The organism is Novosphingobium sp. DS6-6, from assembly GCF_057784975.1.
Map to the genome: position 1 here is coordinate 1 of NZ_JBYNTS010000005.1, position 56,365 is coordinate 56,365.

The following is a 56,365-nucleotide window of genomic DNA, read 5'->3' on the forward strand; positions in this document are numbered from 1 at the left end:
GGACTGTCCCCGAACTCTGGGATGCCATTCGCGATGCGCTGCCACGCTTCACACCCCACGAATGCACAAATTACTTTATCGCAGCAGGTTATGAGCCAGAGTGATCGGAATCTGCTCTAGTAGGCCCGGGCTCCAATAGAGCTGATCAATCGTATCCCAGTATTTCAAATGCCAAGACAAGGCTGGCTTCCTCGATCTTTCAGAACAGTATTAACTGTGCTCGTCATATGGGTCTCCAGACCAATCTCATTCATCGACAGCCAGAGTCAGTTTTTTGCGCCGCGTCGCCTTTGGCGCGAGAAGCTGTCAGTCCGGATTGGCCTGCGTTGCTCGCTTCAGGCTCTAAGGTTGCTGTAGACGTACACGCGAATGTCCGATCTTATAAGAAGCTGACAATTAAGGAGTTGTACAGGCATGAAAGCTTTGTCCCAAGCCTTGTCATTCCAGCTTTCGCCGTTGAAGATGAATCAATGGCAGGTGTAGGGTTCCACGAATGGGACGTTGAACGACAGGGATTGGTCCAAGCCGTGTAATAACGGATTCTTAGACGAACGGCGCTGATTTCGGATTGGCGCGGAACATCGCCGGGCGCTCTAGCGGAACCTTTCCAGCAGCAGATACCAGTGCATGCCCAGCGTCAGCAGCGGGTTGCCCAGCCTGTCGCCCAACGGAAGGCGCACGGGCTTGAGCGCGGCGAACACGTCGAAGCGCTCCATCGTGCCGGCAATCGCTTCGGCCATCACTGCGGCCACGACGTGGCTGGTGGCGACACCATGGCCGGAATAGCCCTGCGCATACCACACGTTGCCGGCCAGCTTGCCCAGCTGCGGGGCGCGGTTGATCACGATGCCCATGGCGCAGGACCAGGCGTGCTCGATCTTCACGCCCTTGAGGCGCGGAATGGTGGCTTCGATCGCCGGGCGCAATTCGTCGGCAAAGGAGCGCGACTCGCGGCCCGAGTAGTTGGCGCCGCCCCCAAAGAGCAGGCGGCCATCGGCGGTGAGCCGGTAGTAATCGAGCACGAAACGGCAATCGTAGACCGCCAGATCGTGCGGATTGATCGCCCGTGCCGCCTCGCCCAGCGGCGCGGTGGCAACGATACCGCCCATCGCGGGAAAGATCATGCCGCCCAGCCGCTTGCGCTCCAGCTTGTGATAGACGTCGCCGGCGATCATCACTTGGGCCGCGCTGATCGTGCCCTGGGGCGTCACCACCCGGGGCCGCGGGCCATGGACGATGTCCACCACCGGCGATCCTTCGAAAATGCGTATGCCCAGCCGCGCCGCGGCCTTGGCCTCGCCCAGGCAGAGCTTGAGCGGGTGCAGGTGCATGTTGCGGTTATTGAGCAGCCCGCCGCAATAGAGCGGGCTTTCCAGATGGTCGCGCATGCCGGCCTTGTCGAGCAGCACGACATCGTCGGCCATGCCGCGGGCGCCGGCTTGCGCAAACATGCGCTCCAGCTCGGCCATGTGCGACGGTTTCATCGCGGCATGGATGTGGCCCTGCTTCAGATCGCAGGCAATGCCGTGGCGGGCGGTGCGCGCACCAATGATGTCGTGCCCATGCCAGCGCAGCCACCAGATGAAATCGTCGCACTCCGCGCCCAGGCGGCGGCGCCATTGCCGGCGCAATTCACCCTCGCCAGAAAGGCTGCCGGTCACCTGCCCGCCGTTGCGGCCGCTCTGTCCCCAGCCCACGCGGTTCGCTTCCACCAGCGCAACGGAAAAGCCGCGCTCGGCCAATTCCAGCGCGGTGTTGACGCCGGTAAAGCCGCCGCCGATGACGGCCACATCGGCACTGTGATCGCCCTCCAACGCTGGCCATGCGGCCTCGTCCGCCAGGCTCGCTGAATAATAAGTGGCGGGGCGGTCAAGCGACGGGTTGATGGCCATGGCCGATCTTTGCAAAGATCGATCACAGATCAAGCAAAACCGTTTGCGTTCGCCATCCGGGCATTGACCGCGCGCCGTGCCGCTGCCATCGGCTGCGCCCCATGACGGCATACAAATCGGGCGATCCGACCACGCTGAACCGGCTCTATGGCCGCGCCAAGGGCAAGCCCCTTCGCCAGGGCCAGCAAGCCCTTGTCGATACGCTGCTGCCGCGGATCGCCGTGCCCGCCCAGGGGCTGGTGACCGCGCGGGCACTGTTCGGGCACGATTGCCCGCTGCATTTCGAAATCGGTTTCGGCGGCGGCGAACATATGGCCTATCGCGCCGACCTGCTGCCCGATCATGGCTTTATCGGGGCGGAACCCTTCCTCAACGGCGTCGCCCAGGCCCTGATGCACGTGGACGGCGACAACGGCGCCCGTCCGCCGCTCGGCAACGTGCGCATCCATCATGGCGATGCGCTCGACGTGCTCGAACGCGTGCCCGATGGCACGCTTTCGTTTCTCTATCTGCTCCATCCCGATCCCTGGCCCAAGGCCCGCCACGCCAAGCGCCGGATGATGAACGACGGGCCGGTCGACCTGTTTGCGCGCAAGCTGAAGCCGGGCGGCGAATTCCGTTTCGGCACCGATCACCCGGTCTATCTGCGCCATGCGCTGATGGTCATGCGCCGCCACACCGACCAGTTCCGCTGGCTGGCACGCGCGCCTCAGGATTTCCAGCAACGCCCCGGTGGCTGGCCCGAAACCCGCTATGCCGCCAAGGCCCGCGCCCAGGGGCATGAAGTCTGGTACTTCCGATACCGGCGGACGTAGCGGGCGCGCGCCTGGTCAGAACGTGGCGGCCTTGACCACGAAGCGGACGGAGCGCCCGGGCATGGCGACCAGATCCTTGTTGAGCGCGGTGGCCATGCGCTGCACGTCGTCGGTCAGGTTCTGGCCGATGATAGCGAACTCGATGCCGGGGTGGCTCTGGAACGGACGCCAGGCGAGGTTCACGTTAAGGGCGTTGTAGCCGGGCGTCGGCGTATCGAACACCCCGAACTTGTCCTGCCGGCCATAGTGCGTGAACGTAATCCCGGCATCGAGCGTGCGGCCCTGCCAATCGAACCCGCCACCCACGCGATAGGGCGGGATGCGCGGCACGTTGTTGCCGCTGTCCAGCGTGGCGCGGGTGTAATCCGCCAGCACCTTGGCCGTGAACGTGCCTGTTTCGGTCTTGACCAGATCCTGACTCATTTCCGCTTCCAGGCCGCGGAAATGCGCGCCTTGCTGGCGATAGAACAACTCGCGCAGCTCGCCGTCGGGCGCCGTGGTGCAGACCCCGTCGTCCTCGCAAGTGCGCCCGGTAAGATCGCCGTAGATATAGTTCCTGAACCACGTGGCATAGGCAGAGCCGGTGAAGCGGAAACCGCCCCGGCGCACGCGCAGGCTGGCTTCCAGCGAGTTGGCGCGTTCGATTTTCAGATCGGGATCGCCGGTTTCGAACGTCTGCGGGCCGTGGTGGGCGCCGCGTGAGAACAGCTCGGTCATCGCCGGTGCGCGGCCGGTGCTGGAGAAGCTGAGCCCCAGCTTGAAACCGTCGACCGGTTCGTAAAGCGCGCCGATCGAGCCGCTGACGGGCGTGAAATCGCGCACCGTGAACAGATCGCTGGCGGGCGTGCCGGTGGTCCGGACATGTTCCACACGGCCGCTCGCTTCGACATGGAGGCGGTTGGCAAGGCCGATTTCGCTGAACAGATAGCCGGCGACCGATTCGACCGTGGCCGGGAACAGGTAGGAACTGTCTTCGCCCAGCGCCTGGAACTTGCGGTTGATGTATTCCACGCCCAGCGCGGTGTTGCGTACCGGGCCCAGCGCGTTGAGCAGCAGTTCGCCGCGCCCATTCCATTCCCGGTTCTTGAATGTCGATTCGATCGAACCGTCGGGGTTCTTTTCCGAATGCTGGTAATCGCCATAGCTGCCATCGAAAGTCAGCGTCTTGAGCAGGCCGGAATCGAGCGCGAAGCTGTTGCGCGTCATCACTTTGGTCTGGCGCATGTCGATATAGGTGCTGTCGCTCGGGACCCCGTAACGCGCATCATAGTGCGTAACGGCGAGGCCCATCCGGCTTTTGTCGCCCGGCAGGAAATAGGACCCGCCGACCGACCCGCCCCATCCGTTGAACCACGAATTCTGCTGCTTGCCCAACGGGGTGTCGTAATCGTCGGTGGTCCGCCAGAAGCCATCGGCATGGAGCGCGAGTTGCCCCGCCCGGCCATCGAGCAGGGCGGCGCCTTCGACGCCCTTGTTCACGGTGGTATAGCTGCCGCTGGCCTGGGCCGCGATGGACCGCTCCGGCAGGGCGGTGGGCACGCGATTATTGATGGTGTTGACCACGCCGCCGATGGCCTGGCTGCCATAGCGCAGCGTGGCGGCGCCGCGCACCACTTCGATCGCCCGCGCAGAAAGCGGATCGATGGGAATGCCATGGTCAGGGCCGATATCCGAGACGTCGGAACTGGAGGTGCCGTCTTCCAGCAGGCGCACGCGGGTGGCGTCCATGCCGCGGATAATCGGGCGGCTGGCCCCCGCGGCAAAGCCGCTGGCGGAAATGCCCGGGGTGTCGCGCAGCGCATCGGCGATGCTGGCCCCGCCGGCGCGGGCGATCTGCCCGGCATCGATGCGGGTGGAAATCGTCGGCGTTTCATCGGCGGTGTGGCCGAACGGCGTTGCCGTGACCACGATCGGGGCAGCAGTACCGGCCGCTTTGCCCGGTCCCGTGTTGCCCATTCCCGTGTTGCCGGCGCCCGTGCTGCCGGCGTCGTCACCCGCCGCTTCGACAGGGGGCAAGGCATCGACGGGCGTGACGGCCGCCGCAAAGGCCGTGGCAGGTGCCAGGGCCACAAGGGCCGATCCGAGCAGCAGGGTTGAACGCATGCAATTTTCCTCCAGAATCCGATACGTGCCGTGCAAAAGGCAGGCCATGGCGTGTTGATTCGGCCTCTCCGCAATACTGCGTCCCGCCTGAATTGGGAACGATATAACATTTCATCAACAGAACCCGGTGATGCTGTCGATCTGCGCCGGCTCTGGCCATGATCCACCTGAACGCAGGATGAAGCAGGCCTGATTCGTGAAGCCCGGCACGGTTTGTCGCGCGCAGGGCGGCCGATCAGGCCAGCGCGGCTTTGAGATCGTCCACCAGGTCGGTGCGTTCCCAGGGAAAGAAATCGCCATCGGGCGTGCGGCCGAAATGGCCATAGGCGGCCGTGATGCCATAAATCGGCTTGTTCAGCGAAAGCCCGATACGGATGCCCCGGGGGGTAAGGCCACCCAGCCGTTGCTTGGCGACCAGTTCCACTGCGCGCTCCAGCACGGCATCGTCGACAATGCCGGTGCCGTGGGTGTCGACATAGAGCGAAAGCGGCTGCGAGACGCCGATCGCATAGGCGACCTGAATGGTGCAGCGCTTGGCAAGGCCGGCCGCGACGATGTTCTTGGCCAGATAGCGGGTGACATAGGCAGCCGAGCGATCGACCTTGGTAGGGTCCTTGCCGGAAAAGGCGCCGCCGCCGTGGGGCGAGGCGCCACCATAGGTATCGACGATGATCTTGCGGCCGGTGAGCCCGGCGTCACCATCCGGGCCGCCGATTTCGAAGCTCCCGGTGGGGTTGATGTGATAGACCGTCCGATCAGACAGGAGTTCGGCCGGGATGACGGCGGCGACGGCCTGCTTGACCCAGGCTTTCAGTTCGGCATCCCTGGCGCCTTCGTCGTAGCCGGGCTTGTGCTGGGTGGAAACGACGATGGCCGTGGCGGCCACCGGGCGGCCGCCGGCAAAGCGCAGGGTCACCTGGCTCTTGGCGTCAGGCTCCAGAAACGGGGCCGCGCCGGAATGGCGATCGGCGGCCAGCCGTTGCAGGATCTTGTGGCTGTAATCGAGCGTGGCGGGCATCAGATCGGGCGTTTCGTCGCAGGCGAAGCCGAACATGATGCCCTGGTCGCCCGCGCCTTCGTCCTTGTTTGCGCTGGCATCGACGCCCTGAGCAATATGGGCGGACTGCGCATGCAGGTTGTTTTCAAAGCGGAAGTGCTGCCAGTGGAAGCCGTCCTGCTCGTAACCGATGCGCTTCACCGTGGCGCGCACCACGGCTTCCACTTCCTCGCGCACGCCAGGTGCCCATTGCCCGTCGGCATCCATGATGCCCTTGCCGCGGATTTCGCCGGCCAGCACGACAAGATTGGTGGTCGTCAGCGTTTCACAGGCGATGCGCGCCTCGGGATCCTTGCTCAGGAACAGATCGACGATCGCGTCGCTGATCTGGTCCGCCACTTTGTCGGGATGGCCTTCGGAAACGCTTTCGGAAGTGAACAGGTAATCGCTGCGCATGACGGAAGTCCGATATAAAGCAATCTTTATGTGCTGCCTCTAGCGCGCGCGCCGGCGCGACGCAACCAGGGCCATCAAAAGAAGCACTGCGGCCCACGAAAGCGGCAGTATATTGCCCAGCCGCGCAAAAAGCGTGGGCTGCAGGGCCGGCGGCACAAAGCCGTCCATGCGCGCGGCCACATAGCGAGGGGCAAAGGCGCGCACCCCGCCTTGGGCATCGATCACCGCCGAAATGCCGTTGGTGGTGGAACGTAGCACGGGCAGACCTTCCTCGATCGCGCGCAGCCGCGCCTGGGCCAGGTGCTGGGGCGGGCCCCAGGCGCCGAACCACCCGTCGTTCGTGGGGTTGAACAGCATGTCGGGCCGATGGGCGCGATCGGTGACGCCGCCGGAAAAGACGATCTCGTAACAGATCTGCACGCCCACGCGTGGCAGGCCCAGCGCGGTGAAATCCAGCGTCCGTGGCCCCGGGCCGGCGTTGTAATCGATGTTGCCCGCCACCAGGCGCGACAGGCCCAGGGGCGTCAGGATATCGCGCATCGGCAGATATTCGCCATAAGGCACGAGATGCGCCTTGGCATAATCGCCATGCAGCCTGCCCGCGCCGTCAAGCGCAGTGACCACGTTCCACAGGCCCGTCGGCGCTGCATCCGGGCCGGCATCGCGGGCAAACTGCAGATCGATCGTGCCGGTAAGCAACAACGCGCCCGGCCCGATCATGCGGCCCAGGCGCTCCCGCGCCAAAGCGGGATCGCCGCCATAAGTGGTGCCGGCGTACCAGGCACGGGGATAGCCTTCCTTGAGGTAATCGGGCACGCCGCTTTCCGGCCACAGCACCAGGCGTTTCTGGCCAGGCTGACGCGGCAGTGAAAGCGTGGCGATCCGCTGAAACTGTGCTTCGTAGAGTGCGGCATCGTTGAGCTCGTCCTGGGCGATATCGGGCTGGACCAGCGTGAAGGGCACAGTGCCGGTGGCCCGCTGTCCGCCCAGCGGCAGCAGGAACAACACGATCGGCAGGGCGAAATGCGCCGCCGCCGGCCCCCAGCGCCGCCCCACCACGGCCCGCAAGGCAAAGAGCCACTGGCCGGCCAGCAGTACGACGAGCCCCGAAAGGGCATAAGTGCCGAGCCAGGGCAGGGCGCGTGCCAGCCCGGGACGATCGAAACCGCCAAGCGCCGTGGCGGCCAGCGGGTTCCACGGAAACCCGGTGCAGACCCAGCCACGCGCCCATTCGGTGACGATCCACAAGGCCGCGAGCGTCGGCACCGGCGCCAGGCGCCAGCGCCGGCCCAGCCACCAGGCCATCAGGGTGGCGACGGCCGGAAACAGTGCCAGATAAAACGCCAGCAGCAGCACGGCGACCCAGCCCAGCCAGGCCGGCATCTGCGCCTGATAGGTGAAAGCCGTGGCGATCCAGCCATTGCCCACGGAAAAATGGCCCCAGCCCCATAGCCAGCCTATGCGCAGCGCGTGCCATGGACCGCGTGCGCGCTGCGTGCGGGCCGCCAGCAGGGCGAGCGCCAGCAGCGTGCAGGGCCACCAGCCCAGTGGCGCAAAGCCAAGCGCGCCCAGCCCGCCGGCCAGCACCAACGCAAAGGCTTCGCCGCGCCCGGAAAGCGCCGCGTCCCCCAGCGCGAGCAGCGCCGCCAGACGGGCGCGAAGCCAGACGTTCATCGTGTCGCTTCCATGCGCCCGGGCCGGGCGAAAATCAGCCTTCGGCGTTCTCGGGCAGCGGGTTCTTGCGCGGGCGGCCACGCCGCTTCGGCGCGGGGGCTGCTTCGCTCACCGGTTCGGCGGCCGGATCGGGCGTTTCGACAACAGGCGCCGGTTCGCTGCGTATGCCGATGGCCGGCGGCAGGCTGGCCGGATCGAGGCCTTCTGCCGGCGGCGCAGTGCGGCGCGGGCGGCGCTCGGTACGCTGGCGGGTTCCACGCAGACCGCGGCTTTCACGCAGGAACGGATTGCCGGCGGCATCGCCTGCCGCGTCGATCGCCGCATCGTCCTCGTCGGCGCGCACGCCTTCGATCGGCAATGGGCCTTCGGCGGCAGCATCGGCCGAAGCGACCGGTTGGGCCGGTGCGCGACGGTCTTCGAAACGGCGGCGGCCGTTGCCCTGATCGCCATTGCGATCGTTGCCGCGTTCGGGGCGTTCTTGCCGCTCCTGTCGCTCCGGGCGATCCTGCCGCTCGGTCCGATCGTTGCGCTCCGCATCACGCGCTTCGCGTTCTTCGCGGCGGACGTAGGGCCGGTCGAAAGCGGGAAAATCGCCTTCGATCGAGAAGTCCATGCCGTCGTCCTCGCTCTCGCCCTCGGTCCAGCGTTCGCCGTTGTGACGCTGGCGCGCCTCTTCCTGGCGCAGGCGCGTATCGGCGATCACGCGGAAATAGTGATCGGCAAACTGCAGATAGTATTCGGCCTGGACGCGATCGCCGTTGAGATGGGCATCCTGCGCCATCTTGCGATACTTTTCGAGCAGTTGCGGCGCGTTGCCCCGGGCGCGACTATCGATACGGTTAAGCTGCTGGCCGCCACCTTGCGGACGGTTGTTCCCGCGGCCGCGCCGGCGGTTGTTTCCACGATTATTGTTCAACTCAGGCACGTCCTTGTCTGGGACGGCTTTCGGTATCGTGTCCCGATCCTGCCGCCGCGCAACCCTCCGCCACGCGCCCGCCACGCGCGGGTGCGCAGATCCCCAGCATCTGCCAGCCGGAAGTCCCTGAAACAGGGCCGATGCGGGCGCAAATGGTGGAACTGGCCGGGACGGGAAGCCTTCATCCGTCGCCCTGCCTGCCTCTACAATTAGTGATCGCCACCGGCCTTGCCAAGTGAAATATTGTGGCAAAACGTCATTTCCACCGCCCTGTCGCGCCCGGCAAGGTCACGATGCAGCGTGGCGTCGAACCCGTGGGCATGGGCAAGCGCCAGCACAGCGGCGCCCTGCTGCCAGCCGATCTCCACCACCGCAACACCCCCGGGACAAAGCAGATCAGGTAGTTGCGGCACGAGCACGGTATAATCGGCCATGCCGTCGGCCCCGGCAAAAAGCGCCTCGGCCGGCTCGAAATCGCGCACGCCCGGATCGAGCGCGGCTCCCTGTTCCACATAGGGCGGATTGGCCAGAACCAGATCGAAACGCCCGAGCGTGGCGGCCCAGCCCGGGCTGGTCCAGTCCCCGGCGCGCACCGACGCGCGTTGTTCCATGCCCAGGCGCAGGGCATTGGCCACCGCCACCGCGCGCGCTCCTTCCGACCGTTCGACCCCCACGCCCTGCGCCCGTGGCCAGACAGACAGCGCTGCCAGCAAGAGCGCGCCCGATCCGGTGCCCAGATCGAGAACGCGGGCGGGCGGGCGGCGGTCCAGCGCCTTGCGCGCCACGTCGATCAGCGTTTCAGTGTCAGCCCGCGGGATCAGCACCGCGGGGCTCACGGCCAGTTCCAGGCCATAGAACTCCTGGGTGCCGACGATATAGGCCACCGGTTCGCCCCGCTGCCGCCGCGCCACCAGCGCGGCAAAGCCGGGCGGCACGGGCAGATCGATATGGCGCAGCAGAACGTCCGCGCGCGTGCAGCCCAGGGCGCTGGCCATCAGCACTTCGGCATCGAGCCGCGCCGTGTCGCTGGCGTCGGCCAGCGTGTGCGCGGCATGGACGAGAGCCTCGCGGATACGGGCGTTCCGGCCCCCGCCACCCCCAAGCCCCTCCTCTTCAGAGCGGCGGGGCGGGGGGGTATGCGGCCCCGCGCGTGGCGGCCGGTCAGGCATCCATCGCGGCGAGGCGCTTGGCCTGGTCCTCGGCGGTCAGGGCGTCGATCAGTTCGCCAAGGCCGGTGCCGGCCAGCACTTCGGGCAGGCGGTGCAGCGTCAGATTGATGCGGTGATCGGTGACGCGGCCCTGGGGGAAATTGTACGTGCGGATGCGTTCCGAGCGGTCGCCCGAGCCGACCAGCGCGCGGCGAGCCTCGGCCTCGGCACCCTGGGCCTGTTCGCGACGCAGATCGTAAAGTCGGGTGCGCAGGACCTGCATGGCCTTGGCGCGGTTCTTGTGCTGGCTGCGCTCGTCCTGCTGGGTCACCACCAGCCCGGTGGGCAGGTGGGTGATGCGCACGGCCGAATCGGTGGTGTTGACGTGTTGGCCGCCCGCCCCGCTGGCGCGGTAGATGTCGATCTTGAGGTCCTTGTCCTCGATCGCCACGTCGACTTCGTCAGCCTCGGGCAGCACGGCCACCGTCGCGGCGCTGGTATGGATGCGCCCGCCGCTTTCGGTGACCGGCACGCGCTGCACGCGGTGCACGCCGCTTTCGAACTTCAGCCGGGCGAACACGCCCTGGCCCGCGACATGGGCGATCACTTCCTTGAAGCCGCCCAGTTCGCTGGCATTGGCGCTGATCACCTCCACTTTCCAGCCTTGCTCGGCGGCAAAGCGTTCGTACATGCGGAAAAGGTCGGCAGCGAACAGCCCGGCCTCGTCTCCGCCCGTGCCGGCGCGGATTTCCAGCATGGCCGGGCGCACGTCGGCCGCGTCGCGCGGCAGCATCGCAATGGCCAGTGCGCGCTCGGCCCCGGGCAGCGCCCCGCGCAGCGCCAGCATTTCCTCGTCGGCCAGGGCGCGCATCTCCACGTCCGGCTCGTCCAGGGCGGCAAGGCTGGCCAGTTCGGCGCGCATCGTCTGCACCGCGCGGGCCGCGCGCGCCACGGGTTCCAGCTCGGCATAGTCGCGGCTGGCGGCAACGAACGCCTCGCTTTCCAGCGTGCCGGAGGCAAGCCGCGCCTCAAGCTCGGCAAAACGCGCCGCGATCTGCGCCAGGCGTGCGTCGGAAACGGCCATCAGGCGGCAATATGCGCCGGAATGGCATGAAGCGCGAGGCGTTCCTGCGTTCCGGTGACCAGGTTCTTGACCATGGCTTCGCCAGCCGCCAGCTCTGCATCGCCGACGATCAGGGCGAAACGCGCGCCGCTTTCGTTGGCGCGGCTCATCCGCTTCTTCATGTTGCCGCGATAGCCCATGTCGACGGTCAGCCCGCCACGGCGCAGGCTGGCAGCAAGACCGATGCACGCCGCTTCCGCGGCCGCGCCCAGCGGCACGATCGCCACGTCGGCGGCCGGTTCGGCAATGGTGCGCGCATCGGCCACCAGCATCGCCAGCCGTTCGACGCCCGCGGCCCAGCCCACCGCCGGGGTGGCGGGGCCGCCCAGCGCTTCCAGCAATCCGTCATAGCGCCCGCCGCCCAGCACTGTGCCCTGCGCGCCGAGCCGGTCGGTAATGAACTCGAACGCGGTGTGGCGATAATAGTCGAGCCCGCGCACCAGTGCCGGCGCCCGCACCCAGGCGACGCCCGCGGCATCGAGCCCGGCCGTCACTTTGCCGAAAAAATCCTCCGCTTCGGCCGACAGGAACTGATCGATCTTCGGTGCCTGTGCCGTGAAGGGCTTGTCGCGCGGGTCCTTGGAATCGAGAATGCGTAGCGGGTTGCGTTCCAGCCGATCCTGCGATTCTTCGGAAAGCTGCGCCTTGTGCGCGCCGAAAAAGGCGATCAGCGCGGCGCGCCAGGCGTCGCGGCTGGCTGCATCGCCCAGCGTGTTGAGATGGAGCGTGACGCCATCGGCAATGCCCAGCTCGCGCAAGAGCTGGTCGGCCATGACCAGCAGTTCCACATCGGCCTGCGGCTCGGCCGCGCCGATCACTTCGGCATCGATCTGGTGGAACTGGCGATAGCGGCCTTTCTGCGGGCGCTCGTAACGGAACAGCGGGCCGTGCGTGGCGATCCTGAGCGGGGCATGCTGCTGCCAGCCGTTGGTAAGATAGGCCCTGGCCAGGCCCGCCGTGAATTCGGGGCGCAAGGTCAGCGATTCGCCGCCGCGATCCTCGAACGAATACATTTCCTTGGACACGACGTCGGTGGTTTCGCCGAGCGAGCGCGAAAACACCGTGGTTTTTTCGAACACCGGCATTTCCACCCGGCGGAAGCGGTAGAGCTTGCGCACGCGCTCGAACGTTTCCACCACGTGGCCGAACGCTTCGGCGTCCGGCCCGAAGATGTCCTGGGTGCCACGGATGGCTTGCGGGGTGGGTGTTGCTTGCGTGCTCATGGCGCGCGCGGATAGCGGCTTTCTGCCACGCGGGAAAGCTTCTGTGACCAACGGCAGCGTCCCCGCTTCGATCTGCCTGTTGCACGCGGCATCGCATCCCGGCATGAAAGCCGCATGCACAAGACACAATCAAGCATCGGCCTTGTTTCAGCCGTTTCCCTTTTCGCCCTGATTTTTGCCCCTGCGGCGCTTGCCCAGGTTCAGCCGGCCGGCAACAGCCGCCCGATGGCCGTGGCAGTCAAGCCGGGCGTTCCCGATCCGCAGGACTTGCCTTATCCCGGTACGATCGGCTTGCAGATCGATGCCACCGATCTTGCCAGGGGCGTTTTCCGCGTGGTGGAAACCGTGCCCGTGGCGGCCGGCACGCGCGCGCTGATCCTGCAATTGCCGCGCTGGCTGCCGGGCGAGCATGCGCCGCGCGGACCCGTGGCGGAACTGGCCGGAATCACGTTCGAAGCCCGGGGCCAGAACCCCGCCCGGACGCTGGAATGGACGCGCGATCCTGTCGAGGTCAACGCTTTCCACATCACGCTGCCGGCCGGCACCAGCGAAGTGGTGGCGCGCTTTGTCCATACCTCGCCGTTGCGCGGCAGCGAAGGACGCGTGACCGTCACGCGCGAGATGCTGAACCTGCAATGGGAGAAGATGAGCCTTTATCCCGCCGGGCACTATGTGCGGCAGATCAAGGTCCACCCCACGGTCACGTTCCCGCAAGGGTGGACGGTGTTCACCGCGCTTGACGGCAAGACCCGGGGCGGAGACCCGGCCGGCAATACGCTTGTGTGGAACGAGACCGATTACGAAACGCTGGTCGATTCGCCGATCTTTGCCGGGCTCCATGCCGCGCGGCACGATCTGGGGCAGAACGTCTTCCTCGATCTGGTGGCCGACAAGCCGGAGTACCTGGCGATAAAGCCAGAAAACCTTGTCAGCTATCGCAACCTCGTCAGCGAGTCGCTGGCCACTTTCGGCGCGCGCCATTTCGATCACTATGACTTCCTGCTGGCCCTGACCGATCGCATGGGCGGCATCGGCCTCGAGCATCACCGCTCCAGCGAAAACCAGCAGGAACCCAAAAGCCTGACGGATTGGGCCGGCTTCGACTGGGACCGCAACGTGATCGCGCACGAATTCGTGCATAGCTGGGACGGCAAGTACCGTCGCCCCGCCAGGCTGTGGACGCCCGATTACCGCCAGCCGATGCAGGATGATCTGTTGTGGGTCTATGAAGGGCAGACGCAGTTCTGGGGCCTCGTGCTCGCGGCGCGGTCGGGCATACAGAGCAAGGACGCCATTCTGGGCGCCCTGGCCGGATACGCCGGCAGTTTCAGCCTGCAGGCCGGGCGCGAATGGCGCTCGGTCGAAGATACGACCACGGATCCGATCTTTGCCGCCCGCAAGCCCAAGCCCTTTGCCTCGTTGGCCCGCAGCGAGGACTATTATACCGAAGGTGCGCTGGTCTGGCTGGAAGCCGATCAGATCATTCGCGAAGGGACCGGCGGCAGGAAAGGCCTCGACGATTTCGCCAAGGCCTTCTTCGGCATGCGCGACGGCGACTGGGGCGCGCTGACTTACGAGTTCGATGATGTGGTCAAGACACTTGAAAGTGTCTATCCGTATGATTGGGCAGGCTTCCTGAGAACCCGCATCCAAAAGCCCGGCCAACCCGTGCCGCTGGGCGGCATCACCCGGGGCGGGTACAAGCTGGAATTCAGGGAAGAACCCAACCCCTATGAAAAGGGGCGCATGGCCGATGCCAAGTTGCTGAACCTGTCCTATTCGCTGGGCGTGACGCTGGAGAACGACGGCAAAGTTGCATCTTCCCGCTGGGACAGCCCCGCGTTCAAGGCCGGGCTGGTCACCGGCATGCAGATTCTGGCGGTGAATGGCCAGGCCTATGATCCGGAAACGATCAAAGCCGCGATCACCAATGCCAAGGCGGGCAATTCCGGTGCCGGCCGGCCGATCGAGCTGCTGGTCAAGCGCGACGACCGATATGTCACGCTGCCGATCGCCTATGCCGAAGGTCTGCGCTGGCCCTGGCTGGTGCGCGCCGCACCCGGCGCCGCGCCTGTGGGGCTGGACAGGCTGCTGAGCCCGCGGACGACGAAGGCGACACCCTGATGGCACCGGCGGGGCTGCATCCGGGACGCCTGGCGCCGCCCCGCTTCCTGCTGTTCCTTGCGCTGTTCGCAGGTGGTACGGGCGGCTGGTGGCTTTGGCATCCGCTGAGCCGCTCGGGCGTACAACTGGCGGATTCGCTGGTGATCGGCTTCGATTTTGCCGCGCTGGCCTTTCTGGTTTCGCTCGTCCCGCTGCTCCGCCATGCCGATGCCGATGCCATGCGGCGAAGCTCGGTGGACAATGACGCCAACCGGGTGCTGGTGCTGTGCATCACCACGGTTCTGACAGTCGTGATCATGGCCGCGATCGCCGGGGAACTGCCCCGCGCCGCCCAGGGCGATTCGCTTGCCAAGCTGCGGCTGATCGGCACGCTGCTGTTGACCTGGCTTTTCGCCAACGTCGTCTATGGCCTGCATTATGCCCATCTTTACTATACGCGCGACGTGGCCAGCGGCAGCGACCAGGGGGGGCTGGACTTTCCCGGTACGGATACCCCGGACTATTTCGATTTCGCCTATTTCGCTTTCACGCTGGGAATGACGTTCCAAACGTCGGACACCGGCGTCACCAGTCCGCGCATCCGCCGCATCGCCACCCTGCATTCCTTTGCCGCGTTTGTTTTCAACATCGGCGTTATCGCGTTCACGATCAACGCGCTCGGTGGCGGTTAACCAAGGATCGGCGAATTGCTTACAAGGGTTGTTGCAGCGCAAAAGGGTCGGCGCTAGAGCCAGTGCCACTGCGAACAACAACCGGCCCCCGGGCCCCGAACCGAGGCAAGACAGAACCGATGCGCATCGATCTTATTCCCACCGGAGACAATCCGCCCGAAAGCCTCAACGTGGTTATCGAGGTGCCGGTCGGCGGCGAGCCGGTGAAGTATGAATTCGACAAGGCATCGGGTGCACTGTTCGTCGATCGCATCCTGCATACGCCGATGCGTTATCCGGCCAACTACGGCTTCGTGCCGCACACTCTGTCGCCCGATGGCGATCCGCTGGATGCACTGGTCATTGCCCGTTCGCCGTTCATTCCCGGTTGTGTGGTGCGTGCCCGGCCGATTGCCGTGCTGAATCTGGAAGACGAACAGGGCGGCGATGAAAAGCTGGTCTGCGTGCCAGTCGATTCCACGTTCCCGTATTACACCGAAGTGCTGGAAAAGGATCACCTGCCCGAGATCGTGCTCAAGCAGATTGAGCATTTCTTTACCCACTACAAGGACCTGGAAAAGGAAAAGTGGGTGCGCGTGGGCACCTGGGGCGGCGCCGACGATGCCCGCCGCATCACCGTGGAAGCGATCGAACGATACAAGGAAGCCAAGGCGGCCAAGGAACCGGCAGAGTAACCGCTCGCTCGCTCGACGTCGGGGCTCTGCCCTTCTGCCGCTCAGCCTCGCAGGTCGGGCGCCAGGGCGTCCTGCTTGATCAGCGTGATCGCTTCGGCGAGGGGCAGCACCGTCTGCGCCTGTTCGCCCAGACGGCGGATCGCCACAGTGCCTTCCTCGGCCTCGCGCTTGCCCACGACCAGAAGGTAGGGCACTTTCTGCAGCGAGTGTTCGCGCACCTTGTAGTTGATCTTTTCGTTGCGGCAGTCGCTTTCCACGCGAATGCCCGCCGCGCGCAGCGCTTCGCTCGCCTGCAGGGCATAGCCATCGGCGTCCGAAACGATCGTGGCCACCACGGCCTGGGTCGGCGCCAGCCAGGTGGGCAGCTTGCCGGCGAAATGTTCGATCAGAATGCCGATGAACCGTTCATAGGAACCGAAGATCGCGCGATGCAGCATGACCGGGCGATGGCGCTCCCCATCCTCGGCGATATAGCCGGCATCGAGCCGTTCGGGCAGCACGCGGTCCGACTGGATCGTTCCCACCTGCCAGGTGCGGCCGATCGCATCGGTGAGGTGCCATTCCAGCTTGGGCGCATAGAACGCGCCTTCGCCCGGCAGTTCCTCCCAGCCGTATTCGGGGGTGGCCAGGCCCGCCGATGCCACCGCATCGCGCAATTCCGCTTCGGCCTGGTCCCACATCGCCTCGCTGCCGAAGCGCTTTTCGGGGCGCAGCGCCAGCTTGATCGAATAGGTGAAGCCGAAGTCCTTGTAGATGCGGTCGGCGAGTTCACAGAACGCGCGCACTTCGTCCACGATCTGGTCTTCGCGGCAGAAGATATGCGCATCGTCCTGGGTGAACTGGCGCACGCGCATCAGCCCGTGCAGCGCGCCGTGCGGCTCGTTGCGATGGCAGCAGCCGTTTTCGTAAAGACGCAGCGGCAATTCGCGGTAGGATTTGAGGCCCTGGCGAAAGATCAGCACGTGGGCCGGGCAGTTCATCGGCTTCAGCGCCATCCAGTCGGCCTCGCCACTGATCACGGGGCCGTCGTCGTCGGTATTGGGCACTTCGTCGGGAATCACGAACATGTTTTCGCGATACTTGCCCCAGTGGCCCGATTGCTCCCACTGGCGCGCGTCCATCACCTGCGGGGTCTTGACCTCGCGATAGCCGGCGGCGTCGATCGCGCGGCGCATATAGGCTTCCAGCTCGCGCCAGATGCGATAGCCCTTGGGGTGCCAGAATACCGAGCCGTGCGCTTCCTGCTGCAGGTGGAACAGGTCCATCTCGGCGCCCAGCTTGCGATGATCGCGCCGGGCGGCTTCCTCCAGCCGGTGAAGGTGTGCGTCGAGCTGCTTCTTGCTGAGCCAGCCGGTGCCGTAGATGCGGCTCAGCATCGCGTTTTTCTGGTCGCCGCGCCAATAGGCACCCGAAACCCGCGTAAGCTTGAACGCCTGGGGATCGAGCTTGCCGGTAGAGGCCAGATGCGGCCCCCGGCACATGTCGAACCAGTCGCTGCCCGACCAGTAGACCGTCAGTTCCTCCCCCTCGGGCAGTTCCGCGGCCCATTGCGCCTTGAACGCCTCCCCCTGTTCGCGCCAGCGGGCGATCAGGTCCTCGCGCCGCCAGACCTCGCGCCGCAACGGCTTGTCGGCGGCGATGATCCGGCGCATTTCCGCCTCGATCGCGGGCAGGTCCTCTTCGGTGAACGGGCGCTGCGCCGGCGCGAAATCGTAATAGAACCCGTCGTCTGTGGCCGGGCCGAACGTGATCTGCGTGCCGGGAAACAGCGCCTGCACCGCTTCGGCCAGCACATGGGCAAAATCGTGGCGCACCAGTTCCAGCGCATCGGCTTCGTCCCGCGCGGTGACGAGGGCAAGCTGGGCATCGTTTTCGAACGGGCGGGTGATGTCGAACAGTTCGCCGTCGACGCGGGCACCGATGGCGGCCTTGGCCAGGCCCGGCCCGATCGCGGCGGCAATGTCGGCCGGCGTGGTGCCGCGCGCCACTTCGCGCTGCGAGCCATCGGGCAGGGTGATCTTGAGCAGGTCTGACATCCGTGTCTCTCTTGCGGCTTTCGGGCGCCTTGGCACAAGTGCCGCAGCGGGAAAAGGGGCGGCATCGCGGGGTGGAAGCGAATTCGGGAGGACGATGCCGTTCCGCCCGAACCCGGGCGGCAGCCTCGCCGGCGCGTCAGCCGCGCAGGCGTTGCCACCCCCGGCAAGCCGGGGTGATGGTCGTGACCGTGCAAGGGCAAAGGGCCGGGCGCATGGCCAGGGGGCTTAGCGTATCGTGGCGATACTGTCACGCGTCAGCAGGATGTGCGCGATCACCCAGCCTGCCGCCATGCACACGAACGGCATTACCGGATAGTGAAAGCGCGACTGGCCGGAAAAGACCACGGCGATGGCGCTGGGATAGGCGGCAATGCCATAGGGCAGCAGCCACCAGTCGATCAGGCGCAGTCCGGCGCGGCGCCGCGAGCGCACTGTCATCGGCAAAGCCGCGGCAAACAGCGCCAGCAGCCCCCAGTACCAGAGCTGGTTGGCCGTGCGCAGGGCGGCAAAGGTCCGGGGACTGGCGGCATAGGCCCATGACCCCGTTTCATAAGCCCACTGCCCTTCGCCGTCCGGGCCCCACAGGCGCAGGAACTTCAGCGGCATCAGCCGGGCAAAAGCGGCTGGATGCGCGGCGATCCACGCGCTTCCCAGCCGGCGGGCTTCCCTGTCGTACGCCACTTCCGACAGGTCGCGCCGCGCGTCGAGCGCTTTGACTGCCGCATCATCCGGGGTATAGGCGCCCCGCGCGCTATCGTTGTTGCCGGTCAACAGCGTGATGCCGCCGTTGGTCGAGACGAAGACCCAGGCGCCCAGCGCGTGATGGTTGCGCACCGTCCAGGGCGCGATCACCATGAGCGCCGCGGCGCCCATCAGCACCCCCTGGCCCGCCACTTTGGGCAGACGCGGCCAGAGTGGCGGGGCGCGCAGCCAGGCGATCGCCAGCAGCAGCGGCGCCAGGACAAGGCTTTGCGCCTTGACCAGGGTTGCCAGCCCCAGCACGAGGCCGGCAAGCAAGGTCCAGGCCCAGCCGCGCCAGGTCCAATCCTGGCGCGCGACCACGATCCAGCACAACGCCAGCAGCAGGGTGGTGTAGAAAACCTCGGTCAGGGCCAGCGGCACATAGAGCACGGCATTGGGATAGACAGCCCATAACAGCAGGGCGATGCGCCCGGCCGCTTCGCGGCCCATCAAGCGGCGCCCCAGATCGAGCGTCAGCCAGCCTGCCAGCCCCGCCAGCACGAGATTGAATGCGCCCACGGCCCAGATCGACGGGCCAGCAAGGCGAAAGACCAGGGAAAGCGCCAGAGGCCAGCCCGGCGGCCAGAAAGCCGTGGGCGCGCCATGATCGCCAAGATAGCCCCGGCCATCGGCCAGCATCGCCGCGCGCGAAAAATACCAGGCGGCATCGGAGCTTGGCTCCACCGCCGCGACAAGCGCCAGTGCGCGCAGCGCGAGGGCCAGCGCCAGCAACGCGCCAACCGTGCTGCGGCCCGCAATCAGCCATCCCCATGTCTTCAGCAACGCCTGTCGCATGAGCCAGGCCGTAGCCGCAGTTGTTAAAGAAAGCCCTTCCGGCCGGCGAAAAGGCCCTCGGGCGCTCAACCTTTACCCAGCCCGCCAGCGGGCAAAAGGTCGGCCGCGCCAAGAGGGCTTTCGTTGACGAGCCCTTCCGGATCGGGATGGATCAGCACTTCCACGCCGGGAAATTCGGCCATCAGCTTTTCCTCGATCTCGTCCATCACGCGGTGGGCCTGGGCCACGCTCATCGCGCCGTCCACCCAGACGTGGAACTGCACGAAATCGCGATTGCCGCTGGTGCGCGTGCGCAAGTCGTGCAAGCCTTTGAGCTCCGGATGCTGGGCTACGACAGCAAGGAAGCGGTCGCGCTTTTCGGCCGGCCATTCGTGATCCATCAGCTGGTGGACCGCCTGCTGGGAAGCGCCCCAGGCGCCCCAGGCCAGCCACAGGGCGATGCCCAGGGCAAAGACCGCGTCGGCGCCGGCAAGATGCAGCGTGTGCTCGATGGTCAGAGCCGCGATCACGGCCAGATTGAGCAGCAGATCGGACTTGTAGTGCACGTTGTCGGCGCTGATCGCGAGACTGCCGGTGCGGGCGATGACCCGGCGCTGATAGGCCAGCAGCGCGAGCGTGGCAGCCATGGCAACCACCGAAACGGCAATGCCCGACCCGGCCTCGATCGCCGAGGCGCCTGACAGCAACTGCGCCACCGCGCGCCAGGCCAGGCCAAGCGCGGAAAACGAAATGAGCACCACCTGGAACAGGGCCGCAAGCGCCTCTGCCTTGCCATGGCCGAAGCGGTGGTTGTGATCGTCGGGGATAGCCGCGATCCACACCCCCGCAAGCGTTGCCAGGCTGGCAACGAGATCGAGCGCGGTATCGGCCAGGCTGCCCAGCATCGACAGCGAGCCGGACTGGACCACCGCCCAGCCTTTCAGCGCCAGCAGCAGCAAAGCGACCGCGCTGCTCGCCAGGGCGGCACGGCGGTTGAGATCGGCATGGGCGGTCTGCGTCATGCCCGCTGCTTTAGGGATAAAGCAGGGTGCTGGTCCACCCGCCTGTGCTATCAGCCAGGAAACGGCGGCGTTCGTGCAGCCGGTAGTCGCGGTCCTGCCAGAATTCGATGGCGCGGGGCACCACGCGATAGCCCGACCAGTGCGCCGGGCGCGGCACTTCGCCATCGGGATGGCGGGCGCGCAGGGCGGCCACGCGATCGAGATAGACCTGCCGCGAGGGCAAAGGGCGCGATTGGTCCGATGCAGCCGAACCCAGGCGCGATTCGGGATGCCGGCTGGCGAAATAGGCATCGGCCTGCGCGGCGCTGACCGGAATCACGGGGCCTTCGATCCGTACCTGGCGGCGCAGGCTCTTCCAGTGGAACAGCAGCGCCACTTCCCGGTTCGCGGCCAGTTCCCCGCCCTTGCGGCTTTCGAGGTTGGTGTAGAATATGAAACCGCCCCCCGGCCCCAGATCGGCCCCGTGCCCCTTGAGCAGCACCATCCGCACCGAGGGCGCCCCGGCGGGCGTGGCCGTTGCCAGGGCCATGGCATTGGGATCGTTCGGCTCCGCCTGTTGCGCGGCAGCGAACCAGGCTTCGAAAATGGCAAAAGGGTCGCCGTGGGGGATGGCGTCGGCGTCTTGGTCGGTCACGTCAATCGTCCTGTCAGGCGGTGCTGCGGCAGCGTCATCGAACGCTTGCCTCCATTCCCGCGATAATAACGGTAAGGCTGCTGTAGCCGGCGTGGCATGATCGTGAAAGCGAGCCTTGCGGGCACGCGCCCCTATCCCTAGCTAGGGCGGCATGGCAGCAGATCCCTACTCCATTCTCGGCGTGGCGCGCAGCGCAGGCGAAAAGGACGTGAAAGCGGCCTATCGCAAACTCGCCAAGGAGCTGCATCCCGATCACAACCAGAACAATCCCAACGCGGCCGAACGCTTTGCCGAAGTGACCCGCGCCTATGATCTGCTGTCGGATAAGGACAAGCGCGCCAAGTTCGATCGCGGCGAGATCGACGCCGATGGCAATCCGACGATGCCGTTCGGCGCCGGGGGGTTCGGCGGCGGGTTTCGCGGCGGGCAGGGCGGTTTCCGTCATGATGGCGGTTTCGAGAGCGGCGCCGGCCCCGATCTTTCCGACCTGTTTGAAGGCCTGTTCGGCGGGCGCGGCGGCATGGGCGCTGGAATGGGTGGCGGAACAGGCGGCGGTTTCGGCGGCTTTGGCGGCGCGCGGCGCGCGGCCCCGCCCAAGGGTGCCAATGTCAGCTATCGCCTGCAGGTACCGTTTGTGGAAGCGGCCACGCGCGCGGCGCAACGCGTCACGCTGGCCTCGGGCGGGACGATCGAACTGAAACTGCCGGCCGGCGTCGAATCCGGCCAGCAGGTGCGCCTGGCCGGCAAAGGCGAACCCGGGCCGGGCGGGCCGGGCGATGCCCTGGTGACGATCGAGATCGCCCCCCACCCGTTCTTCGTTCGCGACGGCGACAACATCCGGCTCGATCTGCCGATCACGCTGGAAGAGGCGGTAAACGGCGCCAAGGTGAAAGTGCCCACGGCCGATGGCGCAGTGATGCTCACGGTGGCGCCGGGCAGCAGCAGCGGGCGCACGCTGCGCCTCAAGGGCCGCGGCTTTTCCCGCAAGGACGGCGAGCGGGGCGATCAGCTGGTGACTTTGCAGATCGACATTGCCGATGACGATACCGAGCTCAAGGCACGGCTTGCCGGCTGGCACGACAGCCGCAACCCCCGCGCGCGGCTGGGCGTCTGACGCCTTGGCGTCTGACACCATGCATCCCGCACCCATACCCGAAAATGCGGGAGCCAGGTGGCCGCCCCCGCATTGCCTGTGGTGATGGACAACGAAACCGATCCCGATCGCACCGATCCCTTGCCTGGCGCGCCGCAGGACGCCAGGCAGCTTGCGCCCGATCTCTCGCCCGAGGCGCGCCGCCGCGCCGCGCTGCATCACCGCTTGCGCGCCGAACTGAAAGGTGCGCGCCAGGAATTACGCCCGGGCGCGCGCGGCTTCGAACTGCTCAGGCGGGTGTGGACCGGCGTCATCAACGATGGCTTCATCCATGCCGGCAATTTCGCCTACATGGTGCTGATCGCGCTCTTTCCCTTTTTCATTACGGGCGCGGCGCTGTTTTCCCTGATCGGGGAAACCGGCCAGCGCACCGCAGCGATCAATACCGTGCTCATGGCCCTGCCGCCGGTGGTTGCCGGTACGATCGAGCCCGTCGCCCGCGCCGCCGTGCAGGCGCGTACCGGGCATCTTCTGTGGATCGGCGGGCTGGTGGGCCTGTGGACGGTAAGCAGCCTGGTCGAAACCATCCGCGACATCCTGCGCCGCGCTTATGGCACCGTCTGGGAACACGCGTTCTGGCGCTATCGGCTGATGTCCACCGGCCTGATCATCGCCTCGGTCGTGCTGATCCTGGTGTCGATCCTGGCCCAGGTGGCGATCGGTGCTGCGCAGGAAGTGATCGTGACATGGCTCCCGCAGTTCGGCGCGTGGGCCGATGGGCTGGCCGCCGGGCGTTTCGTGCCCGCGCTGGTGCTGTTCGGGGCGCTGTGGCTTCTGTTTCTGTCGCTCACGCCCAGTGCCTATCGCGCGAATCGTTATCCCAAGTGGCCCGGCGCGCTGTTCGTCTGCCTGTGGTGGCTGGGCGTATCGATCCTGTTGCCCAAACTCCTCGCTTCGGTTTTCTCGTACAATCTGACCTACGGCAGCCTGGCCGGGGTGATGATCGCCCTTTTCTTTTTCTGGCTCGTCGGCATAGGGATGGTAATAGGTGCCGAACTCAATGCCGCGCTCGCCGAAACCCCGGAAGAGCACGACATGCTGGGCCAGGCAGATGATCGCGCGCGGGCCATTCGCCAGGCCGGCGCGCCCAGACCAGAATAGATGGCCGGCTGGCCTGCTCCCTTTCAGGGGCTCCCCTTGCGGGAACGGCCAACCGGGGCAGGAGCGTACGAGGGCGCATGACCGGATTGATGAACGGAAAGCGGGGCCTGATCATGGGCCTTGCCAATGACAAGTCGCTGGCCTGGGGCATCGCCCGCCAGTTGCACGAACAGGGAGCGGAACTGGCCTTTTCCTATCAGGGCGAGGCGCTGGCCAAGCGTGTCCGGCCGCTGGCAGCGAGCCTGGGCAGCGATTTCCTGATCGATTGCGACGTGTCCGAGATGGCCTCGCTCGATGCCGCGTTCGACGCGCTCAGGGCGCGTTGGGAAACGATCGATTTTCTTGTCCATGCCATCGGGTATTCCGACAAGAGCCAGTTGCGCGGCCGGTTCTATGACACCACGCTCGACAATTTCCTGATGACCATGAACATCTCGGCCTACAGCCTGGTCGCGGTGACCAGGCGCGCCATGCCGATGATGCCCAACGGCGGGTCGATTCTCACGCTCACGTACTACGGCGCGGAAAAGGTCGTGCCGCATTACAACGTGATGGGCGTGGCCAAGGCCGCGCTGGAAGCGAGCGTACGCTATCTGGCCAACGACTGCGGCCCGCAAGGGGTGCGGGTGAATGCCATTTCGGCCGGCCCGATCAAGACCCTGGCGGCCAGCGGGATCGGCGATTTCCGCTATATCCTGAAATGGAACGAGCTCAATTCGCCGCTGCGCCGCAATTCCACGATCGAAGACGTGGGCGGCGCGGGCCTTTACATGCTCTCGGATCTATCCGCCGGCGTCACCGGCGAAGTGCACCACGTCGATGCCGGCTATCACCTTGTCGGCATGAAACAGGAAGACGCACCCGATATCGCGCTGAGCTGAGCGTACCCGCCTCTTCCGGCAAGAGGCCGGTGAGGCGGCGCACATGTCAGTTCTGCGCCGGTGCCGTTGCACTGGGAGCCGGCGTTTCCGGCGCAGGCTGGCTTTCGCCGCTGTCGCGCTCACGGGCGAGGCGGGCCTGGTATTCCTTTTCCAGCTGTTCCACACGGCCCTGTTCGGCGGCCGCGTCCCTGTCGATCGTCTGCATGCGGCGCTGGCGCTCTTCCTCGATCAGCTTGCCGAACTGCACGTCGCCGCTCTGCTTCTTTTCGGCATAGGCATCCTGGATCAGGCGGGTCATGCAGCCCGTGCCCCCGCCCGAGCCGACCGGGGAGCACGAATTGATCCCGAACGCCCCGGCGGTTTCATACGCTTTCACTTTGTCCGTCCAGCTCTGGTTGGCCGGATTGTTGGGATTGTCGCGCAGGGGGGTGGGAATGCGAAAACGCTCCGCCTCGTCCTTGCGGGCGCAGACGGTGATTTCTTCGGCGGTGGAAACCGGACAGGGATCATTGCCATAGACGATCAGCTGGTTGACCCGCTCGTCACCCTGCGTCGGGCCAAGCTCGGCTGGCTGGGCTTCGGGCACCGGCGTGCGGGCCGGGGCTGCCGCGGCCGGCGTTGCGCCCAGAAACGCCGCCGGAACGAGCAGCAGGGCTGAGGCCAGCGGACGCATGAAAGTGGCAGCAAAGCGCATTTTCGGTTCTTCTCCAGCGCGGAAGGCGATCGTGGCCCCCGGGTTACCCCATCATAAGCTGGCGGGGCGGTGAATGATAGATGAAGCACCAACGCGCGCCTATCGGGAAAAGCTCCGCCAACCGGCGCGGGAAAGCCCCGAGGCGCGGGATATCCAGAGGTTGCCGTGCATCGTTCCCGTCAGATTCGTTCCGAGAGCTTGATCGCCGCGCGGCAGCCAAGGCGGATGGCGTTGAACAGCAGCGGGTAGGCCGGGGCCTGTTCCGCCCCGGCGGCCAGGGCCGCGCTATGGTGCGCGCGCTCGTCATCGCGGAACTCGCGGATCGTTTCGGCCAGCTCCGGGTCGCTGTCGCCCAGTTGCGCAAGCTGCTGGGTATAATGGTGATCGATCTCGGTTTCGATCGCCGCGGTGCAGGCCATGGCGGCCCTGGGGCCAAGCAGTGCGGTGGCAGCGCCCAGGGCAAAGCCGGCGGCGGACCATACCGGCTGCAACGCGGTAGGACGTACCCCGCGCTTTGTCAGCAGGGCATCGAAACGGGCGCAATGGCCCTGTTCCTGGCGGGCCATTTCCACGATCTCGGCCGAATCCGGGCCGCGATCGCCCATCACCGCCAGTTGCCCGGCATAGATGCGGGTGGCGCCGAATTCGCCGGCCTGGTCCACGCGGATCATCCGGGCGGTATCTGGGCGGGTCATAAGGTCAGGCTCCCTTGGGGCGGCTCTTGGCCAGCAATCCCAGGATCGCCAGCGCGGCCGGTGTCGAAAACAGGAAATTGAAACCCGCCATGCTCACTCCCAGCAGTGTCCAGGCCGGGGTGTCGCAACGCACCAGCGGCGCGCCCATGATCGCGGCCAAAGGATCGCCCTCGATGCGGGTCGAAGAGCAGGTGGTAAGGCCCTGCCACCAGTGATATTCCACCCCGGCGTGAAACGCGCCGATCAGCCCGGTGGCAAGGATGGCCAGCGCCGCCAGGGCGAGCAACGGCCGAGCGCCGGGCCGGCCGCGGCGCATTATGGCGACGGCCCCCAGGCCGATCGCGACCATATGGCCATAGCGCTGCCACCAGCACATTTCGCATGGCGGCAGGCCGAAGCCGTATTGCGCCACATAGGCGCTGCCCATTGCCACGAGCGGCACGCCCAGCGCCAGCGAAAGGGCAAGGGACAGGCGGGCATCCCGAGGCTCGATCGTGGTCATCACCGGCAACCCATGGCCTCGATCAGCGCTTGCGCAATGCCGCGAGCGCGCCAGGCGCCGTGCGCTTGAGCGTCTGCACCGCATAATGAAGCTGGAAATCGTCGATACCCTTGGCTTTCAGTTCTTCGGGCGTCATCTTGAAGCGCGGATCGTCGGCCTTGTCCTTCTCCAGATCCTTGTCTTCCTTGATTTCGTTGATCAGGTGGCGGCGCAGGTCGCTCTCGCGATAGGAACGCAGCGCCCGCTTGCGCAGATCGGGATCGGAAATCTGCGGCACGGCGATATCGGGCTCGATCCCGCCTTCCTGCACGGAACGGCCCGAGGGCGTGTAATAGCGCGCGGTGGTCAGCTTGAGCGCGGCATCCTTGCTGATCTGGATCAGCGTCTGCACGCTGCCCTTGCCGAAGCTGCGCTGGCCCATGATCAGCGCGCGGTGCTGATCCTGAAGCGCGCCGGCAACGATTTCCGAAGCAGAGGCAGAGCCTTCGTCGATCAGCACGATCATCGGCAGGCCGCGCGCAAGGTCGCCGGGGTGCGCCGAATAGATATCGTTGTCCCGCGGATCGCGGCCGCGCTGCGAAACGATCGTGCCCCTGTCGAGAAAATCGTCGGATAGGGCTACGGCCTCGTTCAGCAGGCCGCCCGGGTTGCCCCGCAGATCGAGGACGATGCCGGCCAGATTGCCGCCCAGCTGCGCGCGAATCGCCTGGACGGCCTGCGCCACTTCGCTGCCCACGTTCTCGCTGAAGCTCGACACCGAAACGACGCCGATATTGTCCTTCACTTTCCATTCCACCGGACGCAGCTTGATCACCTGGCGGGTCAGCGTGAAGTCCAGCGGCTCGTCGCGGCCGGGGCGATAGATCGTCAGCTTGATCTTGGTGCCCGGCACGCCGCGCATCTGGTCAACCGCTTCGTCAAGCGAGCCGCCATAGATCAGCTTGCCGTCGAGATGGGTGATGTAATCGCCCGCCTTCACGCCGCCCAGATCGCCCGGCGTGCCTTTTATCGGGGCGATCACTTTCACGGCGCCATCATCCAGCGTGACGGAAAGGCCAAGCCCGCCATAGGCGCCTTCGGTCTGGGTACGCAGGTTCTCGAAATCGCGCGCTTCGAGATAGGCGCTGTGCGGATCGAGCGTTGCCAGCATCCCGTCGATCGCGCCTTTGAGCAGGGTATCGTCGTTCACCGGCTCGACGTAGTTGTCCTTGATCTTGTCGTAGACCAGCGCAAGCTTTTCGAACTGCGGCCCGGTACGGGCGTCCACGGCGGCAAGGCCAGCCGTCGCCACGGGCAGAACCGCCACGGCCGTCACCAGCGCCGCGGCGCGCAGCATGGAAGCAAGCGGTTGTGCCATATTCGTGATCGAACCTTCGCTAAGAGGCGGCGCAGGCGCGCGCGATGCGCCAACCAGCGTGCTTGTATAGCCGTGCAACCCTTAATGCCAGATGGAGCGGCAGCTATTCCCCATTGGTCACTGCCCTGCCGCCCGCTGCCCCCTGTCGCGAAGCCCGACCATCAGTTGCGCAAGGCGCCCAGCGGGTTGACCGGCGCACCGTCCTTGCGCAGTTCGACGCCAATCGACGGGTTGCCGGGGGCCGCAATGCCCAGGGGGGACCCCTGCACCACGCGATCGCCCACCGCAGCATCGATCCGGCCCAGCCCGGTAACGAGCGAGGTCCATCCGCCGGGATGTTCGAGAATCACGATCTGACCATAGCCGCGATAAGACCCGGCAAACGCCACGCGCCCGGCGGCGGGCGCCACGATCTGTGCCCCCGCCATCGGCGCGATCGTCAATCCCTGCGCGGCACCGGTGGCGCCGGTCTCGCCAAAGCCGGTTACGACGCGACCGGCCACCGGCAGGATCCACGCGAGCGGCGCACTCGCCCGCAAGAGCGGATCGGCATCCTCCACCATCAGCACCGCGCCAGGCCGGTCGGGCCGTTGCACCGGGCCGGGCAGCGCGGCCAGCATCTCGCGCATCTGCCCGTCGCGGCCCAGCCGCTGCATCAGCGCAGCCAGGTCGCGTGTCTCCTCGGCCAGGGCCAGGGCCTGGTCCGCCTCGCGACTGGCAATGCCGTTGGCAGCACGGCTGGCGATCCGCTGACGGCTTTCCAGCGCGGCCAGTTGCTGGCGCCGCTCGCGCAGGCCCGACTGGCTGGCGCGCAGGCGTGCGGCTTCCGTCTCCGCCTGCGCCTGCAGCGCGCGGCCCTGGGCAATCGCGCTGCGCAAGGCCGCGGTGCGGCGGCGCACCTGTGGCACCATGGTTTCCAGCACGGCGCGCAGATAGACCGTGTCCCGCAGCGAATCGGCGCGCAACAGACTGAAAGCCAGCGGCCGCCGGGCAAAGAGCTGCAAGGCGGCAGTCAGGCGCACCACCGGTTCCTGGCGGGCGGCGATGCGCTGGCGCAGATCGGCCTGCTCCTTTTCGATCATCGCGATCCGCGCCTCGCTAAGGTGAATTTCGGCCTCGGACTGCTGGATGCGGGCAGCGATGGCAGCCGCCTGCTGCGCCGTACGGTCGGCCGCCGCCGTCGCCGCGCGGGCCTGTGCTTCAAGCTTTTCGCCCCGTGCCCGCGCATTGAGAAGTGCCGTCTGGGCCTGGCGCAGCGCGGCCACGGCTTCGCGCGTGGTCTGATAGGCCGGGGCCGGATCGGCCCCGGCAATCTGCCAGGCCGCAAGCCCGCCCAGCGGCAGGGTGGCCAAAAGCACGGATGCCGGCAGGGAAAGGCGCCTGGGCATCATCCCTCGCGGTGGTAAGGATGGCCGGCAAGAATGCTGGTGGCGCGCCATAGCTGTTCGGCCAGCATCGCACGGGCCAGCATGTGGGGCCAGGTTGCGGCACCAAAAGCGATAAGCAGGTCCGCACCATCACGCAGGGCGTCGTCATGGCCGTCGGCCGCGCCGATCAGGAAACGCGTCTCGCGCACGCCGTCGTCACGCCAGCGGCCCAGCACGCGGGCCAGTTCGGCCGAGGACAATTGCCTGCCGCGCTCGTCCATCACCACCGTGCGGCTCGGGCTCAACGCTGCCGGGGGCACAACGCCGCCACGGTCCGGCAACTCGCTCACTTTGAAACCCCAGGTCACGCGCTTGCCGTAACGATCGACCAGTTCGGCTTCGGGCGAACGGCCGATCTTTCCACGCGCGATGATGTGAAGAAGCATGGGTGTCCGGGTCGGGCTGTGGGGCGTATGCGAGGTTTGCCACTACCCCCTGGCGCACGACAGGGGAAGTGCCCGCATGTCGCCGCATGTCAGGCCGAGCCGGCGTCGCCAAAGCCCCACATGCGTTCCAGATTGTAGAAAGTGCGCACTTCCGGGCGGAACAGGTGGACGACCACGTCACCGGCATCGATCAGCACCCAGTCGGCGGCGGGCAAGCCTTCGATGCGCACATGGCCGAACCCGGCCTGCTTGATGCGCTCGGCCAGCTTCTGCGCCATGGCCGCGACCTGCCTGGTGGAGCGGCCGGAGCCGATCACCATGTAATCGGCTATCGAGCTTTTGCCTTCCAGCGGGATCGATACCACGTCCTGCGCCTGGTCATCGTCGAGCGACTGCAGGACGAGATCGAACAGACCACCGGATGTCCCGGCAGAAGGGTCCGGGACGGCGGCGCCGGCATCGGCCGGCTGGGGTTGGGCACTGGTCATCGGTTTGCGGTAAACTCCGGTTGCAAAGCGGCTGAAATCAGAACGATCGGCATATGTTTCCGATCCGGGATTGGCATCATGTTGCGCCAGGGCGCGCGGTGAGCCGGCTGAATGGTATGAAACGGGTGTGCGCGGGCAGGACTGGCAGGCAAGGGGGTCAACGCCGGCTCCTTCCGGCGGGGGCCAGCAGAATGCGGCGATGCGTAACATCGTCGCGCAGGCCGGTCACGGCCATGTGACTGGCCCAATCGGGCGCCGCCTGGCGAAAAGCCGTGGCGGAACGGAGATCGGGGTCGAAACGCAGGATCGACAGCGCGGGCACGCCCGATATCGCAACACGTCCGATCGGAATCCGTGCGGGCGGGTATTCCGGCAGGACAGGTTCTGGCAGGCTTCGGGCGATCAGATCGGCACCCCGTGCCGGCCCGGTTCCGGGCCGAAACGCGCCATCGCATTCCTGTCTGCACCGCCGGCGCCATCGGCGCAGCCACACCATGGCGGGGCTCGTCATGGCGGGGCCATCATAACCCGGACGGGCGATAACCGCAATCGGCATGATGCGGGCGATGCCGCGCCAGTCTTTCCAGCGGTGGAACTGTGCCAGATTGTCGGCCCCCATCAGCCAGACGAAGCGCCGGCGGGGATAGCGTCGCACCAGCACACGCAAGGTATCGACGGTGAAGCGGGTGCCCAGGTCGCGCTCGATCGCACTGACGCGGATCGGTGCGCGGCGGGCCTGGCGGCGGGCGGAGGCCATCCGCACGGGCAGCGGTGCCATGCCGGCGGCGGGCTTTAGCACGTTGCCCGGGGAAACCAGCCACCATATCTCGTCGAGCCCCAGCGCCGCGCGCGCAAAAAGACTGACCCGGCGGTGACCGCCGTGTGCCGGGTTGAAGCTGCCGCCCAGAAGGCCGGTCAGCCGGGGAGCGCCGCGTGTCAGGGGCGAACCTGTCCGCTGCCGTGCACCAGCCACTTGTAGGTCGTCAGGCCTTCGAGCGCGACCGGGCCGCGCGCGTGCAGGCGCCCGGTGGCGATGCCGATTTCCGCGCCCAGGCCGAATTCGCCGCCATCGGCAAACTGGCTGGAGGCATTGTGCATGACGATGGCGCTGTCCACTTCGGCCAGGAAGCGCGCGGCGGCATCGGCGTCGGCCGTGATGATCGCATCCGTGTGGCGCGAAGAATGACGGGCGATATGGGCAAGCGCGGCATCGAGGCCGTCGACCACCGCCACCGAAAGCACCGCGTCGAGATATTCGGTATCCCAATCGTTGTCGGCCGCAGGCACGATGCGCGGATCGATCGCGCGGGCGCGGGCATCGCCGCGCACTTCGCATCCCGCCGCGATCAACGGGCCGACGAGCGCTGCGGCGGCCGGATAGGTCGCGTCGATCAACAGGGTTTCCATCGCCCCGCAAATGCCGGTACGGCGCATCTTGGCGTTGAGCGCGACGGCCTGCGCCATCGCCGGATCGGCAGCGGCATGCACGAAAGTGTGGCAGATGCCGTCAAGGTGCGCCAGCACGGGCACGCGGGCATCGGCCTGGACCCTGGCCACCAGGCTCTTGCCGCCGCGTGGAACGATCATGTCGATAAGGCCCGCTGCCGTCAGCATCGCGCCGACGGCGCCGCGATCCTGCGTGGGTATCAGTTGCACCGCGTGCGCGGGCACGCCGCCTTCCACCAGGCCAGCCACCAGCGCGGCATGGATCGCACGATTGGAATGCACGGCTTCGCTGCCGCCGCGCAGCAGCGCGGCATTGCCCGAACGCACGCACAGCGCGGCGGCGTCGGCCGTCACGTTGGGGCGGCTTTCATAGATGATGCCGATCAGCCCGATCGGCACGCGCACGCGGCGCAGCACGAGGCCGTTGGGGCGGGTGCTGCGGTCGATTTCCTGCCCGACCGGGTCTGCCAGGCTGGCCACCTGTTCCACGGCATCGGCCATTGCGGCAACGCGTCCTTCGTCCAGCCGGAGCCGGTCGAGCAGGGCCGGCGTGAGGCCGCGCGTGGCACCATTGGCCATATCGATGGCATTGGCGGCCAGGATGTCGGCCGCGCTGCGGCGCAGCGCGGCCGCCGCGAGCTTGAGCGCCGCTTCCTTGGCCGGTGCCGGCATAAGTCCTAGCCGGGTCTGCGCCGCACGGCCGGCCTCGGCCAGGCGCTGAACCAGCGGTTCGGGCGCGAGCATGGCAGTGGACTCGGGGGCGATCTGCTGTGGCTGGGTCGACATGGTGGCCGCGGCTTATCATCGGCGGGCTGTGCTGTCACGGGCGCACATGGCCTTCCGGGCAATTCATCGCGCGTGACGCACGCTCTGCCTTGCCTGACCGGGGCCGGATTCGACTCTGTTTCCCTCGGCCGATAAGCGCGGCGCGCCGGGGGGCGTTTTCTGGGGTCGTCATTTTCGTTATCGTGTTCCGGGGATATTCCAACATCGTGCCAGGTGCCAGATCAGAACGCTTGCGCGTGGCGCGGGCATGGCTTGCCGCCATGCCGCTGCGCTTGCGCGCCTGGTTTCCGGACCGCGAGTTTTTCATGCGTGCCAACGGGCAGGTGCGCTTCATCCGTCTATCCGGGCGCCTGCAGATGCGGGTTGCCGCCACACTGGCACTGGCCGCGATGGTGTGGCTGGGAACGATCACCGCGATCGTGGCCGGCCAGTTTCTCGGCGCGCGCCAGGCTGCAGTTCTTCAGGCGCGCGAACTGGCGGCCGCGCAGGCAGAGCGCCGGATGACCCGTACCCGGCAGGGGATCGATGGTACGCTGCAAGACCTCGAGCGGCGACAGAACCTGATCGAAACGCTGGTCAAGGGCCAGCTTGGCGATCTTCCCCCCGACGATCTCACCCCCCATGATCCATCCCCGGCCGATCCGCCCGCCCCGGCACCGGGTCTGGCCGGAAAACCGCTTTCCCGCAATGCCCCGGCTGTGCGCCTCGATCATCTGGCGGCGCGCCAGGCGGCGTTCGTGGCAACGCTAACCCGCTATGCCGATAGCCGCGCTGCGAGGGCGGAAACCGCCATTCGCCGCGTTGGCCTCAATCCCGCGCAAGTCGCGCCGCTGCGCGCCGCCGCAGGCCGCGGCGCCATGGGCGGGCCGTTGATCGCGCTGGGGCGCGGGGATGCCGCGCTGGCCCGGCTGGGGCAGAGCATGGCCCGCCTGGCAGCGCTGGAGCAGGGCGTCGCGCGCCTGCCCCATGCCCTGCCGGCCAGCGCCGATTTCATATCGAGCGGGTTCGGCTATCGCGCCGATCCTTTCACCGGGGGTGGCGCGTTTCACCCCGGGCTGGATTTCAAGGGGCCAGTCGGTGCGCCGATCTATGCCGCCGCGCAAGGGGTGGTCCGCTATGCCGGCCCGCGCGCGGGCTATGGCCTGTGCGTGGAAGTGGATCACGGTCAGGGCCTCGTCACGCGCTATGCCCATATGTCGCGGATCGAGGCCCGCATCGGCCAGCGCGTGGCGCCGGGAACGGCGATTGGCCGGATCGGCAGCACGGGCCGGTCCACCGGCCCGCACCTGCATTTCGAAGTGCGCATGGCCGATCGCCCGGTCGATCCGCGTCCGTTTCTGGAGACTTTGCCCAATGTTTTCAAGGAAAGCAGCCGCGATGAGCGCTGATCGGACCATGGCCCCGGCGGCCACCACTTTTTCCGTGCTGGGCGCCGACCTTGTCATGCAGGGCGATCTGACGGCCACAGCCGATCTGCACGTCGACGGGCGGATCGAGGGCGACGTGAACTGTGCCACGCTGGTCCAGGGGGAAGGCAGTCACATCGCCGGCGCGATTACGGCGCGCGGCGCCCGCCTGGCGGGGGCGGTCGAAGGCACGGTGAACGTGGCCGACCTGGTGATCTGCAAGACTGCCCGCATCCTTGGCGACGTGGCGTATGACACGCTGACGATCGAACAGGGGGCCAGGGTCGAAGGCCGGTTTTCGCCGCGCGGGGCAAGTGCGGCGGCGGCCGTGCCCGAAAGCCTGATCGCGGTGCGCACGACGGCCTGAGCCTTCAGGTCCTTGACGTTGGGCGCAGGGAACCGGCGGAATACCTAGCGAAACAGCGCAACGATATCGCCCAGCCGGCGTGTCAGGGCCGGCTGGGCATCGGGCGGGGCCTTGCCCAGGCGTACCACCACCAGCCTGCGGCCTGGCGATACCAGCACGGCCTGGCCGCCTTCGCCCAGTGCGGCCGCCAGATCGCGCGGGCCGCGCTGCGGGAACAGGCGCGCCTCTTCGCTGGTGGGTTCGCGGTTGAGCCACAGGCCTGCGCCGAACTGCACCTCGCGCCGCGAAGGGCGGACCATGAAATCGACCCACTGCCGGGGCACCAGCTGCGCGCCGCGAACGGCGCCGCGATTGCGCAGGAATTCCCCCAGGCGGGCATAATCGCGCGCGGTGGCGTCGATCATCGCGCCGTTCATCGTGCCGTGCCGATCGTAGGACGGCACGATGCCGCGGATCTGCGCCGGTTCGAACAGCCGGGTGCGCAGGTATTCGGCCACGGCGCGGCGCCGCGCCTCGGCATCGCCCCCCGGGGCCAGCACCCGTGCGGCAAGATCGGCCAGAATGATCCCGCTGGCCGCATCGTCCCGGAAACGGGCGCCCGGTTCGGCCGCCAGCGGCTGATTCTCGGCGGCGGCGGCCATGTCGTCGCGCCCCGCGCCGAACAGCATGCGCGCCTCGTCCTGCGCGCCGCCGCGCAAGCCGGAGCGCATCTGCAGAAGATGGCGCAGGGTGATTTCCCCGCGCGGATCGCCCGGGCGCTGCCAGGCCGGCACCGGGGCGGTTTCGTTCAGGCGCAGCCGCCCGTCGGAAACCAGCATGCCGATCATCACCGCGGTAACGGCCCGGGCGATGCCGCCGCCGGCAAAGCGGGTGTTCTCGTGATATCCCTGGCCATAGCGTTCGGCCACGATGCGCCCGGCACGCATGACGATTACCGCGCGGGTTTCTCCCGGCACGGTATCGGCAGCGTCGTTTTGCCCATCGGCGGGAAACAGCGCGTCCACCGCGCGGGCCAGCGCTTCGCGGCTGACCCCGGGATCGCTGACGACGGCGGCCAGGGCCTGCGCGGAAAGGGGGCGTTGCACGCTTGGCGCGGGCGAGCAGGCGAACAAGGCTGGCGCCAGCGTCAAGGGCGCGATATGGGCGAGCCATCGGCGGGCACGGAACATGCGGAATGGCGGGGCGCTTTGCATCACAGACCCGGTCTTTCCACCAGATCGACGGCACATGGCAACCAGCAAGGCTTCTTCTTCCCCCGATGATCCGCGCCTTTCCGGCATGACCCCGGGCGCCGCCGACCCGCCGGGCCAGCCCCTTCGTCAGCCTCGGCGCCGGGCGTTGCGCCGACGGTGGCTTGTCGTCATGGGGATCGGGGGGCTGGGCCTTGCCGGCGTGCTGGTCTGGCATCCGGCCCGGGACGATGCGCGCATCGCTGCCGCGCGCGCCGCGCGCATTGCCTGCTCGTGCCGCTTCGTGGGCGGCCGGGCTTTGGGCGATTGCGAAAAGGACCTGCCCGAAACGCGGTTTCCGGTGTCGCTGGCCGAGGATGCAGCCGCGCGCAGCGTAACGGCCAGGATGCCATTGCGCGCGGCGCAGACGGCCACCTATCGCGAAGGCTGGGGTTGCCAGTTGCAGGCCTGGCGGGACTGACCGCGGGTTATCCGGCCAGCGGCTCGGCCGGTTCGGTCCCGTCGATCCAGCCTCCGCCGATCACCCGCTCTCCGGCATAGAGCACTGCTGCCTGGCCAGGCGCCACGCCATATTCCGGCGCGGCAAAACACAGACGCGTGGCGGCGCCGTCTCCGAACGGACCGTCGAGCGTGACGGGCACGGGGCGCGCCAGCGAACGCACTTTGGCGGTCAGCGGCGTGCCGTCGGCCGGCAAAGGGCCGATGCGGTTGGTTTCGAGCAGCCGCGCGGCGGCCACCCCCAGCAGGCGGCGCGGGCCGACAAGGACCCGGGCGCTTTCCGCATCGAGGCCGACGACATAGAGCGGTTCGGGCTGGCCGCCAATTTCCAGCCCCCGCCGCTGGCCCACCGTATAGTGGATCACGCCCTGATGCTGGCCCAGAACCTCTCCGCTCCGGACATGGACGATCGTGCCCGGACGCGCGCCTTCGGGCCGCACGCTGCGTACGATCCGTGCGTAGTCGCCATCGGGCACGAAGCAGATGTCCTGGCTATCGGGCTTGGCGGCGACCGCGAGGCCCATGGCCTGGGCCAGCGCGCGGACCTGCGGCTTGGGTAGGCTGCCCAGCGGAAAACGCAGGAATTCGAGCTGTTCCGGCGTCGTGCCGTAAAGAAAATAGCTCTGATCGCGCGCCGGATCGGCGGCACGGTGCAACTGCGCCCCCGTGGCGTGGGCCACGCGCCGGACATAGTGGCCCGTCGCCAGGCAATCGGCGCCCAGTTCGCGCGCCATGGCCAGAAGATCGGTGAATTTCGGCCCCATGTTGCAGCGGATGCAGGGGATCGGCGTGCGTCCCGCCAGATAATCGTCGGCAAAGCGTTCGACCACCTCTTCGCGAAAGCGTGATTCGTGATCGAAGACATAGTGGGCAATGCCCAGCCGGTCGGCCACGGCCCGCGCATCGCGGATGTCGTCGCCGGCGCAGCAGGCCCCCTTGCGCCCGGTGGCGGCGCCATAATCATAGAGCTGCAGCGTGATGCCGATGACTTCCGCACCTGTCGCAGCAGCAAGGCCGGCCACCACCGAACTGTCTACCCCGCCCGACATCGCCACCACGATACGCCGCGCCCTGGCCGGCGTGGGCAGGTCGAACAGGGCGAGCGGATCGGCCAGATCGCCGAAATCGGGCGGCGTCCGGGCGATGTCGGAAGAAGGATTGCAATGCGCCATGTCCGGCCCATAGGCGCTTTTGCCACTGGTTTCAGCGCAAAAATCGCCCCTGTGGCCCAGCTGACCCCGGCGAATGGCTAATTTTTTGTAAATGGGTGTTTTACACTCCTTTATCCATATGGGGTCTATGCCCCGTCCATGGACCTGGGTTTCGACGATCCGCGCGGCCTTGCCGGGGCTGAATCGGCTGTGCCGCTGCGCAAGCTGCACTGGGCCGAACTCTGCGCCCGGCTGGAAGCGGCGCAGGACCTGCGCCGCCTGGCGCGGGAGACGGCGCGCATCCCCCGCAACGGCACGGGCGTCGGCAGCTTTCATCCAGCAGCTGCCTGGATGTTTCAGGCGGAGATGTTTCAGGCCGGAATGTCTCAGCCGGATACGTCGCACCGAGGGTTTTTCGAGACGAGGGGAGAACACCTAATCGATCGTGAATATCTCGTTAACCCAACCTCTTCAGCGAATGGCAAAATGGAGGAAAGCACAACGGCGATGAAGCCGACAAGGCCGTCTCCCCTGCCGAAAGGCGCGCTTAACCGACGAGAAGAGCCATGATCGAAAATCAGAAAATCAGGCCGGCGCAGGTTATCGGCCCCTTGGGTGAACCCCTCACGCTGGACAGCCTGCCTCCTGCCAACACCACGCGCTGGGTCGTGCGGCGCAAAGCCGAAGTGGTTGCTGCCGTCAATGGCGGCTTGCTGACTATCGACGAAGCTTGCGAACGTTATGGCCTCACGCTCGAAGAGTTCGCCTCGTGGCAGCGCGCGGTGGATCGCTCGGGCATGCAGGGCCTGCGGGTCACGCGTATCCAGCACTATCGCGACCTTTACGAGCGCCAGCTCAAGTATTGACGCGCGCCTGTCTGCCGGCCGGCAGCAGGCTTGACATCGGCATCCACGGTGCGGCCGTCCGGGGCAACCCGGGCGGCCGTTTTTATTGCCCGCCGGGGCGGCGGCTTTTGCGTTGGAACGTCGTTTATCGAGCTTTGATTGCAACTGGTCGTGGCGGCGGCTAAAAGCCGGCTAAATACTGGCAAGGCAAGGATGCCTGGCTGCGTATCGGCAGGGCGACCGCGCCCGGCGCCACCGGCTGCCGGCTTGAATCGCGTTGAAAAAATACAGGACGCGCGCCGATGCGCAGAGCATTGGCGGGCGGCATCGAATTTATGGCCCGGGCCATGCGACGCCTTAGCGGCGGCACATGGCAACCTGGCTTGGGAGGCTATTCTGCTGGACAAGACGCAAGACACGAGCAGCCTTGCCGACGAAACGCCGGCCACCGGGGGCAAGCGGCTGCGCACCTTTGCCATCGGCGCGGGGGTTGTCGTGCTGCTGGCGTTGGCATGGTGGTTCATGCACCGTGGCAGTGCCGAAGCGCCCGCCGCCGATGCGCAGGCCCAGGCGCCGACCGTGACGGTAATCGCTCCGGGGCAGCAGACGGTGGACGCCGTGGTGGTGGCAAGCGGCGTGATCGCGGCCAAGCGCGAGATGCCGGTGGGCATTGCCGGCGAAGGTGGCCGCGTGGTGAGCGTGCTGGTCGATGCGGGAACCTGGGTGCGCGCCGGCCAGGTCCTGGCCGTGGTCGATCGCTCCGTTCAGGTGCAGCAGGTCGCCAGCCAGGCCGCCGGCGTGGAAGTGCAGCAAGCCAATGCCCGCATTGCCCAGAACAATCTCGATCGCGCGCTCAAGCTCGTGGCCAAGGGGTTCATTTCGAAAGCCGATATCGACCAGCTGACGGCGACCCGCGATGCCGCCGTGGCGCAGGTGCGCGTGGCGCGCGCCACGCTGGGCCAGTTGCGCGCGAATACGGCGCGGCTCGACATTCTGGCGCCGGCGGACGGCCTGGTGCTGACGCGCGGCGTGGAGCCTGGCCAGATCGTCAGTTCGGGCAGCGGCACGCTGTTCCGCGTGGCCAAGGACGGCGAGCTGGAAATGCAGGCACGCCTGGCCGAGGTTGACCTGGCGCGCCTGCGCGTGGGCGTGACCGCCGTGGTCACCCCAGTGGGCACGACCCAGAGCTTCCAGGGATCGGTGTGGCAGGTGGCCCCGACCATCGACGCCACCACGCGCGAGGGTATCGCGCGCATTGCACTGCGTTATGACCCGGCCTTGCGCCCGGGTGGCTTTGCCAGCGCCACTATCCGCAGCGGCGTGACCACCGCGCCCGTGCTGCCGGAAACCGCGATTCTGAGCGATCCGTCGGGCAGTTACGTCTTCGTGGTCGATGATGCGGGCAAAGTGTTGCGCCGCGCGGTGAAGATCGGCAACGTCACAGCGCAGGGCATCGTCGTGCGCGAAGGGCTGACCGGCAACGAACGCGTGGTGCTGCGCGCCGGCGGTTTCCTTAATCCCGGCGATACCGTGCGGCCCGTGCCGGCCGCCTCTTCGGCGCCGGCCCGCTGATGCCGGCACGGGGACGATCATGAACTTCCGCAATCTTTCGGCCTGGTCGATCCGCAACCCGGTCGTTCCCATCGTGATGTTCCTGGGGCTGACGTTGGCCGGGCTGGTATCCTTCATGATGATGAAGGTGCAGAACCAGCCCGACATCGAGTTTCCGATGGTGATCGTGACGATCAGCCAGCCCGGCGCCGCGCCGACAGAGATTGAGACGCAGATCACCCAGCGGGTGGAATCGGCGGTACGCACGATTGCCGGGGTCGACACGATCACGTCCGTCGCTTCGGAAGGCTCGAGCGAGACGCAGGTGCAGTTCAAGATCGGCACCGAAATCTATGGCGCCGTGGCCGAAGTGAAGAACGCGGTGGACCAGGTGCGCGGCGATCTGCCCGACGGCATTCAGGAACCGCAGGTCGTCAAGGCCCAGACATCGTCCGATCCCATCGCCTATTGGGCGGTATCGGCCGACGACATGACCATCGAACAGCTTTCTTGGTTCGTCGACGATACGATCGCCAAGCGCCTGCTGGCGGTGCCCGGCATGGCCGAGGTGCACCGCGCCGGCGGTGTCACGCGCGAAATCGCCGTCACGCTCGATCCCATGCGGATGAAATCGTATGGCGTGACGGCAACGCAGGTCAACAATGCGCTGCGCCAGGTCAATCTCAATGCCGCGGGGGGCAAGGCCGAAGTGGCCGGCGCCCGCCAGTCGGTGCGCGTGCTGGGCAATGCCCATTCCGCATTCGAACTGGGGCAGACGCAGATTTCGCTCGCGGCCGGCCGGGTGGTTCGCCTGTCCGACGTGGCCGATGTGCGCGACAGTTTCAGCGAGATCACCTCGATCGCCAAATTCAACGGCAAGCCGGTTGTTACGTTCAGCATAGCCCGCGCGCGCGGGGAATCCGACGTCAGCGTCTATGACGAGACGGTCAAGGAACTGGACCGGATTTCTGCCGAGCAGGGCCACAAGATCCGCTTCACGCGGCTGTTCACCAGCGTGAACTATACCAAGCAGCAGTACCATTCCTCGATGTCGTCGATGATCGAAGGCGCGGTGCTGGCCGTGATCGTGGTCTTCTTTTTCCTGCGCGACTGGCGGGCCACGTTCGTTTCGGCCCTTGCCATCCCGCTTTCGGCCATTCCCACCTTTGCCGTGATGCACCTTATGGGCTTCACGCTCAACACGCTCTCGCTGCTCGCGCTGGGGCTGGTCGCCGGCGTGCTGGTCGACGATGCGATCGTGGAGATCGAAAACATCGTGCGGCACATTCGCATGGGCAAGACACCCTACCAGGCGGCGATCGATGCGGCGGACGAAATCGGCCTGGCGGTGGTGGCCACGACGTTCTCGATCGTGGCGGTGTTCCTGCCCGTGGGCCTGATGCCGGGCATTTCGGGACAGTTCTTCAAGAATTTCGGCCTGACGGTGGTGGTTGCCGTACTGTTCTCGCTGCTGGTCGCACGGATGATCACGCCGATGATCGCGGCCTATTTCCTCAAGCGGGATCAGCGCGAGATCCCCCATGGCGAAGGGCCGTGGATGGATCGCTACATGGCGGTGCTGCGCTGGTCGTTGGATACCAGCCACGCTGCCGCCTATCGCGCGCTCCACCCGCGCCGCCGGGTGCGGGCGCGGCTGCGCGATCACCGGTTGTGGATGATGGGCATCGGGGCGCTGGCGCTGGCGCTGACAGGCGTCATGTTCATGGTTCTGCCCACGCAGTTCTTCCCCGATACCGACAGCGATTATTCGCAGATCAACGTGGAAATGGTGCCCGGAACCACGATCGATCAGACCGCGGCCAAGCTGGACGAGGTCTATGCCCTGATCCGCAACGAGCCGGAAATCGAAGTTGCGCTCGAACGCATTTCCGAAGGCAACGGCCGCATCATCATCACGTTGCGCAAGGAACGGGCGCGCACCAGCCTGCAGTTCGAGCGGGAACTGACACCGCGCCTGCAGCAGATCGCCGATGCCCGCGTGACGTTCCAGAACCAGAACGGCGGCGGCGGCGGCGGATCGGGCCGTCCGATCAGCGTCATGCTTTCGGGGTCCGATCCTGAACTGCTGCAAAGCACCGCACAGACCCTGGTGCAGCAGATGAGCACACTGCACGAGGTGGTGGCCCCGCGCATCAGCGCCGATTTGCGCCGCCCGGAAATCATCATCACCCCGCATCTCGATCTGGCCGCGTCATTGGGCGTGACGACCCAGGCGCTGAGCCAGACGATCCGCATCGCCACCCAGGGCGAAATCGACATGAACAGCGCCAAGTTCTCGCTGTCCGACCGCCAGGTGCCGATCCGCGTCAAGCTGCCGATGGATTCGCGGCGCGACCTTTCGACGATCGAGAATCTGCCGGTGCAGACGTCCAACGGCAATTCGGTACCCCTGGCGCGCGTGGCCAGCATCGGTTTCGGCTCGGGCCCGACGACCATCCAGCGCTATAATCAGAATCACCGCATCTTCGTGGGTGCCGATCTGCCGCCGGGGGTGGTGAAAGGCACGGCGATGGAGGCCATCGACAAGCTGCCGATCATGAAGAACCTGCCGGCCGGGGTGTCCAATGCGGCCGCGGGCGAAGATCGCTGGCAGCAGGAAATGATCGGCAATTTCTTCATCGCGCTGGCCACCGGTGTCCTGCTGGTATTCTCGGTGCTGGTACTGCTCTATCACCGCTTCGTTTCTCCCCTGGTCAATATGGGATCGCTGTTCCTGGCCCCGCTGGGCGGGTTGCTGCTGCTGGGCCTGGTGGGCCAGGCGCTAAGCCTGCCGGTGTTCATCGGCGTGCTGATGCTGTTCGGCATCGTGGCCAAGAACTCGATCCTGCTGATCGACTTTGCCATCGAGGAAATGTCCAACGGCAGGAACAAGTTCGAGGCCGTGATCGAAGCGGGGCACAAGCGCGCCCAGCCGATCATCATGACCACGGTGGCGATGATCGCCGGCATGGTGCCCACCGCCGTTTCGCTGGGCGGTGACGCCGGCTGGCGCGCGCCGATGGGCACGGTCGTGATCGGCGGGCTGACCTTGTCCACCCTGCTCACTCTGCTGATCGTGCCGGCCGGGTTCAGCCTGGCCGACGGCCTCGAAAAGCGGCTTGGCCCGTGGCTGGCGCGGCGCCTGCTGACCAGCGAGCCGACCCAGCCCGGGAACCCCGGCCAGCATGAGGCATTCCCGGCGGAGTGACTGTCGCTCCCCGTCGCCTGGCTCGCCGCGCAAGGCCCCTGTTTCCGCCTGTTGACCGGGCACGCTCCACGCGCCTGGTGGCAACGGGCCTGCTTGTCGCCATGGCGGGGCTGTTCGTGCTGGCCCGCGCCATGCTGGCCGCGTCGGGCGGCGCGCCGATATGGGGCTATCTGCGTGCCTTTGCCGAAGCGGCGATGGTGGGCGGCCTGGCCGATTGGTTTGCCGTTACCGCGCTGTTCCGCCATCCGCTCGGCCTGCCGATCCCGCACACTGCGATCATTCCGGAAAACAAGGATCGCATTGCCGATTCGCTGGCCGGGTTTCTCCAGTCCAATTTCCTCACCCCCCAGGTGGTGGCGCGGCGCATGGCGGGCCTCGACGTCGCGGGTGCCGCCGGTGCCTTTCTCGCCACCCCCCGCGTCGCCGACACGCCCGGCGTGGAACGGGGGCGCCTGGCCGCGGGCGCTGCCAGCCTTGCCGCCGACATTCTGGAATCGCTCGATCGGGAACAGCTTGGCGGCATGGCCAAGGCGGCGCTGCGCCAGCAGATCGAACGGATCGACCTGGCCCCGCTGCTGGGCCGGATGCTTCATGCCATGATCGCCGATGGCCGGCATCTGCCGCTGATCGAAGCGCTGCTTGCCAGGACGGCACAGACTCTGGAAGCCAACGAGACCCTGCTGCGCAGCCTGATCCATGATCGGGCCAATGCCCTGGTGCGTCTGGTCAAGCTTGATGAACGACTGGCCAACACCATTCTCGACGGCATCTACAAGCTGCTGGCCGAAGCTGTCGTTCACCCCGAGCATCCCCTGCGCATGAAAATCGTCGAAGGGCTCGAGGCGTTGGCCCACGATCTGGTTCACGATCCGGCCATGCACGCCCGGGTCGATGCGATGAAGGCGGAAATCCTTGCCAATCCGGCTTTCACCGATTGGCTTGACGCCTTGTGGGAACGCACGCGCGGCGGCCTGCTCGCGGCAGTGCGCGGCGGCGGGGGCGGTCCGCATTCGGGCCAGATGGGCGTGGCCCTTGCCGATCTGGGGCGTGCGCTGCAAACCGATGCGCGCCTGGCGTTGCTGGTCAACCGCTTTGCCCGGCGCACGCTGGTGGGCATCGCCAGCCGTTATGGCGGGCAGATCGTGCGGCTGGTATCCGAAACGATCCGCCGCTGGGATGCCCGCACCGTCACGGCACGGATCGAGAGCGCGGTAGGACGCGATCTGCAGTTCATCCGCATCAACGGCACGCTGGTGGGTGGCCTCGTCGGGCTGATGCTCCATGCGCTGGACCGCGCCTTTTGACCCGGCTTTCGACATTGGCCTTCGGCACTGGTCTTCGATATGGGCCTGCGATACGGGGCGCGGCGATGGTTGCGCTTTGTTTCCCCTTGGGGTGGACCCTAGGGGTTTTCTCGACAGGGCAGGGCAAGGGGTGTAAGGCACAAGCATGACCGCGATACCGGCAACGCCCCTGCTCGACACTGTCGATACCCCTGCCGACCTGCGCAAACTGGCCCCCGGGCAACTGCGTCAGCTTGCCGACGAACTGCGTGCCGAGATGATTTCGGCCGTGGGGCAAACGGGCGGGCATCTGGGTTCGGGCCTCGGCGTGGTGGAACTGACCACCGCGATCCATTACGTGTTCGATACTCCGCGGGACCGGCTGGTGTGGGACGTGGGCCATCAGGCCTATCCCCACAAGATCCTGACCGGGCGGCGCAGCCGCATCCGCACGCTGCGTCAGGCGGGCGGGCTATCGGGCTTCACCAAGCGCAGCGAAAGCGAATACGATCCGTTCGGCGCGGCGCACAGTTCCACGTCGATTTCCGCCGCGCTGGGCTTTGCCGTCGCCAACAAGCTGGCCGGAAAGCCGGGCAAGGCGATCGCGGTGATCGGCGATGGCGCGCTGAGCGCGGGCATGGCCTACGAAGCGATGAACAACGCCGAGGCGGCAGGCAACCGCCTGATCGTGATCCTGAATGACAACGACATGTCGATCGCCCCGCCGGTCGGCGGCCTTTCCGGCTATCTCGCGCGGCTGGTATCCTCGCGCCCGTTCCTGGAACTGCGCGAGATCGCCCGGCGCCTGTCGCGCAAATTGCCGCGCCCGCTGCACCAGGCGGCCCGTAAAACCGACGAGTTCGCGCGCGGCATGGCCATGGGCGGTACGCTGTTCGAGGAACTGGGTTTCTATTACGTGGGGCCCATCGATGGGCACAATCTGGACCAGTTGATCCCGGTTCTGGAAAATGTGCGCGATGCCGCAGAAGGGCCGTGCCTGATCCACGTGGTGACGCAGAAGGGCAAGGGCTATGCGCCGGCCGAAGCGGCCGCCGACAAGTATCACGGCGTGCAGAAATTCGACGTCATCACCGGCGAGCAGGTGAAAAGCGCGGGCGGGCCGCCCAGCTACACCGGCGTTTTCGCCCAGGCCTTGATGGCAGAGGCACAGGCCGATCCCGCGATTTGCGCGATCACCGCCGCCATGCCTTCGGGCACCGGGCTCGACAAGTTTGCCAAGGCCTTTCCCGATCGCACGTTCGACGTGGGCATTGCCGAACAGCATGCCGTCACTTTTGCCGCCGGCCTTGCCGCGCAGGGGATGCGGCCGTTCTGCGCGATCTATTCCACGTTCCTGCAACGCGCCTATGACCAGGTGGTGCACGATGTGGCGATCCAGAACCTGCCGGTGCGCTTTGCCATCGACCGGGCGGGGTTGGTGGGGGCCGATGGCGCCACCCACGCCGGCTCGTTCGACGTGACCTATCTTGCCAGCCTGCCCAACATGGTGGTCATGGCCGCGGCCGACGAAGCGGAACTGGTGCATATGGTGCACACTGCCGCGTGCCACGACAGCGGCCCCATCGCTTTTCGCTATCCGCGCGGCAACGGCACGGGCGTGGCTCTGCCTGCGGTTCCGCAGGTGCTGGAGATCGGCAAGGGCCGCCTGGTGCGCGAAGGCAGCAAAGTGGCGATCCTCTCGCTCGGTACGCGCCTTGCCGAAGCGCTCAAGGCGGCAGACCAGCTCGATGCGCGCGGGTTGCCCACGACGGTTGCCGATCTGCGCTTTGCCAAGCCGTTGGACGACGATCTCATCCGCCGCCTGATCACCACGCACGATGTCGTCGTCACGATCGAGGAAGGGGCCATCGGGGGCCTGGGTGCACACGTGTTGACGATGGCCAGCGACGAGGGGCTTACCGATGCGGGCCTGAAAATCCGCACGATGCGCCTGCCCGACGTTTTCCAGGATCACGACTCACCCGAACGACAGTATGACGAAGCCGGCCTAAGTGCGCCGCATATCGTCGAAACCGTCCTCAAGGCTCTGCGCCACAACAGCGCGGGCATTCAGGAAGCGCGCGCCTGAGTTGGTGCGGCCAGGCTGGTGCGGTCGGATTGAGGTAAGGGCGGATTATGGTACGGGCGGATTATGGTGCGGGCGGCCGGACTTGAACCGGCACGGGCAAAGCCCGACGGATTTTAAGTCCGTTGCGTCTGACCAGTTTCGCCACGCCCGCACGAATGCCTGCGCTATAAAAGCCCCGCACCGGCACGCCAAGAGAAGATATCGCAATTAACGGCTTCCGGTGCGGCGGTTTGCGCGGTGCACCTTGAACGGCAGGCAGCGCTGTTCGCCATGGCAAAGCGCTGCCTGCCTCCCCCTGTAGCAGCGCAGCCTTGCCCCCATGGCCGCGCCACCGGTAGATCATTCAGCCCGGTATATCATCAGGCCGTCATTCCGCGTTGAGCCGGATCCTTATTTCCTTGCCCGGCTTGAAGTAGGGCACGCGCTTGCCGGGCACATCGACGGATTCCCCGGTGCGCGGATTGCGGCCCTTGCGTGCTTCGCGCTCGCGCGTGGAAAAAGCGCCAAAGCCGCGCAGTTCCACGCGACCGCCATCAGCCAGACGGCCGGCAATCTCGTCGAAGAATACATCGACGACGCGCTCGATTTCCTCGGCGCGAAGCCCCGGGCAATCCTTGACCAAGGCTTGCAGCAGTTCGGAACGTATCATTTCACTCCCCCAATATCGGTGCCCCCCGGCACCGCACGAGTCCCTGTTTGCACCTTGAGACCCCCGTCACGGCGCAATCGCCTTGTGCCAGACGTCGGACAAGTGTTCAACTTATCAAAGGTTGATAAAATGCCGCTAAAATGCGCCGGAATTGAGGCATTGTTGCAGATTAAGACAAAAAAGGGCGGCATGCTTGGGGCGGCGCACGCCCGGCTGCCTTCTCGTGGATTGCAGCCGGGAAACAGACGCCGGCCTTGCAAAGCGGCGCGGCCGTAAATTGCGTCTTTCCAAAGTGCGCAATGCCGCTAGTTTCCGCCGAAACTTGAACGGCCGGCTTGCCGGGCGCGTTTCCTTACGGAGCGGATCTAGAATGACAGTGGCGAGCACGCCCCCTTCGCAATCCCCGTCGCCGGCGGCCCATGGCGATACCGCCTGGTTCGGCCACCCGCGCCAGTTGGCCCGCCTGTTCACCACCGAGATGTGGGAACGCTTTGGCTTTTACGGCATGCGGGCCTTGCTCACGCTCTATCTCACCAAGCATTTCCTGTTCAGTGACAGCAAGACCAACGGCCTTTACGGAGGCTTTACGTCGCTCGTCTATCTCACGCCGCTGGTCGGCGGGCTGATCGCCGACCGGGTGCTCGGCTCGAAGCGATCGGTCAAATATGGCGCGATCCTGATGTCGCTGGGCTATTTCGTGCTGTGCTTCGGGGGAGAGACCGCGCGGCCGCATGCCGAGATCGCCGGCCAGCGTTACGTGGTGCTGGCCGAAAACACCGTGGATCGCCCCACCGCCACGGGCCAGGAAAAGCGCTATGTCGTCATCGACGGCGCGCGGTTGCAAATCCGGGGCAACGAGGATGGCAGCGTGGCGCTGCTCGCGCCCGACGGACAGGTGGCACGCACGGTGCCTGGCGACCAGTTCGTGACTGGCGGCACGCGGTCGTCGGTCTATGTCCTGCTCATGCTGCTGGGATTGTCGCTGGTGGCCGTGGGCAACGGCTTTTTCAAACCCAACCTGGCCACCGTGGTGGGCGAACTCTATGCCCCGGGCGATCGGCGACGTGACGCCGGCTTCACGATTTTCTACATGGGGATCAACCTGGGTTCGCTGTTTTCCCAGATCCTCTGCCCCTGGCTGGCCGATGCCGTTGGCTGGTGGGCCGGCTTTGCACTGGCGGCGATCGGCATGGCCGTGGCGTGGATGCTGATCCAGTTCGATGGCGGGCGCCTGGCCGGCTATGGAGAGCCGCCGCCGCGCAGCGGGCGCGATCTCGCGCCGTTCATCTATATCGGTGGCGTGGTTGCCGTGGGGGCGGCGATCCTGCTGTTCCAGAACGTCCTCGATGCGCAGCCGGTTGCCGCAGGGTCCAGTCTTGCCTCTTACGTCCTGGCGCTGCCGCTGCTGGGCAAAATCCTGTTTTCCAGCTTCCTGATCGGCGTGCCGGCGATCCTGGTCTATTCCTGGCGCGCCGGCAACCGCGCGGAATTCGAAATGATGGTGGCGGCCATGGTGCTGGTAACGTTCAACACCGTGTTCTGGACCTTGTTCGAACAGGCCGGATCGTCGCTGACTCTGTTCGCCGATCGCAACACCGATCTGTCGTTTTTCGGCCTGTTCAGCATTTCGGCCGGGCAGACCCAGTTCTTCAACGCCCTGTTCATCGTCGTTCTGGCGCCGCTGATGACGATCGTGTGGACCAGGCTGGCCGCCCGCGGGCTGGAACCATCGATACCGGTCAAGTTCGGCGTGGCCCTGGCGGGCGTGGGCGCCGGTTTCCTGTTCCTGGTCTGGGGCACGCGCTTTGCCGGCGCGGATTTCAAGGTTTCGGTGTGGTGGCTGATCGGGCTTTACCTGATCCATTCGGTGGCGGAACTGTGCATTTCGCCCGTGGGCATGAGCATGATCACCAAGCTGTCGCTGGCGCGCATCGTGGGGATGATGATGGGCGTGTGGTACCTGTCGATCGCCATGGCCCAATATGTCGGCGGAATTGTCGCGCAGGTGGCAAGCGTCAAGACCGTGGGGGGAGAGGTGACCAACCTGAAACTGAGCCTGGATACTTATACCGCCGTGTTCGACGTAATCGGCTGGTTTGCACTGGGTATCGGCATACTTCTTCTGCTGCTGGCCGGAATCTTGCGCAAGCTGATGCATGGCGTTCGTTGATCCACAACATAACTTTGGTTAGTACGCATGCGTGATTGTCCCGAAAAGACGCAAACTCATGTCCTTTTGGGTTGAATATTGCTGGTATCCGGAGATAGTAAATAACTGTTAAGCCAGATTGCAATAGACCTGTGCGTCAGCAAGGCAGGCTTGACGGAGTTTATCTTGATCGAACCATACGTACCGCTGGCCTTGGCAATGCTTTTCTTTGCCGGCTCACACTGGATATTGTCGCATCCGCTGCGCAACACGGCAGTCAGGTCGTTGGGCCGCAGCGGTTTTATGGCCGTCTATTCGATCGTTGCCCTGGCCGCCCTGGCTTTCGTGCTGATCATGCATGGTCGCGCGCCGGCCGGACCCATGCTGTGGGACGGTGCCGGCACGCTGCCCTGGCTGCTGGCCTCGGCATTGACCTTGTTCGCAACCGCGCTGTTCATCGCTTCGTTCGCTCGCAATCCGGCGCTGGCCCCGCGCAACATGAACGGGCTCTCGACCGTGCTGCCGCATGGGGTGTTTCGCGTCACGCGGCACCCGATGCTGTTCGCGATCGCGCTGTGGGGCGTTGCGCATGTGATCGTCGCCCCCAGTCCGCGCTCGCTGCTGCTCTATGGTGGCCTGGCGATCATGGCGGTCGGCGGCGCAGGGACGCAGGATGCCAAGTTCCGGGCACTTTACGACAAGGAATGGCGGATCTGGTCGCGCCGGGCGCCGTTCTGGCCCGATGTGCGCCAGATCGGCCGCCTGGGGCTGGCCTGGGGCGGGGCGCTGCTCGCGTGGGGAGTGGTGACGGCCCTGCACTGGGCGCTGGCCGGCATTCCGGCCGGGCCATGGCATTTTCTCCAGGTCTGATACCTGCGGCCGGGATATTCCCGAAACAGGGTTTTCCAGATGCCCTCGGTGGGGCAGGATCGGGCCATGGAACCTGCCCTCGTAACCGCGCGACTGGCGCTATGGCGTCCTCATCGGCGCGACCATGCCGGGCTGGTGGACCTTCTTGCGCCGAAAGCGGTGCGCCGCCACCTGGGCAACGGGCCGACCGGCGTTGCCGAAGAATTCCAGCGTCTGTTGCGCCAGGCTGGCTCATGGGCGCTTTATGACTACGGCATTTTCACCTGTCGCCGCCAGGGCGACGATGCGGTCGTCGGTGTTGCCGGCGTGTTCCATTCCTGGCGCGGTTTTGGCGAGGGGATGGACGATACGCCCGAGGCAGGCTGGATCTTTGCCCCCGCGTGCTGGGGACAGGGCCTGGCGCACGAAGCAATGGCCGCGGCACTCGCATGGTTCGATGCCGCCCATGGCCCGCGCCGGGTGGGCTGCATGATCGAGGCGGACAATGCAGCTTCGCTGGCGCTTGCCGCGCGGCTGGGCTTTGTCGCCTATGGCGAGCGGCGCGATCCGCGCGACGATGCCGTGCTCGTGCTGCTGGCGCGGGGCTGACCCGGTCTGTCCCTGCCGCGCCAGATGCGCAGCACGCTGTCATCGTCACGCCCGCCGCCATCGCACGCCCTCGGGCGCTCGGCCAGATCGGTGCAAAGCTGCACTTCCTGAAGCCAGCCGTCCGCGTTGGCATTGATCCGGATCGATTGTTGCGTCAGCCCCGGATTGCGCGCGATGAACGCGCGGCGCAGATCGCCGGCAGTCAACCCGCTACGGCGCGACAGGCGGTCCATGTCGGGCAGGCGCAAAGCCGCCACCCGGCGCGCGGCCTGCGCGAAATAGACTTCGGGCGTGGGAGACATGCAACTGCCGTGCTTGGCCCATTCGTGCGCCAGCAGGCGGGGCGAGGGCGTCATGCACAGGGCGCGGCGCAGGGTTTCGGCGCTGGGTACGGTGGCCGGGCACCATTGCGGCCACTGGTTGGGCAGTCCGTCGGGCCAGAGTCCATGCAGCACGAAACCGAACCGCCCCATGCGGCCATTGCATTGCAGGGCATTGGCCGGCTCGTCGCCACGGCTGCGGCAGAACTGGGGGGACCACGACAGCGCCAGCGTCATGCCCGTCAGCGGCCCGGTGCGGCGCGGGCCGTCGGGCTGGGGTAGTGCTTCGGGCGCGATGCGCGGCGGCAGCCGGCAGGTGGGGGCCGCGTCGGCCCTGACAGCGGCCGGCATGGCCGTTGCGGCAAAGGCAAGCACGGCAAGCGATAGCTTCATCGCGGCACCTCGTCAGAAAGGAGTGAAGTCGAGCCCGATGTCGGCCGCCGGCGCGCTCTGCGTCAGCCGGCCGACCGAAACGTAATCGACGCCCGACGCGACGATGGCGGCGATCGTATCGATCCGCACGCCCCCCGATGCCTCGGTGGGCACGCGGCCGGCCACCAGCGCCACGGCCTGGCGCAGCCGGTCGGGTGCCATGTTGTCGAGCAGCAGGCGCGTGGCGCCGGCCTGGATGGCAGGTTCGATCTGATCGATGTGGTCCACTTCGCAGATCACGTCGCGGATGCCCGCCGCCAGCGCGCGGTGGACGGCTTCGCCCACGCCCCCCGCCACCAGCACGTGGTTGTCCTTGATCATCGCCGCATCCCACAGGCCCATGCGGTGGTTATGGCCGCCGCCCATGCGCACTGCATATTTTTCCAGGTGACGGAAACCGGGAATGGTCTTGCGGGTATCGAGCAGCCGCGCACGCGTTTCGCCCATCGCGTCGACATAGCTGCGAGTCAGCGTCGCCACGCCCGATAGATGCTGCACCGTGTTGAGCGCCGATCGTTCGGCCGTCAGCATGGCGCGAGCCTTGCCGGCCAGCCGCATCAGCGCAGTGCCCGGCACCACTCTCGCGCCTTCGGCAACCAGGATCTCGATCTCGATCCCCGGGTCGATTGCGCGAAAGAAAGCCGCGCCGACCGGGAGCCCGCACACCGTGATCGCGTCGCGGCTTGCCATCACCCCGGCAAAGCGGGCATCGGCGGGAATGACGCTGTCGCTCGTCACGTCCCGCCCGCCGCCCGGCAGGCCCAGGCCCAGATCTTCATCGAGCGTGGACCTGACGAAAGCGGCGAGGTCGAACCCCGGAATGGTGAACGCGGTCATGCCCGCGCCTTACCGGCTTATGCCGGGGGTGCCAATCGCATTCGCCGGCACAGCCGCACGCCCGCCTATTCCGGCGATGCGTGCGCCGCGATCCAATCCTTGCGCAACGCCACCTTGTCCACCTTGCCGATCGGCAGCAGCGGCAGGCTGTCCATGATCACATAGTGCTTGGGCACCTTGTAGTTCGCCAGGTTCTTGCGGCAGTGCGCTTCGATTTCCACGGTCTCGATGCCGGCACTGCTCGAGATGAACGCCACACCCACTTCCTGCCAAAGCGGGTCGGGCACGCCGATCACGGCGACGAGCTCCACTGCGGGGATCATCTCGATCACCGTCTCGACTTCGCGCGGATAGACGTTGTACCCGCCCGACTTGAACATTTCCTTCTTGCGGCCGACGATGCTGAAACTGCCATCGGCATTCCGGGATCCGATGTCGCCGGTGCGCAGCCAGTCCCCGTCCATCGCCTGCGCCGTCGCTTCCGGATTGTTCCAGTAGCCGGCCATGTTGAATTCGCTGCGGGACTGGATTTCGCCCGACCCCGGGCCGACGATCTCCGTGCCATCCTCGTCGGCAAGCCGCACTTCCACCCCGCGGTTGGGAAAGCCGACCGTTTTCTCCAGAATTTCGAGGTCCGACGTGGGGGGAACCACGGTCACGGCACCGACAGTTTCGGTGAGGCCGTAATTGGTGGCGACCCGGCCGCACCACGCCAGCAGGCGCACGATCAGGTCTCGCGGCATGGCGCCGCCTTCCCACACGATCAGTTCCACCGAACGCAGATCGTACTGCTCGAATGCCGGGTGGGAAAGCTGCATCTGGTAAACGCTGGGAACGGTCAGCAGACAGGTGATCTTTTCGCGCTCGATAAGCTGAAGCGACGTTTCGGTGTCGTACTTCTCCATGAACACGATCGTGCCGCCCGCCACCACGGTGGGGCACGATACGTCGGCAACGCAGCCGACATGGTTGATCGGAAAATAATTCAGTATGCGCAGGTGGCTTACCGGCCATATCCGGTTCTGTTCGACGCTGGTGCCGACCAGCGCGCCATGCTTGAGGACTGCGCCCTTGGGTTTTCCGGTCGAGCCCGAGGTATAGACGATGAGGCACGGATCTGTCCGGGAGCAGGCCTGCGCGGCGGCCGTCCGCCGCTCCGTCTGGTCGCCCGCGGCTTCGCAGAATTCGGCCAGCGAGAGGCAACCGGCCAGCGCCTCGTCAAGCGTGACGATGCTTTCGATGGATGGCGCTTCGGCTTTGATCGCTTCGATCTCGCCGGAAAAATCCCGGCCGGCGATGCGCACCCGGGCAAACAGCAGCCGCGGCGTGGAATCGTGCAGAACGGTCAGGATCTCGCGGAGCTGGTAGGCCGGGTTTAGACCCACCCAGATTGCCCCGATCGAAGCGGCCGCCATGAAGCTGGCAATGTAATCGGGATGGGGCGGAGATAGCATCGCCACGCGATCGCCCTTGCCGATGCCGGCCTTGAGCATGCCATCCGCCAGCGCGCGGACCGTGGCATCGAGTTCGGCATAGCGGATGCGTCGCTCCCCGATCACCGCCGCGATGGCGTCGGGCGTCACGCGCCCATAGTGCTCGACATAGTCGCTGATGCGTTCAAAGACGGGGATAGTCATTCGGGTGTCACCCAGATTGCAAGCCATTCGGCAACCAGTGCAGGGCGGGTTTCGCCCTCGATTTCGATCGTGACGCCGAACGTCACGATGATGCGGCCCTTCGCATCGGTTCGCGTGTCGATCGTCTTGAAGTGGCCACGGATGCGGCTGTTGACCGGCACCGGGCAGATCAGACGCAGGCGGTTCATGCCATAGTTGAGGTAATAGCCTTCCTTGGCCGGTATGCGCGAAGGTTCGGTGCCCGAAGCCGAGTGGAACAGATGCGTGAGAAGCGAGATCGTCCAGAAGCCGAACGCGATCGTATGGCCGAATGGCCCGACGTCTCTCGACCATTCGGGATCGAGATGCATCGGATCGTCATCGTGCGTCGCGTAACCGAAGCTGTCGAGAAGCTTCTGTTCCACGGTCACCCATTCGGAGGTGCCGATTTCCGACCCTGGCGCGTATCGGGCAAAGCCTTCTTCATTCAACTTGTCAGCCATCGCGTGCTCCAATGAGAATCCAGAATTGTCGGGCGCCGGTCAGGCCTGGTCGCGCGTCAGGCTGTTTCCGCCCGTCCACAGCAGCGCCGCGCAGGGCAAAAGCAGAGTCGTCACCGCCATGAGCGCGAAGCGCAATCCGTCGGCCGGTCCATGGACGGTGGCAAGAAAATCGCTGGCCCCACCTGCAACGACCGGGCCCAGCCCCAGGCCCAGCGTGTTGGAGAACAGGAACACCAGCGCCACGGCCGTCGCCCGTCGCCCCGCCCCGCAAACCAGCTGGATGACCGAAAACATCGGCGGCAAGGCCCCGCCGGTCAGCGCGGCAGCCAGCAGCAGCGTCACCCAGAGCGCTGTGACCGAAGAGACGGTCATGAATGCGATGACCGAAACGAACGTGGCGACAAGGCAGATCGCGGGCAAGCGCAGCAGCCAGGCTTCGTTGCGCCGCGCGAGGCGGCTCGCCAGTTCGCCCAGCAGATAAGTGCCGATCGCACCGCCGACCACGTTCGTGATCCCGAACATCGCGCCGGCGGCCGCAACGCTCATGCCGTGCGTGCGGATGAGAAACGAGGGGACGAACATGAAAGCGCCGAATGCGACGAAGTAATACAGCGTCATGGCGGCCGTCATGATGCGATACGTGCGCTTGGCCATGAGGCCCTTCGCGGCCGACAATACCGGTTCGGGTGCTGCCTGCATGGCCTGCGCGCTGCGCGGCTCGGTCAGCCAACGCCGTACGAAGAAAGCGAAAAGCAGCCCGGGCGTGGCGATTGCGATGAACGCGATGCGCCAGCCGTAATGGCTTTCGATCCATGGGCCGGCGATCGTTGCCACCAGCACGCCCACCGTGGGGGCCAGCGTGTAGATCGCGATGGCACGCGGGCGGTCTTCCGGCGAATAGACGTCTCCGATCAGGCCCTGCGCCGCCGGGATCGCCCCTGCCTCTCCGGCGCCGACGCCGACGCGGGCCAGAACCAGCAGGAAGAAGGTGGACGCGATCCCGCTCAGCAGGCTCATCACGCTCCAGAACGCGAGCATGATCGCGATTTTCATCGAACGGTTGCCACGATCCACCAGGCGGGAGATCGGCACGCCGAGCGTGGCATAGAGCGCCGCGAAGGCAAAACCAGTCAGCAGGCCGAGTTCCGTATCCGAAACCTTGAATTCGGCCTTGATCGGCTCCAGCAAGACGCTGATCACCGTCCGGTCGGCATAGTTGAAGACGCAGATCAGGAATAGCGTTGCCAGTGTAAGCCATTGATTGCGGCGCGATATGCCTTGGCCCGGAAGCACCGGTTGCGGCTGGGGCGGCGTGGCCCCGCCGATCACGGCCTCCCCGCTCATAGCGCTTTGAGCCTTGCGGTTTCGGCCGCGACATGCCGGGCGAGAACGGGAAGCGGCAGCGCCCCCGGTTTCATCACCGCGTCGTGAAACTGGCGAATGTCGAACCGGTCACCCAGGGCACGCGCCATGTCCGCGCGCAGATCGATCAGGAACTCGTCACCCAGCTTGTAGGCCAGGGACTGCGCCGGAATGTCGCACGCGTAGCGGATCGTTTCGGTGCAGATATCCGCTTCAGGCATGAAAGCGTTCTCCCGCATGTAATCGCGTGCCTGCTCGAGCGACCAGCCCAGGGCGTTCATGCCGGTGTCGACCACCAGGCGGCAGGTCAGGAAGGCGTCCATCATCAGCCGGCCAAACCGCTCCTCGGGCTCTTCGTACATCCCGATCTCCCCTGCCAGCGTCGCCGCGTATTCGGCCCAGCCTTCGTTATAGGCATTGACGAAGCTGTACTGCCGGATCGGGTGAAGATCGGCGTTCTCCCTCTGAAACGCTTCGTGCAGATGATGTCCGGGGACAAGCTCGTGATAGTTCAGCGCCGCAATGTTGGGCAGCGGGGCGCCCGAAAGGTTGCGCGTGTTGAACAGATAGAGGCCCTGTTCCTGCGTGGCGCTCGGGGCGGAATAGAAGCCGAAGGTCATCGAGCCTTCCAGGGCTTCGGGCAAGGGCGCGGCATCGCAATCCGCTTTCGGGGCAAAGTTGAAGTATGCAGGCATATGCGGGGCAAGCCGCTGCATGTAGCGGCGAAACAAGGCCTGGATGGCCCCAGCGTCCCCGGCCCGCCAGCGGCTGTCTGCGGCAATGCGCGCGAGATAGTCGGCGGGCGTTCCGGCGAAGCCTTCTTCGGCGAAAAGCCTGTCCATCTCTGCCCGGACACGTCCCATGCGCTCCAGCCCGCGCTGATGGACCAACGCGGGTGTCAGATCGAGTGTGGTGTGAAGCCTGACCAGCTCGGCATAGACTTCGCCGCCGCCCGGATACTGGCTTATGCCGACCTGCTCGGGCGCGCTGCGGGCATAGTCGGGCGAAGCGAGATAGGCGATGAACGCATCATAGCGTGGCAGCACCGCGCGCGCGACAACCTGGTCCACCCGTTCGGCAAAATCGGGCGATCCCCCGGTAACGCGCTCGGGCGAAATGCCGAGGCCGGGCGCCGCGCGTTCCCGGAACTTGGCGAGCAGATCCAGCGACTGGGCAAGCTGGGGCCGCGGAATGTAGATGCCGCGTGCCGCCTGTCCGCGCGTGCGGGTCTCAAGCTGTTCGATCAGGCGGCCGAAGTCTGCCAGCAGCCTGAGATAATGGTCCTCGCCTACAGTAGAGGAAATGGAAAAGCTGCCGAGTTTTTCGTAGGCATCGTTGAGCAGGAAACCGCCGGCGTAGGCCGTCGGCGCGAAGAGCCCGAAAAATCCGACACCCATCGGATCGAACACGAGCCAGTACCAATCGGGCTCCCGCGTCCACATCTGCGCGCGCGACCGCGCAATATCGAATGTGAGGCTGAGGTCGATGGGCAGCGCGCCAAGGTCGATGTCC

General features: G+C 66.3%; 49 protein-coding genes, 1 tRNA gene and 1 pseudogene (1 of these 51 cut by a window edge). 20 read left to right on the top strand and 31 right to left on the bottom strand.

The features are described from left to right. A pseudogene (locus AC3EDY_RS07330) lies at positions 1-104 on the top strand (IS630 family transposase); the annotation flags it as partial. A gap of 489 nt (positions 105-593) precedes the next feature. Here AC3EDY_RS07330 and AC3EDY_RS07335 read toward each other — a convergent pair. Further along, positions 594-1,892 (bottom strand): NAD(P)/FAD-dependent oxidoreductase, encoded by a 1,299-nt coding sequence (locus tag AC3EDY_RS07335; RefSeq protein ID WP_488571834.1) that lies wholly within the window; start codon positions 1,890-1,892, stop codon positions 594-596. A 101-nt stretch (positions 1,893-1,993) separates the two neighbouring features. Here AC3EDY_RS07335 and trmB point away from each other — a divergent pair, with 101 nt between their 5' ends. Next, positions 1,994-2,707: a tRNA (guanine(46)-N(7))-methyltransferase TrmB gene (gene trmB, locus AC3EDY_RS07340; protein ID WP_488571835.1), complete on the top strand. Its 714-nt coding sequence runs from the start codon at positions 1,994-1,996 to the stop codon at positions 2,705-2,707. 15 nt (positions 2,708-2,722) lie between these two features. Here the strand turns inward: trmB and AC3EDY_RS07345 are convergent, their stop codons facing one another. From AC3EDY_RS07345 to hisS, 7 genes are all read right to left on the bottom strand, one after another. Continuing rightward, the gene (locus AC3EDY_RS07345) at positions 2,723-4,810 is read right to left on the bottom strand and encodes a TonB-dependent receptor (protein ID WP_488571836.1); all 2,088 of its coding nucleotides are present in this window, start codon (positions 4,808-4,810) and stop codon (positions 2,723-2,725) included. A 235-nt stretch (positions 4,811-5,045) separates the two neighbouring features. After that, positions 5,046-6,263, bottom strand: coding sequence for a methionine adenosyltransferase (gene metK / locus AC3EDY_RS07350; protein ID WP_488571837.1), 1,218 nt, complete (start codon positions 6,261-6,263; stop codon positions 5,046-5,048). Between the two features lie 39 nt (positions 6,264-6,302). Then, the gene (lnt, locus tag AC3EDY_RS07355) at positions 6,303-7,937 is read right to left on the bottom strand and encodes an apolipoprotein N-acyltransferase (RefSeq protein WP_488571838.1); all 1,635 of its coding nucleotides are present in this window, start codon (positions 7,935-7,937) and stop codon (positions 6,303-6,305) included. 34 nt (positions 7,938-7,971) lie between these two features. Further along, the gene (locus tag AC3EDY_RS07360; protein WP_488571839.1) at positions 7,972-8,853 is read right to left on the bottom strand and encodes a DUF4167 domain-containing protein; all 882 of its coding nucleotides are present in this window, start codon (positions 8,851-8,853) and stop codon (positions 7,972-7,974) included. 209 nt (positions 8,854-9,062) lie between these two features. Further along, entirely contained in the window at positions 9,063-10,022 is a 960-nt protein-coding gene (gene prmC / locus AC3EDY_RS07365; protein ID WP_488571840.1) for a peptide chain release factor N(5)-glutamine methyltransferase, read from the bottom strand. Further along, the gene (prfA, locus tag AC3EDY_RS07370) at positions 10,015-11,085 is read right to left on the bottom strand and encodes a peptide chain release factor 1 (RefSeq protein WP_488571841.1); all 1,071 of its coding nucleotides are present in this window, start codon (positions 11,083-11,085) and stop codon (positions 10,015-10,017) included. Before prfA ends, prmC begins: the two co-directional genes overlap by 8 nt. Next, the gene (hisS, locus tag AC3EDY_RS07375) at positions 11,085-12,347 is read right to left on the bottom strand and encodes a histidine--tRNA ligase (RefSeq protein WP_488571842.1); all 1,263 of its coding nucleotides are present in this window, start codon (positions 12,345-12,347) and stop codon (positions 11,085-11,087) included. The genes prfA and hisS overlap by 1 nt, the downstream gene beginning before the upstream one ends. A gap of 114 nt (positions 12,348-12,461) precedes the next feature. Between hisS and AC3EDY_RS07380 the strand changes: the two genes are divergently transcribed. The 3 genes from AC3EDY_RS07380 to ppa all read left to right on the top strand — a co-directional run bounded on the left by AC3EDY_RS07380 (position 12,462) and on the right by ppa (position 15,816). After that, positions 12,462-14,471, top strand: coding sequence for a M61 family metallopeptidase (locus tag AC3EDY_RS07380; RefSeq protein ID WP_488571843.1), 2,010 nt, complete (start codon positions 12,462-12,464; stop codon positions 14,469-14,471). After that, complete coding sequence (locus AC3EDY_RS07385; RefSeq protein ID WP_488571844.1) at positions 14,471-15,142, top strand: DUF1345 domain-containing protein; 672 nt, start codon at positions 14,471-14,473, stop codon at positions 15,140-15,142. The genes AC3EDY_RS07380 and AC3EDY_RS07385 overlap by 1 nt, the downstream gene beginning before the upstream one ends. A gap of 119 nt (positions 15,143-15,261) precedes the next feature. Then, a complete protein-coding gene (gene ppa / locus AC3EDY_RS07390) occupies positions 15,262-15,816 on the top strand; it encodes an inorganic diphosphatase (protein WP_488571845.1) in 555 nt (184 codons plus the stop codon). 41 nt (positions 15,817-15,857) lie between these two features. Here the strand turns inward: ppa and thrS are convergent, their stop codons facing one another. From thrS to pdxH, 4 genes are all read right to left on the bottom strand, one after another. Then, positions 15,858-17,852 (bottom strand): threonine--tRNA ligase, encoded by a 1,995-nt coding sequence (thrS, locus tag AC3EDY_RS07395; RefSeq protein WP_488571846.1) that lies wholly within the window; start codon positions 17,850-17,852, stop codon positions 15,858-15,860. Between the two features lie 225 nt (positions 17,853-18,077). Continuing rightward, positions 18,078-19,388 carry a glycosyltransferase family 39 protein gene (locus AC3EDY_RS07400; protein ID WP_488571847.1) on the bottom strand — a complete coding sequence of 437 codons (1,311 nt, stop codon included), beginning with the start codon at positions 19,386-19,388 and terminating at the stop codon, positions 18,078-18,080. A 65-nt stretch (positions 19,389-19,453) separates the two neighbouring features. After that, positions 19,454-20,389, bottom strand: a complete 936-nt coding sequence (locus tag AC3EDY_RS07405; RefSeq protein ID WP_488571848.1) for a cation diffusion facilitator family transporter — start codon at positions 20,387-20,389, stop codon at positions 19,454-19,456. Between the two features lie 10 nt (positions 20,390-20,399). After that, complete coding sequence (gene pdxH / locus AC3EDY_RS07410; protein ID WP_488571849.1) at positions 20,400-21,023, bottom strand: pyridoxamine 5'-phosphate oxidase; 624 nt, start codon at positions 21,021-21,023, stop codon at positions 20,400-20,402. Positions 21,024-21,174: 151 nt separating this feature from the next. Here pdxH and AC3EDY_RS07415 point away from each other — a divergent pair, with 151 nt between their 5' ends. The 3 genes from AC3EDY_RS07415 (at position 21,175) to fabI (ending at position 24,158) form a co-directional block, all read left to right on the top strand. After that, a complete protein-coding gene (locus AC3EDY_RS07415; RefSeq protein ID WP_488571850.1) occupies positions 21,175-22,137 on the top strand; it encodes a DnaJ C-terminal domain-containing protein in 963 nt (320 codons plus the stop codon). A 57-nt stretch (positions 22,138-22,194) separates the two neighbouring features. Beyond that, a complete protein-coding gene (locus tag AC3EDY_RS07420) occupies positions 22,195-23,277 on the top strand; it encodes a YihY/virulence factor BrkB family protein (RefSeq protein WP_488571851.1) in 1,083 nt (360 codons plus the stop codon). A gap of 77 nt (positions 23,278-23,354) precedes the next feature. Further along, the gene (fabI, locus tag AC3EDY_RS07425; RefSeq protein ID WP_488571852.1) at positions 23,355-24,158 is read left to right on the top strand and encodes an enoyl-ACP reductase FabI; all 804 of its coding nucleotides are present in this window, start codon (positions 23,355-23,357) and stop codon (positions 24,156-24,158) included. A 46-nt stretch (positions 24,159-24,204) separates the two neighbouring features. Here fabI and AC3EDY_RS07430 read toward each other — a convergent pair whose 3' ends face one another. The 9 genes from AC3EDY_RS07430 to AC3EDY_RS07470 all read right to left on the bottom strand — a co-directional run bounded on the left by AC3EDY_RS07430 (position 24,205) and on the right by AC3EDY_RS07470 (position 31,939). Further along, a complete protein-coding gene (locus AC3EDY_RS07430; protein ID WP_488571853.1) occupies positions 24,205-24,831 on the bottom strand; it encodes a hypothetical protein in 627 nt (208 codons plus the stop codon). Between the two features lie 200 nt (positions 24,832-25,031). Further along, on the bottom strand, positions 25,032-25,547 hold the full coding sequence (locus AC3EDY_RS07435; protein ID WP_488571854.1) for a demethoxyubiquinone hydroxylase family protein: 516 nt from the start codon (positions 25,545-25,547) through the stop codon (positions 25,032-25,034). A gap of 4 nt (positions 25,548-25,551) precedes the next feature. After that, the gene (locus tag AC3EDY_RS07440; RefSeq protein WP_488571855.1) at positions 25,552-26,049 is read right to left on the bottom strand and encodes a disulfide bond formation protein B; all 498 of its coding nucleotides are present in this window, start codon (positions 26,047-26,049) and stop codon (positions 25,552-25,554) included. 22 nt (positions 26,050-26,071) lie between these two features. Next, positions 26,072-27,406, bottom strand: coding sequence for a S41 family peptidase (locus tag AC3EDY_RS07445; RefSeq protein ID WP_488571856.1), 1,335 nt, complete (start codon positions 27,404-27,406; stop codon positions 26,072-26,074). Positions 27,407-27,567: 161 nt separating this feature from the next. Continuing rightward, a complete protein-coding gene (locus AC3EDY_RS07450) occupies positions 27,568-28,764 on the bottom strand; it encodes a murein hydrolase activator EnvC family protein (RefSeq protein ID WP_488571857.1) in 1,197 nt (398 codons plus the stop codon). Positions 28,765-28,793: 29 nt separating this feature from the next. Further along, on the bottom strand, positions 28,794-29,219 hold the full coding sequence (locus tag AC3EDY_RS07455) for a 23S rRNA (pseudouridine(1915)-N(3))-methyltransferase RlmH (protein WP_488571858.1): 426 nt from the start codon (positions 29,217-29,219) through the stop codon (positions 28,794-28,796). A gap of 89 nt (positions 29,220-29,308) precedes the next feature. Further along, a complete protein-coding gene (gene rsfS / locus AC3EDY_RS07460) occupies positions 29,309-29,707 on the bottom strand; it encodes a ribosome silencing factor (protein WP_488571859.1) in 399 nt (132 codons plus the stop codon). Positions 29,708-29,864: 157 nt separating this feature from the next. Next, complete coding sequence (locus AC3EDY_RS07465; protein ID WP_488571860.1) at positions 29,865-30,680, bottom strand: nicotinate-nucleotide adenylyltransferase; 816 nt, start codon at positions 30,678-30,680, stop codon at positions 29,865-29,867. Then, a complete protein-coding gene (locus tag AC3EDY_RS07470; RefSeq protein ID WP_488571861.1) occupies positions 30,644-31,939 on the bottom strand; it encodes a glutamate-5-semialdehyde dehydrogenase in 1,296 nt (431 codons plus the stop codon). Before AC3EDY_RS07470 ends, AC3EDY_RS07465 begins: the two co-directional genes overlap by 37 nt. A 236-nt stretch (positions 31,940-32,175) precedes the next feature. Here AC3EDY_RS07470 and AC3EDY_RS07475 point away from each other — a divergent pair, with 236 nt between their 5' ends. Together AC3EDY_RS07475 and AC3EDY_RS07480 are read left to right on the top strand one after the other, a co-directional pair. Beyond that, positions 32,176-33,327, top strand: coding sequence for a M23 family metallopeptidase (locus tag AC3EDY_RS07475; RefSeq protein WP_488572101.1), 1,152 nt, complete (start codon positions 32,176-32,178; stop codon positions 33,325-33,327). Beyond that, positions 33,317-33,712, top strand: a complete 396-nt coding sequence (locus AC3EDY_RS07480) for a bactofilin family protein (protein ID WP_488571862.1) — start codon at positions 33,317-33,319, stop codon at positions 33,710-33,712. Before AC3EDY_RS07475 ends, AC3EDY_RS07480 begins: the two co-directional genes overlap by 11 nt. Positions 33,713-33,756: 44 nt before the next feature. On the opposite strand, the gene AC3EDY_RS07485 is transcribed toward AC3EDY_RS07480, so the two are convergent. Continuing rightward, on the bottom strand, positions 33,757-34,881 hold the full coding sequence (locus tag AC3EDY_RS07485) for a serine hydrolase domain-containing protein (protein WP_488571863.1): 1,125 nt from the start codon (positions 34,879-34,881) through the stop codon (positions 33,757-33,759). A 58-nt stretch (positions 34,882-34,939) separates the two neighbouring features. On the opposite strand from AC3EDY_RS07485, the gene AC3EDY_RS07490 reads away from it, so the two are divergent. Continuing rightward, on the top strand, positions 34,940-35,362 hold the full coding sequence (locus AC3EDY_RS07490; RefSeq protein WP_488571864.1) for a hypothetical protein: 423 nt from the start codon (positions 34,940-34,942) through the stop codon (positions 35,360-35,362). A 7-nt stretch (positions 35,363-35,369) separates the two neighbouring features. Here the strand turns inward: AC3EDY_RS07490 and mnmA are convergent, their stop codons facing one another. Beyond that, a complete protein-coding gene (mnmA, locus tag AC3EDY_RS07495) occupies positions 35,370-36,572 on the bottom strand; it encodes a tRNA 2-thiouridine(34) synthase MnmA (protein ID WP_488571865.1) in 1,203 nt (400 codons plus the stop codon). A 138-nt stretch (positions 36,573-36,710) separates the two neighbouring features. On the opposite strand from mnmA, the gene AC3EDY_RS07500 reads away from it, so the two are divergent. The 6 genes from AC3EDY_RS07500 (at position 36,711) to dxs (ending at position 45,527) form a co-directional block, all read left to right on the top strand. Beyond that, positions 36,711-37,121 (top strand): hypothetical protein, encoded by a 411-nt coding sequence (locus AC3EDY_RS07500; protein ID WP_488571866.1) that lies wholly within the window; start codon positions 36,711-36,713, stop codon positions 37,119-37,121. Further along, the gene (sciP, locus tag AC3EDY_RS07505) at positions 37,118-37,417 is read left to right on the top strand and encodes a CtrA inhibitor SciP (protein WP_110764137.1); all 300 of its coding nucleotides are present in this window, start codon (positions 37,118-37,120) and stop codon (positions 37,415-37,417) included. The genes AC3EDY_RS07500 and sciP overlap by 4 nt, the downstream gene beginning before the upstream one ends. Positions 37,418-37,891: 474 nt before the next feature. Then, positions 37,892-38,968: an efflux RND transporter periplasmic adaptor subunit gene (locus AC3EDY_RS07510; RefSeq protein WP_488571867.1), complete on the top strand. Its 1,077-nt coding sequence runs from the start codon at positions 37,892-37,894 to the stop codon at positions 38,966-38,968. Positions 38,969-38,987: 19 nt separating this feature from the next. Next, positions 38,988-42,155 carry an efflux RND transporter permease subunit gene (locus tag AC3EDY_RS07515; protein ID WP_488571868.1) on the top strand — a complete coding sequence of 1,056 codons (3,168 nt, stop codon included), beginning with the start codon at positions 38,988-38,990 and terminating at the stop codon, positions 42,153-42,155. Between the two features lie 101 nt (positions 42,156-42,256). Continuing rightward, positions 42,257-43,459: a DUF445 domain-containing protein gene (locus AC3EDY_RS07520; protein WP_488572102.1), complete on the top strand. Its 1,203-nt coding sequence runs from the start codon at positions 42,257-42,259 to the stop codon at positions 43,457-43,459. Between the two features lie 145 nt (positions 43,460-43,604). Continuing rightward, a complete protein-coding gene (gene dxs, locus AC3EDY_RS07525; RefSeq protein ID WP_488571869.1) occupies positions 43,605-45,527 on the top strand; it encodes a 1-deoxy-D-xylulose-5-phosphate synthase in 1,923 nt (640 codons plus the stop codon). 64 nt (positions 45,528-45,591) lie between these two features. Here the strand turns inward: dxs and AC3EDY_RS07530 are convergent. Further along, positions 45,592-45,678 (bottom strand) — tRNA-Leu (locus tag AC3EDY_RS07530). A gap of 216 nt (positions 45,679-45,894) precedes the next feature. After that, the gene (locus AC3EDY_RS07535) at positions 45,895-46,176 is read right to left on the bottom strand and encodes an integration host factor subunit beta (protein ID WP_488571870.1); all 282 of its coding nucleotides are present in this window, start codon (positions 46,174-46,176) and stop codon (positions 45,895-45,897) included. A gap of 370 nt (positions 46,177-46,546) precedes the next feature. Between AC3EDY_RS07535 and AC3EDY_RS07540 the strand changes: the two genes are divergently transcribed. The 3 genes from AC3EDY_RS07540 (at position 46,547) to AC3EDY_RS07550 (ending at position 49,783) form a co-directional block, all read left to right on the top strand. After that, complete coding sequence (locus AC3EDY_RS07540; protein WP_488571871.1) at positions 46,547-48,346, top strand: peptide MFS transporter; 1,800 nt, start codon at positions 46,547-46,549, stop codon at positions 48,344-48,346. 165 nt (positions 48,347-48,511) lie between these two features. Further along, positions 48,512-49,195 (top strand): NnrU family protein, encoded by a 684-nt coding sequence (locus AC3EDY_RS07545; RefSeq protein ID WP_488571872.1) that lies wholly within the window; start codon positions 48,512-48,514, stop codon positions 49,193-49,195. Positions 49,196-49,261: 66 nt separating this feature from the next. Beyond that, positions 49,262-49,783 carry a GNAT family N-acetyltransferase gene (locus AC3EDY_RS07550; protein ID WP_488571873.1) on the top strand — a complete coding sequence of 174 codons (522 nt, stop codon included), beginning with the start codon at positions 49,262-49,264 and terminating at the stop codon, positions 49,781-49,783. Here the strand turns inward: AC3EDY_RS07550 and AC3EDY_RS07555 are convergent. The 6 genes from AC3EDY_RS07555 to AC3EDY_RS07580 all read right to left on the bottom strand — a co-directional run. After that, positions 49,723-50,496, bottom strand: coding sequence for a ribonuclease T2 family protein (locus AC3EDY_RS07555; protein ID WP_488571874.1), 774 nt, complete (start codon positions 50,494-50,496; stop codon positions 49,723-49,725). The two genes, AC3EDY_RS07550 and AC3EDY_RS07555, sit on opposite strands and share 61 nt — an antisense overlap. A gap of 12 nt (positions 50,497-50,508) precedes the next feature. Then, the gene (gene nadC / locus AC3EDY_RS07560; protein WP_488571875.1) at positions 50,509-51,372 is read right to left on the bottom strand and encodes a carboxylating nicotinate-nucleotide diphosphorylase; all 864 of its coding nucleotides are present in this window, start codon (positions 51,370-51,372) and stop codon (positions 50,509-50,511) included. Between the two features lie 65 nt (positions 51,373-51,437). Further along, entirely contained in the window at positions 51,438-53,009 is a 1,572-nt protein-coding gene (locus AC3EDY_RS07565; protein ID WP_488571876.1) for a class I adenylate-forming enzyme family protein, read from the bottom strand. Beyond that, positions 53,006-53,491 (bottom strand): MaoC/PaaZ C-terminal domain-containing protein, encoded by a 486-nt coding sequence (locus AC3EDY_RS07570; RefSeq protein ID WP_488571877.1) that lies wholly within the window; start codon positions 53,489-53,491, stop codon positions 53,006-53,008. The genes AC3EDY_RS07565 and AC3EDY_RS07570 overlap by 4 nt, the downstream gene beginning before the upstream one ends. A gap of 39 nt (positions 53,492-53,530) precedes the next feature. Next, complete coding sequence (locus tag AC3EDY_RS07575; RefSeq protein WP_488571878.1) at positions 53,531-54,835, bottom strand: spinster family MFS transporter; 1,305 nt, start codon at positions 54,833-54,835, stop codon at positions 53,531-53,533. Continuing rightward, a protein-coding gene (locus AC3EDY_RS07580; protein WP_488571879.1) for a DUF885 domain-containing protein crosses the window boundary here: on the bottom strand, positions 54,832-56,365 show its 3' portion. The gene runs 176 nt beyond the window's last position; the window shows 1,534 of its 1,710 coding nt (coding positions 177-1,710); the start codon falls outside the window, past its right edge — the gene reads right to left on this strand; the stop codon is at positions 54,832-54,834. The genes AC3EDY_RS07575 and AC3EDY_RS07580 overlap by 4 nt, the downstream gene beginning before the upstream one ends.

What these genes read in the sequence shown, in the direction of transcription:
- AC3EDY_RS07335 (WP_488571834.1), bottom strand. Translation starts at nt 1,892, where the DNA reads ATGGCCATCAACCCGTCGCTTGACCGCCCCGCCACTTATTATTCAGCG.
- trmB (WP_488571835.1), top strand. Translation starts at nt 1,994, where the DNA reads ATGACGGCATACAAATCGGGCGATCCGACCACGCTGAACCGGCTCTAT.
- AC3EDY_RS07345 (WP_488571836.1), bottom strand. Translation starts at nt 4,810, where the DNA reads ATGCGTTCAACCCTGCTGCTCGGATCGGCCCTTGTGGCCCTGGCACCT.
- metK (WP_488571837.1), bottom strand. Translation starts at nt 6,263, where the DNA reads ATGCGCAGCGATTACCTGTTCACTTCCGAAAGCGTTTCCGAAGGCCAT.
- lnt (WP_488571838.1), bottom strand. Translation starts at nt 7,937, where the DNA reads ATGAACGTCTGGCTTCGCGCCCGTCTGGCGGCGCTGCTCGCGCTGGGG.
- prmC (WP_488571840.1), bottom strand. Translation starts at nt 10,022, where the DNA reads ATGCCTGACCGGCCGCCACGCGCGGGGCCGCATACCCCCCCGCCCCGC.
- prfA (WP_488571841.1), bottom strand. Translation starts at nt 11,085, where the DNA reads ATGGCCGTTTCCGACGCACGCCTGGCGCAGATCGCGGCGCGTTTTGCC.
- hisS (WP_488571842.1), bottom strand. Translation starts at nt 12,347, where the DNA reads ATGAGCACGCAAGCAACACCCACCCCGCAAGCCATCCGTGGCACCCAG.
- AC3EDY_RS07380 (WP_488571843.1), top strand. Translation starts at nt 12,462, where the DNA reads ATGCACAAGACACAATCAAGCATCGGCCTTGTTTCAGCCGTTTCCCTT.
- AC3EDY_RS07385 (WP_488571844.1), top strand. Translation starts at nt 14,471, where the DNA reads ATGGCACCGGCGGGGCTGCATCCGGGACGCCTGGCGCCGCCCCGCTTC.
- ppa (WP_488571845.1), top strand. Translation starts at nt 15,262, where the DNA reads ATGCGCATCGATCTTATTCCCACCGGAGACAATCCGCCCGAAAGCCTC.
- thrS (WP_488571846.1), bottom strand. Translation starts at nt 17,852, where the DNA reads ATGTCAGACCTGCTCAAGATCACCCTGCCCGATGGCTCGCAGCGCGAA.
- AC3EDY_RS07400 (WP_488571847.1), bottom strand. Translation starts at nt 19,388, where the DNA reads ATGCGACAGGCGTTGCTGAAGACATGGGGATGGCTGATTGCGGGCCGC.
- AC3EDY_RS07405 (WP_488571848.1), bottom strand. Translation starts at nt 20,389, where the DNA reads ATGACGCAGACCGCCCATGCCGATCTCAACCGCCGTGCCGCCCTGGCG.
- AC3EDY_RS07415 (WP_488571850.1), top strand. Translation starts at nt 21,175, where the DNA reads ATGGCAGCAGATCCCTACTCCATTCTCGGCGTGGCGCGCAGCGCAGGC.
- fabI (WP_488571852.1), top strand. Translation starts at nt 23,355, where the DNA reads ATGACCGGATTGATGAACGGAAAGCGGGGCCTGATCATGGGCCTTGCC.
- AC3EDY_RS07430 (WP_488571853.1), bottom strand. Translation starts at nt 24,831, where the DNA reads ATGCGTCCGCTGGCCTCAGCCCTGCTGCTCGTTCCGGCGGCGTTTCTG.
- AC3EDY_RS07435 (WP_488571854.1), bottom strand. Translation starts at nt 25,547, where the DNA reads ATGACCCGCCCAGATACCGCCCGGATGATCCGCGTGGACCAGGCCGGC.
- AC3EDY_RS07440 (WP_488571855.1), bottom strand. Translation starts at nt 26,049, where the DNA reads ATGACCACGATCGAGCCTCGGGATGCCCGCCTGTCCCTTGCCCTTTCG.
- AC3EDY_RS07445 (WP_488571856.1), bottom strand. Translation starts at nt 27,406, where the DNA reads ATGGCACAACCGCTTGCTTCCATGCTGCGCGCCGCGGCGCTGGTGACG.
- AC3EDY_RS07455 (WP_488571858.1), bottom strand. Translation starts at nt 29,219, where the DNA reads ATGCTTCTTCACATCATCGCGCGTGGAAAGATCGGCCGTTCGCCCGAA.
- rsfS (WP_488571859.1), bottom strand. Translation starts at nt 29,707, where the DNA reads ATGACCAGTGCCCAACCCCAGCCGGCCGATGCCGGCGCCGCCGTCCCG.
- AC3EDY_RS07470 (WP_488571861.1), bottom strand. Translation starts at nt 31,939, where the DNA reads ATGTCGACCCAGCCACAGCAGATCGCCCCCGAGTCCACTGCCATGCTC.
- AC3EDY_RS07480 (WP_488571862.1), top strand. Translation starts at nt 33,317, where the DNA reads ATGAGCGCTGATCGGACCATGGCCCCGGCGGCCACCACTTTTTCCGTG.
- AC3EDY_RS07485 (WP_488571863.1), bottom strand. Translation starts at nt 34,881, where the DNA reads ATGTTCCGTGCCCGCCGATGGCTCGCCCATATCGCGCCCTTGACGCTG.
- AC3EDY_RS07490 (WP_488571864.1), top strand. Translation starts at nt 34,940, where the DNA reads ATGGCAACCAGCAAGGCTTCTTCTTCCCCCGATGATCCGCGCCTTTCC.
- mnmA (WP_488571865.1), bottom strand. Translation starts at nt 36,572, where the DNA reads ATGGCGCATTGCAATCCTTCTTCCGACATCGCCCGGACGCCGCCCGAT.
- AC3EDY_RS07500 (WP_488571866.1), top strand. Translation starts at nt 36,711, where the DNA reads ATGGACCTGGGTTTCGACGATCCGCGCGGCCTTGCCGGGGCTGAATCG.
- sciP (WP_110764137.1), top strand. Translation starts at nt 37,118, where the DNA reads ATGATCGAAAATCAGAAAATCAGGCCGGCGCAGGTTATCGGCCCCTTG.
- AC3EDY_RS07515 (WP_488571868.1), top strand. Translation starts at nt 38,988, where the DNA reads ATGAACTTCCGCAATCTTTCGGCCTGGTCGATCCGCAACCCGGTCGTT.
- AC3EDY_RS07520 (WP_488572102.1), top strand. Translation starts at nt 42,257, where the DNA reads ATGGCGGGGCTGTTCGTGCTGGCCCGCGCCATGCTGGCCGCGTCGGGC.
- dxs (WP_488571869.1), top strand. Translation starts at nt 43,605, where the DNA reads ATGACCGCGATACCGGCAACGCCCCTGCTCGACACTGTCGATACCCCT.
- AC3EDY_RS07535 (WP_488571870.1), bottom strand. Translation starts at nt 46,176, where the DNA reads ATGATACGTTCCGAACTGCTGCAAGCCTTGGTCAAGGATTGCCCGGGG.
- AC3EDY_RS07540 (WP_488571871.1), top strand. Translation starts at nt 46,547, where the DNA reads ATGACAGTGGCGAGCACGCCCCCTTCGCAATCCCCGTCGCCGGCGGCC.
- AC3EDY_RS07550 (WP_488571873.1), top strand. Translation starts at nt 49,262, where the DNA reads ATGGAACCTGCCCTCGTAACCGCGCGACTGGCGCTATGGCGTCCTCAT.
- AC3EDY_RS07555 (WP_488571874.1), bottom strand. Translation starts at nt 50,496, where the DNA reads ATGAAGCTATCGCTTGCCGTGCTTGCCTTTGCCGCAACGGCCATGCCG.
- nadC (WP_488571875.1), bottom strand. Translation starts at nt 51,372, where the DNA reads ATGACCGCGTTCACCATTCCGGGGTTCGACCTCGCCGCTTTCGTCAGG.
- AC3EDY_RS07565 (WP_488571876.1), bottom strand. Translation starts at nt 53,009, where the DNA reads ATGACTATCCCCGTCTTTGAACGCATCAGCGACTATGTCGAGCACTAT.
- AC3EDY_RS07570 (WP_488571877.1), bottom strand. Translation starts at nt 53,491, where the DNA reads ATGGCTGACAAGTTGAATGAAGAAGGCTTTGCCCGATACGCGCCAGGG.
- AC3EDY_RS07575 (WP_488571878.1), bottom strand. Translation starts at nt 54,835, where the DNA reads ATGAGCGGGGAGGCCGTGATCGGCGGGGCCACGCCGCCCCAGCCGCAA.